53 protein-coding genes and 1 tRNA gene (2 of these 54 cut by a window edge) are annotated in these 57,671 nt (G+C 39.7%); 34 read left to right on the top strand and 20 right to left on the bottom strand.

All coding sequences use genetic code 11. From position 1 onward, the window contains the following. The 4 genes from KF872_11495 to KF872_11480 form a co-directional block, all read right to left on the bottom strand. On the bottom strand, positions 1-982 hold the 5' portion of the coding sequence (locus KF872_11495) for an HmuY family protein (GenBank protein MBX2904166.1). Its footprint begins 38 nt before the window's first position; 982 of the gene's 1,020 nt are visible here — the first part of the coding sequence; the start codon lies at positions 980-982; its stop codon lies beyond the left edge, outside the window. Next, a complete protein-coding gene (locus tag KF872_11490; protein MBX2904165.1) occupies positions 975-3,194 on the bottom strand; it encodes a TonB-dependent receptor in 2,220 nt (739 codons plus the stop codon). The genes KF872_11495 and KF872_11490 overlap by 8 nt, the downstream gene beginning before the upstream one ends. 51 nt (positions 3,195-3,245) lie before the next feature. Further along, positions 3,246-4,487, bottom strand: coding sequence for a T9SS type A sorting domain-containing protein (locus KF872_11485; protein MBX2904164.1), 1,242 nt, complete (start codon positions 4,485-4,487; stop codon positions 3,246-3,248). A gap of 316 nt (positions 4,488-4,803) precedes the next feature. Beyond that, positions 4,804-6,645 carry an arginine--tRNA ligase gene (locus KF872_11480; protein MBX2904163.1) on the bottom strand — a complete coding sequence of 614 codons (1,842 nt, stop codon included), beginning with the start codon at positions 6,643-6,645 and terminating at the stop codon, positions 4,804-4,806. Positions 6,646-6,764: 119 nt separating this feature from the next. Between KF872_11480 and KF872_11475 the strand changes: the two genes are divergently transcribed. Beyond that, positions 6,765-7,499, top strand: coding sequence for a DUF1275 domain-containing protein (locus tag KF872_11475; GenBank protein MBX2904162.1), 735 nt, complete (start codon positions 6,765-6,767; stop codon positions 7,497-7,499). On the opposite strand, the gene KF872_11470 is transcribed toward KF872_11475, so the two are convergent. The 3 genes from KF872_11470 to KF872_11460 form a co-directional block, all read right to left on the bottom strand. After that, positions 7,496-7,975 (bottom strand): biotin/lipoyl-binding protein, encoded by a 480-nt coding sequence (locus tag KF872_11470; GenBank protein MBX2904161.1) that lies wholly within the window; start codon positions 7,973-7,975, stop codon positions 7,496-7,498. The genes KF872_11475 and KF872_11470 overlap by 4 nt on opposite strands. 79 nt (positions 7,976-8,054) lie before the next feature. Then, on the bottom strand, positions 8,055-9,173 hold the full coding sequence (gene dnaN / locus KF872_11465) for a DNA polymerase III subunit beta (protein ID MBX2904160.1): 1,119 nt from the start codon (positions 9,171-9,173) through the stop codon (positions 8,055-8,057). Between the two features lie 163 nt (positions 9,174-9,336). Then, positions 9,337-9,702 (bottom strand): hypothetical protein, encoded by a 366-nt coding sequence (locus KF872_11460; GenBank protein ID MBX2904159.1) that lies wholly within the window; start codon positions 9,700-9,702, stop codon positions 9,337-9,339. Between the two features lie 271 nt (positions 9,703-9,973). Between KF872_11460 and KF872_11455 the strand changes: the two genes are divergently transcribed. From KF872_11455 to KF872_11390, 14 genes are all read left to right on the top strand, one after another. Then, the gene (locus KF872_11455) at positions 9,974-10,504 is read left to right on the top strand and encodes a ferritin (protein MBX2904158.1); all 531 of its coding nucleotides are present in this window, start codon (positions 9,974-9,976) and stop codon (positions 10,502-10,504) included. A 42-nt stretch (positions 10,505-10,546) separates the two neighbouring features. Next, positions 10,547-11,155: a guanylate kinase gene (gene gmk, locus KF872_11450; GenBank protein MBX2904157.1), complete on the top strand. Its 609-nt coding sequence runs from the start codon at positions 10,547-10,549 to the stop codon at positions 11,153-11,155. A 12-nt stretch (positions 11,156-11,167) separates the two neighbouring features. Beyond that, positions 11,168-12,661 carry a polysaccharide biosynthesis C-terminal domain-containing protein gene (locus tag KF872_11445; GenBank protein MBX2904156.1) on the top strand — a complete coding sequence of 498 codons (1,494 nt, stop codon included), beginning with the start codon at positions 11,168-11,170 and terminating at the stop codon, positions 12,659-12,661. A gap of 57 nt (positions 12,662-12,718) precedes the next feature. Next, on the top strand, positions 12,719-13,840 hold the full coding sequence (locus KF872_11440; GenBank protein MBX2904155.1) for a 5-(carboxyamino)imidazole ribonucleotide synthase: 1,122 nt from the start codon (positions 12,719-12,721) through the stop codon (positions 13,838-13,840). Between the two features lie 8 nt (positions 13,841-13,848). Then, entirely contained in the window at positions 13,849-14,952 is a 1,104-nt protein-coding gene (serC, locus tag KF872_11435; protein MBX2904154.1) for a 3-phosphoserine/phosphohydroxythreonine transaminase, read from the top strand. Further along, entirely contained in the window at positions 14,949-15,728 is a 780-nt protein-coding gene (locus KF872_11430) for a TatD family hydrolase (GenBank protein MBX2904153.1), read from the top strand. Before serC ends, KF872_11430 begins: the two co-directional genes overlap by 4 nt. 33 nt (positions 15,729-15,761) lie before the next feature. Then, positions 15,762-17,213 carry an Asp-tRNA(Asn)/Glu-tRNA(Gln) amidotransferase subunit GatB gene (gene gatB / locus KF872_11425; GenBank protein ID MBX2904152.1) on the top strand — a complete coding sequence of 484 codons (1,452 nt, stop codon included), beginning with the start codon at positions 15,762-15,764 and terminating at the stop codon, positions 17,211-17,213. Positions 17,214-17,306: 93 nt separating this feature from the next. Continuing rightward, positions 17,307-17,801, top strand: a complete 495-nt coding sequence (locus KF872_11420; GenBank protein MBX2904151.1) for a cytochrome c — start codon at positions 17,307-17,309, stop codon at positions 17,799-17,801. Between the two features lie 133 nt (positions 17,802-17,934). Next, the gene (gene nosZ / locus KF872_11415) at positions 17,935-19,905 is read left to right on the top strand and encodes a Sec-dependent nitrous-oxide reductase (protein MBX2904150.1); all 1,971 of its coding nucleotides are present in this window, start codon (positions 17,935-17,937) and stop codon (positions 19,903-19,905) included. Positions 19,906-20,060: 155 nt separating this feature from the next. Next, positions 20,061-21,098: a nitrous oxide reductase accessory protein NosL gene (locus KF872_11410; GenBank protein ID MBX2904149.1), complete on the top strand. Its 1,038-nt coding sequence runs from the start codon at positions 20,061-20,063 to the stop codon at positions 21,096-21,098. A gap of 4 nt (positions 21,099-21,102) precedes the next feature. Continuing rightward, positions 21,103-22,341 (top strand): nitrous oxide reductase family maturation protein NosD, encoded by a 1,239-nt coding sequence (locus KF872_11405; GenBank protein ID MBX2904148.1) that lies wholly within the window; start codon positions 21,103-21,105, stop codon positions 22,339-22,341. Then, positions 22,338-23,048: an ABC transporter ATP-binding protein gene (locus tag KF872_11400; protein ID MBX2904147.1), complete on the top strand. Its 711-nt coding sequence runs from the start codon at positions 22,338-22,340 to the stop codon at positions 23,046-23,048. Before KF872_11405 ends, KF872_11400 begins: the two co-directional genes overlap by 4 nt. Continuing rightward, positions 23,045-23,812, top strand: coding sequence for an ABC transporter permease subunit (locus KF872_11395; protein ID MBX2904146.1), 768 nt, complete (start codon positions 23,045-23,047; stop codon positions 23,810-23,812). Before KF872_11400 ends, KF872_11395 begins: the two co-directional genes overlap by 4 nt. 78 nt (positions 23,813-23,890) lie before the next feature. After that, positions 23,891-23,962: transfer RNA gene (locus KF872_11390), tRNA-Arg, on the top strand. 10 nt (positions 23,963-23,972) lie between these two features. On the opposite strand, the gene KF872_11385 is transcribed toward KF872_11390, so the two are convergent. The 4 genes from KF872_11385 to tpiA all read right to left on the bottom strand — a co-directional run bounded on the left by KF872_11385 (position 23,973) and on the right by tpiA (position 28,428). Further along, positions 23,973-24,302 (bottom strand): multidrug efflux SMR transporter, encoded by a 330-nt coding sequence (locus tag KF872_11385; GenBank protein MBX2904145.1) that lies wholly within the window; start codon positions 24,300-24,302, stop codon positions 23,973-23,975. Between the two features lie 4 nt (positions 24,303-24,306). Beyond that, the gene (gene leuS, locus KF872_11380) at positions 24,307-27,120 is read right to left on the bottom strand and encodes a leucine--tRNA ligase (GenBank protein MBX2904144.1); all 2,814 of its coding nucleotides are present in this window, start codon (positions 27,118-27,120) and stop codon (positions 24,307-24,309) included. Positions 27,121-27,196: 76 nt separating this feature from the next. Next, positions 27,197-27,670 (bottom strand): cytidine deaminase, encoded by a 474-nt coding sequence (locus KF872_11375; protein ID MBX2904143.1) that lies wholly within the window; start codon positions 27,668-27,670, stop codon positions 27,197-27,199. 5 nt (positions 27,671-27,675) lie between these two features. Continuing rightward, a complete protein-coding gene (tpiA, locus tag KF872_11370) occupies positions 27,676-28,428 on the bottom strand; it encodes a triose-phosphate isomerase (protein MBX2904142.1) in 753 nt (250 codons plus the stop codon). Between the two features lie 89 nt (positions 28,429-28,517). Here tpiA and KF872_11365 point away from each other — a divergent pair, with 89 nt between their 5' ends. Continuing rightward, the gene (locus KF872_11365) at positions 28,518-29,285 is read left to right on the top strand and encodes an alpha/beta fold hydrolase (protein ID MBX2904141.1); all 768 of its coding nucleotides are present in this window, start codon (positions 28,518-28,520) and stop codon (positions 29,283-29,285) included. 71 nt (positions 29,286-29,356) lie between these two features. Here KF872_11365 and rpoB read toward each other — a convergent pair whose 3' ends face one another. After that, positions 29,357-33,175, bottom strand: coding sequence for a DNA-directed RNA polymerase subunit beta (rpoB, locus tag KF872_11360; protein ID MBX2904140.1), 3,819 nt, complete (start codon positions 33,173-33,175; stop codon positions 29,357-29,359). Positions 33,176-33,352: 177 nt separating this feature from the next. Next, the gene (gene rplL / locus KF872_11355) at positions 33,353-33,730 is read right to left on the bottom strand and encodes a 50S ribosomal protein L7/L12 (GenBank protein ID MBX2904139.1); all 378 of its coding nucleotides are present in this window, start codon (positions 33,728-33,730) and stop codon (positions 33,353-33,355) included. A gap of 300 nt (positions 33,731-34,030) precedes the next feature. Here rplL and KF872_11350 point away from each other — a divergent pair, with 300 nt between their 5' ends. Further along, complete coding sequence (locus tag KF872_11350; GenBank protein ID MBX2904138.1) at positions 34,031-35,206, top strand: proline dehydrogenase family protein; 1,176 nt, start codon at positions 34,031-34,033, stop codon at positions 35,204-35,206. Next, positions 35,187-36,065, top strand: coding sequence for a tRNA pseudouridine synthase A (locus tag KF872_11345; protein MBX2904137.1), 879 nt, complete (start codon positions 35,187-35,189; stop codon positions 36,063-36,065). The genes KF872_11350 and KF872_11345 overlap by 20 nt, the downstream gene beginning before the upstream one ends. Here the strand turns inward: KF872_11345 and rfbB are convergent. The 4 genes from rfbB to KF872_11325 are packed head-to-tail and all read right to left on the bottom strand — an operon-like array spanning position 36,050 to position 40,029. Further along, positions 36,050-37,120 carry a dTDP-glucose 4,6-dehydratase gene (rfbB, locus tag KF872_11340; protein MBX2904136.1) on the bottom strand — a complete coding sequence of 357 codons (1,071 nt, stop codon included), beginning with the start codon at positions 37,118-37,120 and terminating at the stop codon, positions 36,050-36,052. The two genes, KF872_11345 and rfbB, sit on opposite strands and share 16 nt — an antisense overlap. 17 nt (positions 37,121-37,137) lie before the next feature. Further along, entirely contained in the window at positions 37,138-38,427 is a 1,290-nt protein-coding gene (locus KF872_11335) for a nucleotide sugar dehydrogenase (protein MBX2904135.1), read from the bottom strand. Between the two features lie 45 nt (positions 38,428-38,472). Beyond that, positions 38,473-39,054, bottom strand: coding sequence for an N-acetyltransferase (locus tag KF872_11330; GenBank protein ID MBX2904134.1), 582 nt, complete (start codon positions 39,052-39,054; stop codon positions 38,473-38,475). Beyond that, positions 39,055-40,029 carry an SDR family oxidoreductase gene (locus KF872_11325; protein ID MBX2904133.1) on the bottom strand — a complete coding sequence of 325 codons (975 nt, stop codon included), beginning with the start codon at positions 40,027-40,029 and terminating at the stop codon, positions 39,055-39,057. A gap of 131 nt (positions 40,030-40,160) precedes the next feature. Here KF872_11325 and KF872_11320 point away from each other — a divergent pair, with 131 nt between their 5' ends. The 13 genes from KF872_11320 (at position 40,161) to KF872_11260 (ending at position 50,174) form a co-directional block, all read left to right on the top strand. After that, complete coding sequence (locus KF872_11320) at positions 40,161-40,907, top strand: hypothetical protein (protein MBX2904132.1); 747 nt, start codon at positions 40,161-40,163, stop codon at positions 40,905-40,907. A 29-nt stretch (positions 40,908-40,936) separates the two neighbouring features. Next, complete coding sequence (locus tag KF872_11315) at positions 40,937-42,016, top strand: hypothetical protein (protein ID MBX2904131.1); 1,080 nt, start codon at positions 40,937-40,939, stop codon at positions 42,014-42,016. Positions 42,017-42,069: 53 nt separating this feature from the next. Beyond that, the gene (locus KF872_11310; GenBank protein ID MBX2904130.1) at positions 42,070-42,642 is read left to right on the top strand and encodes a TetR family transcriptional regulator; all 573 of its coding nucleotides are present in this window, start codon (positions 42,070-42,072) and stop codon (positions 42,640-42,642) included. 23 nt (positions 42,643-42,665) lie between these two features. Next, complete coding sequence (paaA, locus tag KF872_11305; protein ID MBX2904129.1) at positions 42,666-43,652, top strand: 1,2-phenylacetyl-CoA epoxidase subunit A; 987 nt, start codon at positions 42,666-42,668, stop codon at positions 43,650-43,652. A 36-nt stretch (positions 43,653-43,688) separates the two neighbouring features. After that, positions 43,689-44,069: a hypothetical protein gene (locus KF872_11300; GenBank protein ID MBX2904128.1), complete on the top strand. Its 381-nt coding sequence runs from the start codon at positions 43,689-43,691 to the stop codon at positions 44,067-44,069. An 11-nt stretch (positions 44,070-44,080) separates the two neighbouring features. Then, the gene (gene paaC / locus KF872_11295) at positions 44,081-44,833 is read left to right on the top strand and encodes a phenylacetate-CoA oxygenase subunit PaaC (GenBank protein ID MBX2904127.1); all 753 of its coding nucleotides are present in this window, start codon (positions 44,081-44,083) and stop codon (positions 44,831-44,833) included. A gap of 60 nt (positions 44,834-44,893) precedes the next feature. After that, positions 44,894-46,147 (top strand): kynureninase, encoded by a 1,254-nt coding sequence (gene kynU, locus KF872_11290; GenBank protein ID MBX2904126.1) that lies wholly within the window; start codon positions 44,894-44,896, stop codon positions 46,145-46,147. A 24-nt stretch (positions 46,148-46,171) separates the two neighbouring features. After that, a complete protein-coding gene (locus KF872_11285; GenBank protein ID MBX2904125.1) occupies positions 46,172-46,417 on the top strand; it encodes a hypothetical protein in 246 nt (81 codons plus the stop codon). A gap of 44 nt (positions 46,418-46,461) precedes the next feature. Next, positions 46,462-47,172: a YebC/PmpR family DNA-binding transcriptional regulator gene (locus KF872_11280; GenBank protein MBX2904124.1), complete on the top strand. Its 711-nt coding sequence runs from the start codon at positions 46,462-46,464 to the stop codon at positions 47,170-47,172. A 43-nt stretch (positions 47,173-47,215) separates the two neighbouring features. After that, positions 47,216-47,599 (top strand): large conductance mechanosensitive channel protein MscL, encoded by a 384-nt coding sequence (gene mscL / locus KF872_11275; GenBank protein MBX2904123.1) that lies wholly within the window; start codon positions 47,216-47,218, stop codon positions 47,597-47,599. Positions 47,600-47,694: 95 nt separating this feature from the next. Next, the gene (gene rimO / locus KF872_11270; GenBank protein ID MBX2904122.1) at positions 47,695-49,014 is read left to right on the top strand and encodes a 30S ribosomal protein S12 methylthiotransferase RimO; all 1,320 of its coding nucleotides are present in this window, start codon (positions 47,695-47,697) and stop codon (positions 49,012-49,014) included. 24 nt (positions 49,015-49,038) lie between these two features. Continuing rightward, positions 49,039-49,515, top strand: coding sequence for a pantetheine-phosphate adenylyltransferase (gene coaD, locus KF872_11265; GenBank protein MBX2904121.1), 477 nt, complete (start codon positions 49,039-49,041; stop codon positions 49,513-49,515). Further along, complete coding sequence (locus tag KF872_11260) at positions 49,512-50,174, top strand: hypothetical protein (GenBank protein ID MBX2904120.1); 663 nt, start codon at positions 49,512-49,514, stop codon at positions 50,172-50,174. The genes coaD and KF872_11260 overlap by 4 nt, the downstream gene beginning before the upstream one ends. Before the next feature lie 35 nt (positions 50,175-50,209). Here the strand turns inward: KF872_11260 and KF872_11255 are convergent, their stop codons facing one another. From KF872_11255 to KF872_11245, 3 genes are all read right to left on the bottom strand, one after another. Next, positions 50,210-51,223 (bottom strand): TerC family protein, encoded by a 1,014-nt coding sequence (locus tag KF872_11255; GenBank protein ID MBX2904119.1) that lies wholly within the window; start codon positions 51,221-51,223, stop codon positions 50,210-50,212. 93 nt (positions 51,224-51,316) lie between these two features. Then, the gene (locus tag KF872_11250; GenBank protein ID MBX2904118.1) at positions 51,317-52,411 is read right to left on the bottom strand and encodes a peptidylprolyl isomerase; all 1,095 of its coding nucleotides are present in this window, start codon (positions 52,409-52,411) and stop codon (positions 51,317-51,319) included. 54 nt (positions 52,412-52,465) lie between these two features. Beyond that, a complete protein-coding gene (locus KF872_11245) occupies positions 52,466-53,482 on the bottom strand; it encodes a DHH family phosphoesterase (protein MBX2904117.1) in 1,017 nt (338 codons plus the stop codon). Positions 53,483-53,734: 252 nt separating this feature from the next. On the opposite strand from KF872_11245, the gene KF872_11240 reads away from it, so the two are divergent. From KF872_11240 to rpsI, 3 genes are all read left to right on the top strand, one after another. Beyond that, the gene (locus KF872_11240; GenBank protein MBX2904116.1) at positions 53,735-56,668 is read left to right on the top strand and encodes an alkaline phosphatase D family protein; all 2,934 of its coding nucleotides are present in this window, start codon (positions 53,735-53,737) and stop codon (positions 56,666-56,668) included. Between the two features lie 155 nt (positions 56,669-56,823). Further along, positions 56,824-57,264: a 50S ribosomal protein L13 gene (gene rplM / locus KF872_11235; GenBank protein ID MBX2904115.1), complete on the top strand. Its 441-nt coding sequence runs from the start codon at positions 56,824-56,826 to the stop codon at positions 57,262-57,264. A 30-nt stretch (positions 57,265-57,294) separates the two neighbouring features. Then, positions 57,295-57,671 carry the 5' portion of a 30S ribosomal protein S9 gene (rpsI, locus tag KF872_11230; GenBank protein MBX2904114.1) on the top strand. It continues 7 nt past the right edge of the window, so 377 of the gene's 384 nt are visible here — the first part of the coding sequence; it begins with the start codon at positions 57,295-57,297; its stop codon lies off the right edge, out of view.

Here is a 57,671-nt window from a genome sequence, read left to right as displayed (position 1 = left end):
AGCCTGTGTTGTTATAGAAATCAAGAAACTCTAGTTTCCATAACACCCCTTCGGCATCTTTTACTACAAACAAGTTGGGGAGTACGCTGTATTTGCTTTCTTCTAAGTTGTAATATTTCCAGCCATAGCCAATAAGGTTAGCCGCATTTGTATAGTTGAGTTGTGCTGCATCGTTGTACGATATGGAGGCGAAATCTCCGGCATTGCCTTTGGCTGCATAGGTGTTTACAGGATTAAGCAGTGCGCCATTTACTGAGTAGGGTGTAATTACGCCATCTTCATTAAAAATATGTTTGTATTTGGTGAATACAATATCATAATCGAGTGGCGAAGGTTCGTAGTTTATGGTGGTGTTAGAAAAAAAGTCAAAGTAGGTGAAGGTTGCAGTGGTTTCTTTTTTGAATGTGCACTGCTGTAAGTTGCTGTTGTCTGTATTTGCGTGTTGAATGGTGTAGGTAGAATCGCTTACATGTAATAGTTGAAACTTTTTGTACTTGGGCGAAGCACCATCGCCTAAGTCTATAATATACACTTCGTTTTTTGATTCTCTTGTTTCTGTATTGCTTAACCAATTACCTATGGCAGTAGAGTCTAAATGGCCATTGGGCGCATCGTAGCTCCATGCAGTATTATTGTTTACTGAAAATGTTTCGGAAAAATTAGTGCTGTGCGTATTAAATACTTGAACATTTTTTCCGTTGTTCATCTTTACTCTGTATCCTTCGGTATTGGATTCAAATGCAAGATGAAAGAGATTGATGCTTCGTTCAATTTTGGTTTGGGTTTTGAACTTGTAGAATACAGTAGTGGTGTATGTTTCGCCCATAGCTACTTGGTCTATTTCTTCTTCGCCCGGTGGTGGCAACTTCCAAAGCGGCTCTTCTTTTTCGCAAGAGCTGAGCAATGGCAATACCGATAAAATTCCAATACCGATTATTGAATGCAGGAATGATAAATTTTTGCTTAATCGGTTTTTATTCATGATTCTTAAAATTATTGGTAAGGTTAATTTTTAGCGATACGAAGCCGGTTACTCCCATGCCAACACTCATGGAACTGTTAGAAGAACTGTGTGTGGTAGAAGCGGCAATATTGTAATTGATATTCTTTACGTTTAGTATGTTTTTTGCTCCGGTGCTTATGATGAATCTTTCTTTCCAGATTCGTGCAGTTACAGAAATATCAAGCGTAGAATAGCTCTGAATAGTGGTTTGGTAGATATTGCCTTCGGCATCCAGCATGTAGCCAGGTATGGCTCCATTGTACTTATAGAATGTAGCAATACTGGTGTTTATTTTAGGAATGTTTACAGAGAGGGCAGCGGTAAATTCTGGCGACCAACCAAAGTGCGGTACCTTGGCATTTTCGCTTAGCGAATTGTAGCGGCCTGTATATGCAGTACCGAGCTGGATATCGAAAAATTTATGGGTTATTCCGGCATTGATATTACCACCAACACTTTGGAATTTATCAATATTTACATAGGAATATACTTGTGCGCTTGGATCCACCAGTACCAATGAAATCATGTTGTACAAGTGGTTGAAAAATACAGAAGGGCGAAGCATGAACTTAAATTGCTTGAATTGAGGTTCGTAATTCAACTCTAACTGTGCATTGTGTGAACGCTCTGCTTTTAGTTTTTTGTTGCCTTGAATGTTGTGGTTTATATCTACAAAAAGCATACTTAATTCTTTAAGCGAAGGTGCACGGAAACCCATAGCATAGCTTGCTCTTAGCGAAACGGCTTGGTTGATATTGTATTTAAAATTGAAACTGGGAACTACCGGAGTGCCATATTTGGTATTGTAAGCGCCACGCACACCTATTTTTAAAGAAATTTTTTCTATTGGGTTGTATTGAACGGTAGCATAAAGTGCGTAGTCCTGTATATTTTGGGCGTTGTTTTCTAAGCGCTGACCTTTTGCAAATTCTAGGTTAAAATCGTATCCAGCTTGAAATTGGAATTTCTTTAAAACAGTATTTGTCCAAACACCTCTAAAGAGTAGTAGGTAGAATAGGCTGGTATCTTGGTCGCTTGCAGATGGGGTAATTTCGCTGTTGCCGTTGGTAAGATCTTTTCTATAAGTATTCTTTATTCTTCTGAAGTAAGAAAAGGAGTTAATGAATTGCAAATGGTTGCTTTTCTTTATGTATATATCACTTTGTTCGCCAATGCCCCATCGTTGTGTGTTGTAAGCTTCATCGAAGCCGTATGCGGAGTAGGGTGTTACGGTGGGTTTGCCTCTATTTAGTATTTTTTCGGTAAAGAAATTGCCGTTTAATACATGCTTGGATTGCTTGGTTTTTATGGTGAATGAGTTATCGGTGAAGTATTGGGTGCGTGGTTTCCATTGCATGGTTCTGTTTTCCCATTTATAGTTTGGGTCGTAGCCGTCAAAGAAGTTTCTTCCGCCACTTATGTTTAATTCTATGTTTCCTTTTTTTAGGGCAAAGCGAGCGTCTGTGTTATAGGTGCCATTGCTTTCGTAATAGCCGTTTAGAATGTAGTTGAATGCGTCTTTCACCTTGCGTTTGCTTATGAGGTTTACAACTCCACCCAATGCATCGCTGCCATATACTACACTCATTGGTCCTTCTACAATTTCAATACGCTCGATATTGTTTAGGTTTATTTGCGATAGATCTATGTTGCCGTTTACTCTTCCTATCATGGGTACACCGTCTATCAATATCTTAATGTTTTGTCCTGAAATACCGTTTATGTTCATGGAAGAGCCTAAAACATTGTCTTGTGTGAGGCGTATGTTTAGTTGGTTGGTGAGTACATCGCGTAAGGTAACGGCTCCCATTTCTTCTATCTTCTTTTTGTTGATAGTTTTAATGGTGTTTACTGCCATTTGTGCTGTGGTGGCGGTGCAGTGTCCGGTTACAACTACGTCTTTTAGTTCGGTTTCACTTGCTTCAAGTGCTACTTGAAAATTATTGTGTAACTCGGTTTCTGCTTCATAGATTTTGTAACCGAGTTTTTTTAGTTGCAACTTACATTTACCACTTATTGAAAGTTTTAATTGGCCTTTGCTGTCTGTAAAACCTACAAATTCTTTTTGGCTTTCAATGTTTTTGGCTACAACAAACACATCTTCTATTGCAGCTTTTTTCTTTGAGTCAATAATGCTTAGGGTAACTTGTGCTGTTGCTACATTGCATAGCAGCAGCACAAGTATTCCCATGCATATTTTTTCAAAACTTGTATTGCATTTAATGCAAATACTATTCATGGCTTATTCTATTATGAGCTTTTGGGTTTTGTTTCCATTCAGTAATACTAAATACATGCCTTGTTGTAAGTTGGCAGTAGAGATGGTTTGCTGGTTTAAACCGCTTTGCAAAAGGATGTTGTCTTGCAGTACAATTCTGCCACTCATATCTAAAATTTGAACTGTTGCAGTTTGAGTTTCGTTGCTGTTGTACACCAAGTTGAATTGCGTTTTAGCAGGATTTGGGAATATACTGAGCGATTGTATGCCGGCAACTTCTTCTATACCGGTTGGTGCGGTGTGTACTAGTTCTTTGGTGAAAATATAGTTGCCGTTGGCGCTGCCTCCAAAGCCTTTGAATACTACTTTCCAAACTTCGCCATTGCTGCGTTTTACAAAGTAAACAGTGCTGTCTGCAATTTCATATTGGAAGGTAACGTTGTTTAGCGATTTCCAATCGTAACCAATGGTGCTGATGTTACTTTCGAATGTGTAATTGCTGTGTGTAACAGTGGTTTCATCTACAGGATAGGCTTTTACTGCTTGTGCGGTTCTGTTTTGTAATAATCCGGTAACGGCATACGGAGTAGGCAGTGGCACATATAAAGTAGCTATGTATTTTGTGAAGGTAAAATCCCAACTGTTTGATGCAGGTTCGCGATCGAGAGCAGTGCTGTTTTCAAGTGAATAATAGGCAAAGTTTTTTCCGGTGTAGTTGCTTTTGGCAATTGAATCGTTGTTTGGATTGGTGCCATCTAAATTTGCCCAAGAGAAGTAGTATTTTCCACTGGCAAGTTGGTCTACTTTAAATTTTTTCCATTCTCCGTTGGCTAATTTTACAATGTAAATGCTGTCTCCGCTTATGATGTGTGTACCCATATCGTAAACGCCCCAGCCCAAATCTTCGTTGTTGTTTGGATTGGTGTTTAGTGCTCCTAAATCCCATGTTTCAGATGAGTTGTGAAGTGCTGTCCAAGTACTTAAGCCTGCGGTATCAACAGTTGCCCATTCCGACACTGCAAAAGGGCTTTGATAAATGGCAAAGTTTGATTTTTGTGTGTTTGCCAAAATGGAGGCAGAATATCCGTATATTTGAAAAGCTACATCCCAGTTATCTTTTGAAATTGAGCCTTGTTCATCGTTTGCTAAACTGTACCAAACTTGTTTGGAGTAAGATGGTCCTGTTGAAACGGTATCTGTAATTACGGTTGCGGAGAGTGAAATGGTTGTTGCGAGCGCAACGGTTAGTGTACTTATTTTTCTCATTGTTTTTAATTTGGGAGGCAAAGCTAATCGCCCAAATATTGTTTAGATTGATTCTAAATAAGTTTTACAAAAGTGTTACAATTTAACGTTTTATGGGCATAAAACATGACAAAACAATGATTATTGGCTATCGGAAAAGTTGAAAAATATTGTAAGGAAATGTTAGTAGGTTCAACAAAAAACAGCCGAGACGACATGAAAAAACTTATGCTTTTTTCAATTCAACCGATATGGGAATGATGAAAAAAAACAGCCTTATTTTAAGGCTGTTTACTTCATTTTTTTTTAGCATGGCAGTAAGCCGTGTGCTAATTATCTACATTCTTTCGGGTACATCAATGCCCAACAGTTTCATTCCTTCCTTTAGCAAGCGGGCTACTTGTGCAGATAGCAGCACTCTAAAGGCGCGCTCTGCTTCTTTTTCGGCAGTAAGTACGGGATGCTCGGTATAGAATTTACTATAAGCTTGTGCCAGTTTGTAAACATAATTTGCTATTTCGCTTGGATCGTATTTTTCGGCAGCGGTGGCGAGTGTGTTGGGATAATCGTTTAAGATTAAAATAAGTTCTCTTTCGGTGGCGCTGAGTGTAACCGGCTCTGTTGCCGAAATTGCCAAGTCTTTTGCTTTGCGCAAAATGGCACATATACGTGCGTGTGCAAATTGTATGTATGGGCCTGTGTGTCCGTGAAAATCTATACTTTCTTCGGGGTTGAAAATTATTTTCTTGTATGGGTTTACACGCAGTACAAAAAATTTGAGTGCGCCCATACCTATGGTTCTATAAAGTTGTTGGGCTTCTTCGTTATTGAAGTCGTCTATTTTTCCTAATGCTTTGGTTTGCTCCTCGGCAATGCGAAGAACTTCTGCAATAAGGTCATCGGCATCTGCGGTTTTTCCTTCGCGGCTTTTAAATCTTCCGGTGGGCGACTCTACTAAGGCATAGCTGAGGTGGTAAATTCCGTTTGCCCATGTTTTTTGCAATTTTTGCAGCGCTAACTTCAATACTTTAAAGTGGTAATCTTGTTCGTTGGCAACAACATATACCATTTTATCCATAGCAAATTCTTCGTAGCGCAGTTGTGCTGTGCCTAAATCTTGTGTAATGTAGATGGAGGTTCCATCGCTGCGCAGCAATACTTTTTCATCTAAGCCATCCGGTGTAAGGTCTATTGCCACAGCTCCATCGGCACGTTTGTAAAATACGTTTTTACTCAGCCCTTCTTCAATAATATTTTTGCCGAGCTGGTAGGTTTGGCTTTCGTAATAGTCTTTTTGAAAGTTTACGCCAATGCTTTGGTATGTTTGGTTGAATCCTTCGTACACCCATTGGTTCATTTGTTTCCAAAGATTTACGGTGGCTTCGTCTCCGGCTTCCCACTTTAGCAAGAGTTCTTTTGCAAATTGAAAGATGGGCGTTTCTTGTTCTGCTACTTCGCGATCTTTGCCCAAGTGCTTAAATACATTGGTTACATCATTGGGAATTTGGTGAAGTTGGCGCAATTGCTCTTCTACTATTTTTCCGAAAAGCACATAGTAGTCGCCTACAAAATGGTCGCCTTTTATGCCCGAGCTTTGCGGAGTGGCTCCTTTACTGCGTTCAATATATGCCGCCATACTTTTGCAAATGGCAATACCTCGGTCGTTGTAGATATTGGCTTTAACAACTTCGTAGCCGTTGGCTTGCAGAATTTCGCTCATAGAAAAACCAAGCAACATATTGCGCACGTGCCCGATGTGGAGCGGTTTGTTGGTATTGGGGCCGCAGTACTCTACCAATACTTTTTCTGTGCGTTTGGCATGCAGGGTAAAATTGCTGTTTTGTGCAATTTCTTGAAGTTGCGTTTGCCAAAATATATCGCTGAATTTTAGATTGATAAATCCTGTTTTAAGTGCAGCGGCTGCAATTTGAAAATTGCCTTTATCGTATTCGGCAATAACTGCTTGCAAATCGCTTTCGTGCAGGAGTTTTTCTCCGAATGCTGTATTGTCTAAAGAGGTGAATTTTCTAAGGTTGTTAAAGTTGAAAGAGTAGTCTCCGGTGTGTCGGAAATTGGGATTGGTAAGCGAAATATGGAGTAAGTTTGGGTTGTTTTCTATACCGAATGTGCTATGGCAGTATTGGAGAATACTTGCTTTTATTGCGTTTAAAACCTTCATGCGGCAAATATAATTTTTAGCATGGTGTTACTATATTTTAGCTGTTCATTTTACGGTTTGAATTAACTTTACATTTCACAAAAGCATAGATGTTTTGAAATTCATAGCGTTATTAAAGTATGTTTAGGCATAGAGGTGCAACCAGAACTTTTACCCATAATTTGCAACTGGCATCGCTATTGTCGTTTGTAGCCGGAATGGTAAATGTGGCGGGCTTTTTGGCAGTGCAGCGGCTTACTACCAATGTAACGGGGCATTTTGCATTTTTTGTTGACGAAGTTTTTAAGTTGAATTTCTTGCAAGGTGTTGTTTATTTTCTCTATATCTTTTTCTTTTTTATAGGTTCTTTTTTTTCGAGTTTTTTGGTGGAATGGAGCTATAAGCGCAATGGTAACTATGTGTATGTATTACCTGCTTTTATTGAAAGCATAATTCTACTTTCGGTAGCTTTTTTAGGTGAGTATGTGCAGGCTACTTTGCCCGATGCTATTGCATTTGCTTTGCTATTTGCCATGGGGTTGCAAAATTCTTTGGTTACTACAATTTCAAATGCTGTAGTGCGCACTACGCATTTAACGGGCTTGTTTACCGATTTGGGTATTGAGTTATCGCAACTGTTTTTCTTTAAGCAAGAAGAGCAGCGAAAGCGCTTGTATAGGTCTATACGTTTGCGTATGGCAATTATTGGTTTCTTTTTTATTGGTGGCGTGTTGGGTGGTGTGGCGTATGCTGCCATGCAATTGCATGTATTGGTAATTGGATCTGCTGCACTTTTAGTAGGAATTACTTTCGATTCGTTTAAGCTAAGGTTGCTGCTATTGCACAGAAAATATGGTAATTTGAAAGGGAACTAAGCGCCAAACTCCATGAGTATTTCGCCCTTTTCTACAGCTTGTTTGGGTTGAACCTTTATTTTTTTGATAGTTACATCTGCCGGAGATTTTATTACGTTTTCCATTTTCATGGCTTCGAGAATAATGAGTGGCTCTCCTTTTTTTATTTGGTCGCCTTCTTGCACTGCAATGTTTACAATTAAGCCCGGCATGGGTGCTTTAAGGTTGTTTACTTTTACTTGCGAGACACTATTTAAACCAAGTTTTTCGAGCAGTAAATCAGTTTCGTTTTTCAGTTCAACCTCGTAATCGTTTCCTTGTATGCGCACCGTAAGCTTTTTTTCTTCTGCGTTAAAGGCTACCAGTGTGGCATTGTAGCTTTTATGCTTATAGATAATATGGATATTGCTTTCGTTCAATACCTGTATGTCAATTGCAGTATCGGCAGATACGGTATCTAAAAGAAATTTTTTGCCTAAAACGGTGGCTTGCATCATTCTACTTATGGTTTAAATGATTGGTGGTTGCAGGTAGTTGAAGATGAGTACAGTTGTTACTCATTTGTTTTTGTACTGCCTATGCGTTTATCATTACCGGCATTACCAGCATGAGCAAATCTTCACCTTCATTTTTTTCTACGGGGCGCAATACTCCGGCTCTGGTTGGTGTCGAAAGTTCAATTTCTATATCGCCACTATCGAGTACTCCCAGCATTTCAATTAAAAAGCGGGCGTTGAAAGCTATATCCAAATCTGCACCTTCGTAGCTGCAAGTAAGGCGTTCGTTGGCTTCGTTGCTAAAATCTAAATCTTGTGCCGAAATTTTTAACTCGCTGCCTGCAATATTTAAAACCACCTGATAGGTTGTTTTGTTTGAAAAGATGGATATTCTGCGCAGTGCGTTTTGAAATTCCAAGCGGTTTAGCGTTAATTTATTTGGGTTGTTTATTGGAATTACGGCATTGTAGTCGGGATAGTTGGCTTCAATTAGTCGGCAAATGAGTTTTGTATTGTCGAAAGAAAAGAAGGCATTCGATTTGTTGTAACTTACACTTACCACAACTTCGCTGTTAGGTACAGCACTTTTCATTAAGTTCAATGCTTTTTTAGGAACAATAAACTGTGTTTCTTTAGGAGCGCGAATATCGCTGCGCTTCATTCTTACCAGTTTGTGCGCATCGGTAGAAACAAAGGTTAAACCTTCCGGGCTTACTTGGAAAAGTACTCCGGTCATGGCAGGGCGCAATTCATCATTGCTCACGGCAAATAAGGTTTTTGAAATGGCGCTGCTTAGCACCGAGCCTTGCATGTTTATTTCGGTTACATCATCGGCTTCCGGAATTTTAGGGAAATCTTCAGGATTTTCTCCTGTGAGTTTATAGCGTCCGGTTTCGCTGGTAATTTCAATGCCAAATGTTTTTAAGTCAATAGAAAAGGTGAGTGGCTGCTCCGGTAAATTTTTCAGGGTATCTATTAGTATTTTGGCAGGAATGGCAACTCTTCCTTTATCTTTTGTTTCTACTTTCACAACCGTACTCATGGAAGTTTCCAGATCGGTAGCAAAAATGGCGAGTTCACCGCCTTTTATATCAAAAAGGAAATCTTCCAAAATGGGCAATACACTGGTTGAATTGATAACGCCACCAATGGTTTGCAAACCTTTAAGTAGAGAAGTAGTAGATACTATAAACTTCATATTGACTATTGATTTTTTAGATGTTCTGAACCGCGAATGTAGAAATTAACACCACAAAAAAAGGAGGTTTATTTCAGCTTTTATATTCTATGCCTAAAATGTTAGTAAGGTGTGGACGAAAACCAGGTGCTGTATTGGGATGGGAAACAGCGTATGCCATCTTTTACTTTGAGAATGCAGTACGCATGAGCGTTCCGCTAAGCATGGCAAAGCCACTTACCAAACCGCCAATGGCGCCTACTAGTAGAAAGAGATTGGTGGTGGAGCCGGCTGTAATGGGAGCAAACAAATTGGCCATCTTTGGCGCAAGTATTTTACCACCAGCAGCATCTAAAAAGTAAGCCTGTGCTGCCCACAAAATTCCCACAGTTACAAAACCTACTATCCAAGCCTGCATGGGTTTTAGTGTAGAAACATAACCGAAGCCAATTCCCGTAATTGCAATATACCACCAAGGAAGGGCGCTTACAAAATGCCCCAACATCCAATTGGTAAGCAATAGAATAAATAGCCAAGCCACAACTTTCATAAATGCTTTTGGGCAATAATAGCGAACACTTTGTTTAGGTACACTACAATTCAAAATTTAATTGTTGCTAACTTTGTTTTAAAAATACAATTGTACTTCCGAACTTGCGTTTGTTTATCCTCAAAAGCAATAATGAAAAAGATTAAAATTATCATTGCGGCCTTGTTGGCATTTAGTTTTGCAGTTGCAGCAATTAGCAGCTGCAAAGGGAGCAAATGCGATTGCCCACATGGAACTTTTAATGGCAGAAAAAGCAGATAAAATTTAAAATATGTTGATACCTAAAAAAGTAGAAAAAGCACTAAACGATCATTTAGCACTCGAAATGGGAGCAATTTACCACTACCTTGCCGTAGCATCGTGGTGCGAAAAAGAAAGCTACGAAGGCGCAGCGGCCTTTTTCTTTAAACAGTCGGAAGAAGAACATTTGCATTTTATGAAGTTCTTTGCCTATATCAATGAAATGGGCGGTCATGCATTGGTGCCGGAGTTGAAGAAGCCACAAGGCAATTTTACCAGCATAATTGAAGCATGTGAAAAATCGCTATCGGGCGAGCAGAAGGTAACCAAAAGCGTTTACCAAATTGTGGATTTGGCACGCTCCGAAAAAGACCATGCTACAGTAGAGTTTTTAAAATTCTTTATTGATGAACAGCGCGAAGAGGAAGTACAGTTTAAACGATTGATAGATAAAATAAACTTAATTGGCAGTGGCCCGCAATCGCTTTATTACATTGATAAAGAGTTAGAGAAAGTTACCGCAAACGCAGGTAAAAAGAAGAAAAACGATAGTGGCAACTAATATAGCATCACTAATTTTGTAACTTAATAATTTTTGAAATAAATGGGACACGCTCCTGCAGTAAAACCCTTTGAGAAGAAGCTCATTGTTATTACCTCTCCATCCGGTGCCGGCAAAACTTCCATAGTAAAAAAGCTGTTGCAACATTTCCGCAACTTTGCATTTTCTGTATCTGCTACCACACGCGATATGCGTAGTGGTGAAGTAGATGGAAAGGATTATTATTTCGTTTCGCCATCTGCATTTCAGCAAAAAGTAGCCGCAGGCGAATTTTTAGAATACGAAGAAGTGTACGAAGGCGTAATGTATGGTACATTAAAAAGTGAAGTAGAAAGGTTGTGGGCACAACGCAAAACTGTAATTTTTGATATTGATATTAAAGGTGCAGCCAATATAAAGCAACAGTTTGGCAGCGATTGCTTTATTATCTTTGTAAAGCCGCCTTCTAAAGATGTGCTATTTGAAAGACTAAAAGCGCGTAATACCGAAAACCCCAAAACACTTAAAATGCGCCTTAAAAGAGCCGAAGAAGAATTGAAATTTGAATCTAAGGCAGATTACGTGGTGTTGAATAAAGACTTTGATACTGCGTATATGCGTACTAAAAATGCAATAATCCGCTTCTTAAATCCGGTTCCGGTTTATCACTAAGAATAATTTTTTATGGGAATTATTCAGCGGCAAGGCATCATAAATAGTATTATTTCCTATATGGGAATTTTGCTGGGAGCCCTGAATGTGGTGGTTTTTCAACCTATGTTTCTAACCAAAGAAGAAATAGGTTTAACGCGAGTATTATTTTCGTTTTCTGCTCTGGTAGCCACTTTTGTTCCGTTGGGCGTAAGCAGTATTTTACTTAAGTATTTCCCTTCTTTTAGAAATAAGGAAAAGAAGCATCACGGTATTTTTGGATTGGCAGTTGGGCTTACCTTGCTGGGGTTTGTAATTGTAAGTATTGGTTTGGTAGTGTTTAAACCATTTATTACAGCACAATACAATAAACAATCGCCATTACTAAACGAATACTTTAATTATGTATTTCCACTAATACTCTTCATTGCATTCAGCAATGTTTTTTTTACCTATTGTACCTCGCTTTTTAAAACCAATGTTCCTGCTTTTTTAAACGATGTGTTGGTGCGTATATTTAGCATAGTGCTATTTGCAATTTACTTTTTAAAGTGGATTACACTCCCGCAATTGGTGCTGCTGTACGTTGTTAAGTTTGGAGTAATTGCTTTGCTGCACCTAGCCTATATTTTTAAGATAGATAGCCCCACACTTCGTTTGAATTGGGATTACTTTAAACAGCAGAATCCTCGGCAAATTTTAATGTACGGCTTGCTGCTGTCGTTTACATCGCTATCCAGCTTGGGGCTAAAGTATATTGATATAGTAATGCTGGGCAAATACCTAACGCTTGATTTAGTAGGTGTTTATGCTATCGCTGTTTTTATTCCTACGGTTATAGAAGCTCCGTTGGGCGCTTTAGATAAAATTGGTGTGGCATCTATTTCCGAAGCATGGAAAAGAAAAGATTTGGCAGAGGTGAAGAAGATATATTTTCGCTCTTCGCGTTACCTGCTTTTGGCGGGTGGATTTTTGTTTTTATGTGTAAATCTAAACACGCATTCGTTGTTTCAGTTATTTCCGGATAAGGGATATTCGCTGGGCGAAACGGTAGTGCTTATTATTAGTATTGGTACAGTAATAAATATGGCAACGGGTATTAACGATGCCATTATTTACACCTCCGATAAATACATTTATGGTGCATACATGCTTATGCTTTTGTTTGTAATTGCCATTGTAAACAATTACATTTTTATTCCCATTTGGGGCATGAATGGAGCAGCGTTTGCTACAGCATTTTCTGCCACTATTTTTAATTCGATGAAGTACATTTTCTTATGGAAAAAGTACCATTTACAACCGTTCGATTCTAAGACATTTTTAGTGGTGTTGAGTATTGTAGTTTGCTTTACTATTGGTTGTTTTATTCCGGATGTAGGGCATCCTATAGTTCAAATAGTTTATAGAACAGCCATTGTTTCAATCTTGTTTTTAGGTTTGGTAAAAGCATTTAATATAGTGCCGGAGTTAGAAGCACAGCTATGGGAGTTTATTGGTAAAAAAGGTTTTAAAACAAAGAACTAATCTGTGTTTGGAGCTATTTTTTGCTTCCTTTGTGGGCGTTAAAAAACTCGTTGTTTTATGCTTAAAGTTGGAATAGTAGGAGGAGGGCAGTTGGGTAGAATGTTATTGCAGCAAGCTGCCAATTATCCAATCGAAACTTTTGTGCTGGAAAACGATACGCAAGCTCCGGCAGCACATCTCTGCCACCATTTTCAGTTAGGCAGCATTACAGATTTCGATACCGTGTTGCAATTTGGCAGGAAAGTAGATGTGCTTACCATAGAAATTGAAAACGTAAGTGTAGAAGCGCTTTTTCAATTAGAAAAGGAAGGTGTTAAGGTTATTCCCCGTCCGGCAGTATTGCAAACCATAAAAGATAAAGGATTGCAAAAGCAATTTTATGAAACACATCAAATTCCATCTCCAGAGTTTGTGTTGTTAGGTAGTGCGAAAGACTTGCAGCAAAAGCTGGATTTTTTGCCGGCAGCACACAAAATGCGCACAGGCGGATACGATGGCAAAGGCGTACAGTTGCTATGGAACGAAGGCGATATGGTAAAGGCATTTAGCGAACCATCGCTACTCGAAAAGATGGTAGATATTGAAAAAGAAATAGCTGTAATTGTAGCGCGCAACGAGAGTGGCGAAACAGCAGTTTTTCCACCTACAGAAATGGTTTTTGATCCGCAACTCAATTTGGTAGATTACCTTATTGCGCCTGCAAACCTCTCCGAAGCGCAAATTGCAAAGGCAGAAGAATTGGCATTGCAAGTGTGCAACGCATTTGCTAGTCCCGGAATTTTTGCCGTAGAAATGTTTTTAAATAAAGATGCCGAACTATTGGTAAACGAAACCGCACCACGCGTGCATAACAGTGGCCACCAAAGTATAGAAGGGAATTATGTTTCGCAATTTGATATGCTGTTGCGGGTATTGCAAAATTTACCTTTAGGCAGTACCAAAACCATTAAGCCTGCTCTTATGCTGAATGTGTTGGGCGAAGATGGTTTTAGTGGCAATGCAGAATACGAAGGATTGTCGGCTGTGTTGCAGTTAGAAGGTGTTTCTGTACATCTATACGGCAAAAAGCAAACTAAGCCCGGTAGAAAAATGGGGCATGTAACTATTATTGCCGATAACCGCAGAGAGCTACTTTCTAAAGCAGCCATCGTTAAGAATACATTAAAAGTAAAGAGTTAGTTGTTGTAATGCAGAAACCATATAATTTTTTTTCAGGACCGGCAGTATTGCCCGAAGAAGTATTGGTGCAAGCCTCAGATGCCATTCGTAATTTTGCAGGAACTCGCCTTTCTATTCTTGAAATATCGCACCGCAGTAAAGCCTTTGTGGCTGTTATGAATGAAGCCCGCAGTTTGGTGAAAAAGCTGTTGCAACTTCAGCAAGATAAAGAAGTGCTCTTTTTGCAGGGTGGCGCATCGCAGCAGTTTTTAATGGTGCCGTATAATTTGCTTTCGCTATCACAAACCGCAGCCTATTTCGATACTGGGCAATGGAGCCATAAAGCAATTGCCGAGGCACAAAATTTTGGAAATGTGGAGGTAATAGCTTCCTCAAAAGATGCCAATTATGCATATATTCCCAAGCAATGGATAGCCAATGAGCAGTTGCTGCGAAAAACGTATGCGTATGTTCATTTTACTACCAATAATACCATATTTGGCACGCAGTGGAGCAGCAATTTGGTGGCCACTTTGCTTAGTCAAGCCCAGGCACCTGTTGTTGCAGATATGAGCAGCGATATTTTTTCGCGCCAGTTAGATTTCGACCGTATGGCACTTATTTATGCCGGAGCACAAAAAAATATGGGGCCGGCAGGTACAACTTTAGTGGTAATCAACAAAAGTGTATTAACAAAGAAAGATTCTTTTATACCAACGGTGTTGAATTACGCCAAGCAAATAGAAGCCGAAAGCATGCTCAATACGCCATCGGTTTATGCAGTATATGTGTCGCTGCTTACGCTAAAATGGATAGAAGCACAAGGATTGGGAAGTATTGAAAAGCAGAATAATGAAAAGGCACAACTGTTATACAAAACTATTGATGATTCTACTGTGTTTAGCGGAACTGTAGCAGTAGAAGACCGCAGCCAAATGAATGTGTGTTTTAAAACAACCGATGCCGAAACCGATGCCAAATTTCTTGCTTTTGCTGAGGCCAACGATTTGCAGGGATTGGCAGGCTATCGAACTGTAGGAGGGTTTAGAGCCTCTATTTACAATGCTATGCCGCTTGCAGGAGTACAAAAATTGGTAGCTTGTATGAAACAATTCGAAAGCCAATATAAATGAGATTAGTAGATACCCATTCGCACCTGTATCACGCAGATTTGCAACCCGATATGCAGGAGGTGTTGCAGCGTTGTAAACAGCAACAAATTAGAGTAGTTATTTTACCTAATATAAATGAAGATAGTATTGCGCCAATGAATACTTTGGCTGCACTGTCTGATAACGAATTGCTATTGTTGCCGGCAATGGGTTTGCATCCATGCGATGTAAAGGAAAATGTGCAAACACAATTGCAATTTTTCAAGCAAGCTTTCAAGGATAAAAATTACGTGGCAGTAGGCGAAACCGGGTTGGATTATTATTGGGATGTAAGCCTTAAAGAGCAGCAGCAAATCGCCTTTCAAACCCAAATTGAATGGTCGGTAGAAATGCAATTGCCTTTGATAATTCATAGCCGAAATGCCACTTCGGATTGTATAGATATGGTTGCCAATTTCAACGGAAAAGCGAAAGGTGTTTTTCATTGTTTTGCAGGCACTATTGCAGAGGCAGAAGCCATTATTTCAATGGGTTTTTATTTGGGAATTGGCGGCTCGCTTACCTATAAAAATTCAAACGAATTGAGAGAGGTAGTAAAACATGTAGGCATAGAAAATATTTTGCTCGAAACCGATGCGCCATATTTGCCACCGGTGCCTTACCGCGGAAAACGCAACGAAAGCAGCTATGTAAGCATTGTAGCAGAACATATTGCCACACTAAAGAATATGGCAATAGGCGATGTGTCGGAAATTACTACTAAAAATGCCCAAAAACTTTTTGCATTCAGCATATAATCGCGCTATTTCGCGCACAATTATCATAAGAACATGAGTAACGATAAGTATTCAAAATACGAAGTAATTGTTGGTTTAGAAGTACACGCGCAGCTATCTACCCAAAGTAAAATGTATTGTGGCGATTCGGCCGCATTTGGCGCTGCACCTAATACGCAAGTAAGCCCGCTATCGCTTGGTATGCCGGGTACACTGCCTGTGGTAAACGAAAAAGCAATTGAATATGCCGTAAAAATTGGCTTGGCAACGAAAAGTACCATTAGGGAAGAAAACCAGTTTGCACGTAAAAATTATTTCTATGCCGATTTGCCGAAAGGTTACCAAATTACTCAAGATAAAACACCCATCTGCACCGATGGCATTATTGAGTTTGAATTGAATAACGAAAAAAAGCAAGTGCGCCTTACCCGCATTCACATGGAAGAAGATGCAGGGAAAAGCATTCACGATATAGACCCGTATTTTACGTTGGTAGATTTGAACCGCGCAGGAGTTCCACTAATTGAAATAGTTTCGGAGCCGGATATTCGTAGTGGCGATGAAGCAATGGCATACCTAAACGAAGTGCGCAAACTGGTGCGGCATCTCGAAATTTGCGATGGCAATATGGAAGAAGGAAGTATGCGTTGCGATGCCAATGTATCTGTGCGCCTTAAAGGAACTACCGCGTACAACCCACGCAGCGAAGTGAAGAATATGAACAGTATGCGCAATGTAAAACGTGCCATAGAGTTTGAATTTATACGCCAAGTAGATGCCATCGAAGCAGGCGAGAAATTAACACAAGAAACACGCGGTTTCGATGCTGTTAAAGGCATTACGCTTTCTCAACGTAGCAAAGAACATGCACACGATTACAGGTATTTCCCCGAGCCGGATTTACCACCTGTAATGGTGTCGAAAACATATATTGCACAAGTACAGGCGCACATGCCTAAACTGCCTGCGGAGCTAAAGCAGGAATACATGCAGGTATATGGTTTGCCGGAGTACGATGCTCGCCTTATTAGCGATGACAAACCAACAGCCAACTATTACAATGCCATTGTTGCGCATACAAAGAACTATAAAGCAGCATCAAACTGGTTGTTGGGCCCCATAAAAAACTATTTAAACGAAAGTGGAAAAGAAATAGAGTCATTTCACCTGAAACCTAATGCTATAGCAGATATTATTGCAATAATTGATGAAGGGAAAACCAATTTTTCAGTGTGTTCCACACATATTTTTCCGGCATTGCTGCAATCGCCCGATAAGCATCCTTTAAAAGTTGCAGAAGAGCTAAATTTGCTTCAAAATAGTGATGAGGATTTAATAGGCTCAATAGTGCAAGAAGTATTGGCATCTATGCCCGAAAAAGTGGCAGAATATAAAGCAGGGAAAAAGGGGCTAATAGGCTTGTTTGTAGGCGAAACTATGAAGCGCAGCCAAGGAAAAGCAGACCCCAAAGTGGTGAATAAACTCATAGCCACAGCACTTGCTTAAACGTGGAAATTGCTCATTTTCTTTTATGATTAAAATCATAGCATGAAGTAAAATTCTCTCATACCTTTGCTCCATAACAAACAATCAATCAATATGAAAACTTCATTTTTTGCAGCTGCAAGTTTTACACTTTCTATCGCACTTCTTAGCGCATGCGGAGGTGGAAACTCTTCTACACCGGCTGAAACAACTACCGCCCCAGAAACCGTAGCTACCGAAGCTCAAACAACTGATGATTACGATCCAAATCGTGGCGAAGGTAAATTTGATGAATCCAATGTAACAATTGGTGCATTAGATGCTGCTATGGCTACAAAAGGAAAAAGTATATCTGAAACAAAATGCTTCTCTTGCCATAAAACAACCGATGAAAAATTAGTTGGTCCGGGATGGAAAGGCGTTACTGAAAGAAGAAGCCCACATTGGATTATGAACTTTATTACTAATCCAGATCCAATGATTGATAAAGACCCGGAAGTACAAGCGCAATTAGAAATCTGTTTAGTTCGTATGCCCAACCAAAATTTGGCCGATGCAGAAGCTAGAGAGATTGTAGAGTTTATGCGCCAAAATGACGGTGCCAAATAAGTTGCCTCAATAAGAACAGCGTTTTTAAAATCGCATAATTGCTATACTACATTAAGTATATATGTAGTGTAGGTGGACGAAGTACACACCCAAAACAAGTTAACAACCAATTTTTAATATTTAATTCAGTATTATGTCGTACCAAAAAATAACAATTGCACTATGTGCATTAACTGCATTGTACTTTAGCTCTTGTAAGCCAAAGAGCACCAACAATGCTGTAAGCGGAGATGCCGCTTCAAAAGTTTATGTAGCCCCGGGCAAGTTCGATGAGTTTTACAACTTTGTTTCTGGTGGTTTTAGCGGACAGTTAAGCGTTTACGGTTTGCCGAGCGGACGTTTGCTGCGCGTTATTCCCGTGTTTTCTGTAGATCCTGAAAAAGGCTGGGGTTACAGCGAAGAAACAAAGCCAATGTTGAATACTTCGCATGGATTTGTGCCTTGGGACGATTTACACCACGTAGAAATGTCTATGACCGATGGCGTTGCCGATGGTAAATGGGTATTTGTAAATGGTAACAACACACCACGCTTGGCTCGTGTAGATTTAAAAACTTTCCGCACAGCCGAAATTATTGAATTGCCCAACAGCGGTGGCAACCACAGCTCCCCGTTCGGAACAGAAAACTCTGAGTACATTGTAGCAGGAACTCGTTTCAGCGTACCAGAAGATGGCGAAGCAAGTGATGTTTCAATTGATACTTACAAAGAGAACTTTAAAGGCCATATCAGCTTTGTAAGTGTAGATAAAACATCTGGCGAAATGAATATCGCATTCCAGTTAAAAACTCCGGGTGTAAACTTCGATTTAGCACGTTGCGGTAAAGGTAAGTCGCACGGATGGTTCTTCTTTAGCACTTACAATACTGAACAAGCAAACACTCTGCAAGAAGTAAACGCTTCTAAAAATGATAAAGACTTTATCATGGCTGTAAACTGGAAAAAAGCCGAAGAATATATCAAAGCAGGAAAAGGAACTAAGAAAGCTGTTAAGTATGCTCACAATAAATTTAGTGAAGAAACACATACCGCTACTTCCGAAATTAAAAATGAAGTAACTGTATTGGATGTAGCAGAATACCCCGATATCGTTTACTTTATCCCTTGTCCAAAATCTCCACACGGATGCGATGTAGATCCAACCGGTGAATACATTGTAGGTAGCGGTAAATTAGCAGCTTTATTGCCTGTGTTCAGTTTCGATAAAATACAAAAAGCAATTGCCGACAAAAACTTTGAACAAGAAAAATACAGCGGCATCCCGGTTATTAAATACGAAGCTGCATTGTATGGCGAAGTTCAAAAACCAGGCTTAGGACCTTTACACACAGAATTTGATGCAAACGGAAATGCTTACACTTCAATGTTTGTATCTTCTGAAGTAGTAAAATGGAATATCAAAGATTTGAAAGTTATTGACCGCCAACCTACTTACTATTCTGTAGGACACTTAATGGTTGTAGGTGGTAACACTAAAAAACCTGTAGGCAAATACTTAGTAGCTTACAATAAAATTACTAAAGACCGTTACCTGCCTACCGGTCCTGAATTATCGCAAAGTGCTCAGTTGTTTGATATCAGTGGCGAAAAAATGCAGTTGATATTAGACTTCCCAACCATTGGCGAGCCGCACTATGCGCAAGCAGTTCCGGCAGATTTAGTTAAGAATAATCAAGTGAAGATATTCGATATTGCTGCTAATAAACATCCTTATGTAGCAAAAGGCGAAGGCGAAACTAAAGTAGTAAGAGAAGGCAACAAAGTACATGTGTACATCACAGCTATCCGCTCTCACTTTGCTCCGGATAATATCGAAGGTGTGAAATTGGGTGATGAAGTTTACTTCCACGTAACCAACTTGGAACAAGACTGGGATGTGCCTCACGGATTTGGTGTAAAAGGTGCCAATAATGGAGAATTGTTAATAATGCCTGGTGAAACTGTTACTTTAAAATGGGTTCCAGACCGCACCGGAATTTTCCCAATCTATTGCACCGACTTCTGTTCTGCACTTCACCAAGAAATGGCAGGATATGTAAGAGTATCTCCTAAAGGAAGCAATGTTCCTCTTACGTTCAGCTTAAACAAGCCTGCTGCCAAGTAAAGGAAGTACTGTTAAATAAATTTTAGATAATCGACAAAGGGCAGCAAGTTCAATAGAACAAACTGCCCTTTGTAATTTTAGTTCATAGGCAAGCGAGCCAAATATTTTCTTTACCGAAATTGAGACTACTTTGGCAACTGCCAAAACAATAAATCATGGAAAACAAAATATCACTTATCTCAAAAGCTTTGCTGGTAGTTGCAGCAGTAGCATTAGTTATATCACTCTTTGTGCCCATTTGGAGCATTTCATTAGATGCTCCACAATATCCGGAAGGTTTAGGGCTGCAAATTTGGGCAAATAAGTTGGCCGGAGATGTAGATATCATAAATGGACTAAACCACTATATCGGCATGAAAACATTGCATACCGATGATTTTATAGAGTTTAAAGTGCTACCATACATTATTGGCATTTATGCAGCATTATTTGTGTTTACAGCTATTATAGCCCGTAAAAAAATGCTGTACACAATATTGGCACTATTTGTACTCTTTGGGGTATTAGCAATGGTAGATTTTTGGAAATGGGAATACGATTATGGGCACAACCTCGATCCAAATGCAGCCATTAAAGTACCCGGCATGGCATACCAACCACCACTAATAGGCTTTAAGCAATTATTGAACTTTGGTGCATATTCAATTCCGGCTTTAGGAGGTTGGTTGTTTATAGGAGCAGGTCTGTTACTTGTAATTGCCGTACTTATTGAAACTAAAGTGTTTTCAAAATTCAAAAAAGGAGGAGCAGTTGCAGTTTTAGTAGCATTATCTCTTTCTGTAGTTGCTTGCGGAAGCAATGGGCCGGAGGCAATAAACCTTCACAAAGATGCCTGTGCCAATTGTAAAATGTCTATTTCCGAAGGGCGTTTTGCCGCAGAAATTATTACTCAAAAAGGCAGAGTATATAAGTTTGATGATGTAAGTTGTTTGAATGGTTATGTAGCTAATCAAAATACAAAAGATATTGCAAAGTACTATGTAGGTAATTTTTTGGCAGAAAACGAATTGATAGATGCCACACAGGCGTGGTATGTACAAAGCGAGGAAATTGCAAGCCCAATGGGCGGAGGTACTGCGGCATTTTCTGCAAAAACCGATGCCGAAAAGTTGGCTGCCGAACATCAAACCACAGTAAAGAGTTGGGCAGATATAACCGCATCTTCTTCACAACATTCAGGGCACCATCACTAGCAATATGAAACATGCAGTATGGTTCTTGATGTATTGTAGCATCCTGCTAAATGCAGCACATGCTGCTGTAATTGCAGTGGGTAAAGGAGTACAGCACAGTACCATAAAAGCAGCATTAGCGGCAGCCGGCAGTGGCGATACGGTTCTTGTTCATTCCGGTACGTACAAAGAAGGTAATCTTGTTATAGACAAGCCGCTTGCTTTAATTGGAGTTGGCAGGCCTATACTGGATGGCGAATTGAAGTATGAAATTATTTCAGTAAAAAGCAGCCATGTTCTCATAAAAGGATTGCACCTTCAAAATTGTGGCAGAATGGTAATGAGCGATCCGGGCGCAATTAAAGCATACGATGTGGAATACGTGGTTGTAGAAGACAACACGCTGCTCAATAATTATTTTGGCGTTTACTTTCAATACTCCAAACATTGTATTGTGAAGAATAACCGCATTACGGCTTCACAAAAAGTAGAAAGCCAATCTGCCAATGGTGTGCATCTTTGGAAGTGCGACAGTATGCAAATTATTGGAAACAAAGTACACGGGCACAGAGATGGCATATACCTTGAGTTTGTTACCGCATCTGTGGTTTGGCGAAATGTGGCACACTACAATTTGCGCTACGGCTTGCACTTTATGTTTTCGCACAGTTGCGCCTATATTACCAATTACTTTAAGCAAAATGGGGCAGGAGTGGCTGTTATGTTTACTAAAAGGGTAATAATGATAAACAATACATTTGAAGAAAGTTGGGGCGATGCGGCTTATGGCGTATTGTTTAAAGAACTTTCAGATTGCTATCTTTCTGGAAATAAATTCTATAAAAACACTACTGGAATTTTCTTTGATGGGACGAATAGAATAACCGCAGAACACAATGTGTTTAAGGGGAACGGATGGGGAATGCGCATTCAGGCAAACTGTGTAGATAATAAAGTAGAGCGCAATAATTTTGTTGGAAATACTTTTGATATAACTACCAATGGCACACTTACACTCAATCATTTTTCCGAAAATTATTGGGATAAATACGAAGGCTACGATTTGAATAAAGATAAGATTGGCGATGTGCCATATCGCCCATTAAGTTTGTATTCCGTAATTGTAGAGAAAAACCCGCCAGCCATGCTGTTGTATCGAAGTTTCATGATAAGTCTTTTAGATAAATCAGAACGCATACTACCATCGCTTACACCCGAAAATTTTATTGACAACAAGCCTCGAATGGTACCTTATACATTATGATTGAAATTAAAAACCTAACCAAACATTTCGGGAAATTACGAGCCTTAGATAATTTAAATCTAAGTTTGAAAGCCGGAGAATGTATTGCGCTTATTGGTCCAAACGGCTGTGGTAAAACCACACTCATTAAATCTATCTTGGGAATGGTAATTCCCGAAAAAGGTGATATTATTTTTGATGGAAAGAACATTAAAAACGATAATAATTACCGCCAGCATATTGGCTATATGCCACAAATTGGTCGCTACCCGGAAAACATGTCTATTGGGCAGGTATTGGAAATGATTAAAAGCATCCGCAAAGTTGAAGCTAATTTAGATAGCGATCTTTATGAGCAATTTGAGTTGGCTAAAATGCTGCCTAAAAAGATGCGCACGCTCAGCGGAGGAACTACCCAAAAAGTAAGTGCTACGCTTGCTTTTATGTTTCGTACAAAGGTGCTTATTTTAGATGAGCCAACAGCGGGTTTAGATCCTATTGCTTCTGAAATTTTAAAGCAAAAAATTATTGACGCAAAAAATAGAGGCTGCCTTATTCTTATTACATCGCACCTGCTTAGTGAATTAGAGGATGTAGTGAGCCAAGTGATTTTTATGCAAGAGGGTAGATTGATTTTGCATAAAGATGTAACAGCGCTTAAAGCCGATACACAGCAAGAAACCATTGCCAAGTCTATTCTTCACCTACTAAAATCGAGTGCTATATGATGAAGGTTTTGAAATATGTGGCCATAGATATATTAAAAAACAAGATTGTAATTGCATATACCATTATGCTGGCGCTGTTTTCGTGGAGCGCATTTAGTTTGGAAGACAATACTGCCAAGGGTTTACTTACGGTATTAAACATAGTGTTGCTTACTGTGCCGCTGGTGTCGGTATTGTTTTCAACTATATATGTATATAACAGCAGTGAGTTTATAGAATTGCTGGTGAGCCAGCCTATAAAGCGCAGTAAAATTTGGATAGCATTGTTTATTGGCTTATCGCTAAGTATGGCGGCTGCTTATTTGCTTGGAACGGGCATACCGCTGTTGCTATTTGCCGATTTGGGTACTGCACTTATTATGATTGCTGCGGGTATTATGCTTACCGTAATTTTTGTGTCGGTAGCATTTTTGTGCAGCATACTTACCAGAGATAAAGCTAAGGGAATTGGCTTGTCTATTATGTTGTGGTTATACTTTGCATTGCTGTTCGATGGGTTAGTATTGTTTTTATTCCTACAGTTTGCAGATTATCCAATTGAAAAAATAGTGGTGGGGCTGAGTGCATTAAGTCCGGTAGATTTGTGTCGAATTTTAATTTTAATGCGCTTAGATGTTTCAGCCATGCTGGGATTCACGGGTGCTGTTTTTCAAAACTATTTTGGTAATAGTTGGGGAATGCTGCTTTCTTTCGGACTACTTTCTACATGGATTGCGGTGCCATTTGCTATATCGCTGCGCAAATTCAATAAGAACGATTTATAGCATAAGCAAATACGATTTTGTATTTTAAGAATGCAGTAAATTCAATTTATTTGTTGCGCCAAATGTTGGTGCATTGTTGGTCTCATAGTTCAACGGATAGAATAGAAGTTTCCTAAACTTTTGATGTGGGTTCGATTCCCGCTGAGACTACATTTTTTTATCACTCCGATACGGCTTTTAATCCAATAATTGAACCAATCAATGTAGCTAAAAAGAATACGCGCCAAAAATCTGCCGATTCTTTAAAAAATACCATTCCAACTATGGCGGTTCCTACGGCTCCAATACCGGTCCAAACGGCATAGGCTGTGCCAATGGGTAAATGCTTACTTGCTTTTACCAGCAATACCATGCTAATGGTGAGGCAAATTAAAAATCCGGCATACCAATAAAACGCAGCAGCACCCGATGCAGACTTGGCTTTGCCGAGGCATGCAGCAAAGGCAGTTTCAAACAAGCCTGCAATAATTAGTGTAACCCAATGAGCCATTATGCTAAGCTACGATATTGGCTATCTTACCTTTTACGAAGATGAACTTTTTTACGGGCTTGCCTTCGAGCCACTTTTGTACCTGCTCCAATGCCAATACTTTTTCCTGTACGGCAGTTTGTTCCATATCTAAAGGCAATTCTATGGTGGCACGCAATTTTCCGTTTACGCTTACAGGATATGTAAAAGAGTTTTCAACCAAGTATTGCTCATTAAATGCTGGAAAAGAAGCGGTGTGTACACTGCTTGTATTTCCTAGCTTAGCAAAAAGCTCTTCGGAAATAAATGGTGCAAATGGTGCCAGTGCAATTACTATATCTTGAAGTATTGCTCTGGTGTGGCATTTTAAATCGGTAAGCTCATTTACGCAAATCATAAATGCCGACACAGAAGTATTGAAACTCAATTGCTCTACATCGTGCTCTACTTTTTTTAGCAGCTTATGTAGCGATTTTAATTCTTCTTTGGTTGGCTCGTTATCGGTAACCAGCCATTTACCTTCGTTATCAAAAAACAAGCGCCAACATTTTCGCAAAAAGTTATAGCAGCCGCTAATACCCTTATCGTCCCAAGGTTTACTGAGCTCAATTGGGCCTAAAAACATCTCAAACAAACGGAAAGTATCTGCTCCATATTTGGCAATTACATCATCGGGATTCACAACGTTATATTTTGATTTCGACATTTTTTCAACTTCACGTTGTACCATAAACTGCTTGCTTTCATCTACTTCAAAAGTAAAATCGCTGTATTCTGGTCGCCATTGTTTAAAGGCTTCTATATTTAGTTTGTCGTCTTCAATTAGTTGAAGGTCGCAATGAATAAATCTACCTTGTTCGTTTCCATTAAGAAGGTTGGCAGAAATAAATCTTTTGCTTTCAATGTTTTGAAATACAAAGGCGCTTCTTCCTTGTATCATACCTTGGTTTACCATTCTTTTAAATGGTTCATCAAAGCAGATGTATTTTAAATCGAAAAGTACTTTGGTAAAAAAACGTGCGTAGAGTAAGTGCCCCACGGCATGTTCGCTGCCGCCAACATATAAATCTACTTGCTGCCAATAGTCTAATTTTTCTTTTGCAGCAAATGCTTGTTGGTTGTGTGGATCTATATACCGCAAAAAGTACCAGCTGCTGCCGGCATAGCCCGGCATGGTATCGGTTTCATATTTATTCTGTAACCAATCTTTGTTGTTTGCCAGCGGAGAGCGGCCATCGCCAGACGGTTTAAAACTATCTACAGCAGGGAGTTCTAGCGGCAATTCAGTTTCAGAAAGTGCTACCGGAATATCGGCAATATCGGCAGTGTTATCGTCAATAAATGGAGTGTCGGAATCGCCTTGTATATTGTAGCAAATTGGGAAAGGCTCGCCCCAATAGCGTTGGCGGCTGAAACTGGCATCGCGTAATTTATAGTTGGTCTTGCGCTTGCCTATTCCCATTTCTTCTACTTTGTGGAGCATGGTTTCTATGGCATCCACTACTTCCATTCCATTTAAGAAATCGCTGTTTATCATGGTGCCAACTTTGTCTTCTATGGTGGCTCCCGAATGCATAGACTTATCTATGATTTCAACTATTGGAAGTTCAAACTTTTCGGCAAACTTTTTGTCGCGCTCATCGTCTGCCGGCACGCCCATTACTACTCCTGTTCCGTATCCTGCCAAAACATATTCGGCAATCCAAACGGGAACTTTTTCTTGTGTAAACGGATGAATGGCATAAGACCCGGTAAAGCAGCCCGTTACCTTTTTTTCTTGTTGCCGTTCTATATCGCTGCGGCTTTTTACATAAGCTAAATATTCGTTTATGGCAGGACGCTGGTCTTCTGTAACTATCTTATCAAGTAGTTCGTGTTCCGGAGCCACTACAATAAATGTTGCGCCAAATATGGTGTCTATTCTTGTGGTGAAAACAGTAAGGTCTAAAGGCAGCAATTCCATCATAAAATTGAGTAAGCAGCCTTCGCTTCTGCCAATCCAATTGCGCTGCTGGTCTTTAATGCTTTCGCTCCATTCTATGCGTTGTAAACCTTCTAATAATCTATCGGCATATTCGGTAATGCGCAAGCTCCATTGACGCATTTTTTTGCGTTCCACCGGAAACCCACCGCGTTCACTTTTTCCATCTTTAACCTCATCGTTTGCCAATACGCAACCTAAGGCTTCGCACCAGTTTACCTCTGTGAATGAGCGGTATGCTAAACGGTAAAACTGTAGAATTTGTTCTTTTTTGCTCGAACTGAATTTTGCCCAATCGGCAGCAGAGAATGTTTCGTGTAAGTTGGGGTTAAACTGTTTCCAAGCTGTAGAACAACCATATTTTTCAAAATGCTGAATTAAGGTGTCTATTTTTTCTGCGTGTTGTTTTTCGCGGTTATACCAACTATTAAATAGCTGCAAAAACATCCATTGTGTCCATTTGTAATACTCCGGTTCGCAGGTAACTACTTTTCTGCTCCAATCGAAGCTAAAACCAATTTTATCGAGTTGCTCGCGATAGCGGGTAATTGCTTTTGCAGTAGTGGTGGCAGGATGTGTGCCGGTTTCTATGGCATATTGCTCTGCAGGTAAACCAAATGCATCGTAGCCCATTGGGTGCAATACATTATAGCCTTTCAATCTTTTAAAACGGGCATAGATATCGCACGCCACATAGCCCAAAGGATGCCCAACATGTAAGCCGGCTCCACTGGGATACGGAAACATACTTAATGCATAAAACTTTGGTTGGGAAGGAACTTCTGATACTTGGTAGAGCTTACTTTCGTTCCAAATTTGTTTCCACTTTTCTTCAATTTCTGTAAAACGATATTCCATAATTTGCAAAGGCAATAATAGGCTTTTGCAAGCAGTTTTGAATGAAATTGAATTGTAAACAGGAGGAAAACTACAACTATAAGTTGGCTCCGGTAAAGCTGAATGGAAGTAAGTCTTTTGCCTGATTGAATTTAACCAGATGGTTTTCGCTTTCCGGGAAATAGATTTTTATAGATTGCCCAAATCGCTGTTCGTATTCCACAATGCGTTGGCGGCAAACACCACAGGGCGCTGCTCCGTAGGCCATGCCTTTTGTGTTTTTGGCAGTTACGAAAAGTGCTTTTACTGCTACGGTAGGAAATAAGCCTGATGCCATACTCAGTGCGCTGCCCTCGGCACAAATACATACGGGATAAGCTGCAACTTCTTGATTGGCTGCATGTACAATTTCTCCATTTTCGAGTAGCACGCTGCACCCTACCTTAAAGTTTGAATAGGGCGCATAGGCTTTTTCTATGGCAGATTCGGCTGCATTTTTGAGTGCGGTTTCTTCTGCTGAAAGTGCCTGTATTTCTACTACTTCATAAGAAAGAGCAATTGTTTTTTGCATAATAATTATTGATTTATTGAATGGGCAATACCCAAAAAATCGGCAACTTTTAAAGATGCGCCTCCAACCAATGCACCATCCACATTATTGCAACTGAAAAGCTCTTGGGCATTGTCTGGTTTCACGCTGCCACCATACAAAATTCGTAGCGTTTGCGCTGTTGTGGTGCTGTATTTTTGAGCTACCTCGTTTCGTATAAACGCGTGCATAGCTTCGGCTTCTGCTGGCGATGCCACTACGCCTGTGCCAATTGCCCACACAGGTTCGTATGCAATTATTACTTTACCAAAATCGCTTTCGGTTAGGTGAAATAAACTCTCTTGCAGTTGCTGCAATACAACTTGGTTTTGTTGGTTGGCTTGGCGGGCAGGAAGCATTTCGCCACAGCAAAAAACAGGAGTTAGACCTGCTTCTAGTATTTTGTTTACTTTTTGTTGAATTACACTATTGGTTTCTCCGAAAAGCTGCCTGCGCTCGCTGTGTCCGGTTAGCACCATTTGCACACCAGCCGATTGCAGTTGGCGTGCTGTGGTTTCGCCCGTAAATGCACCTTCTGCATACATGCTGCAGTTTTGTGCTCCTGTAAATACTTGTGTGTTACATATAGAGGCAACCGAAGTAATAAATGCTTCGGGAGGAAAAACCGCTAATTCATAATGAGTTGAAATTGGTTGTGCGGCAATAGAATTAGCTAACGATATAGCTTCAGATAACAGTAAATTGCTTTTCCAGTTTCCTGCAATTAGTTTTTTACGCATGGGGTAAATATGCAAAAAGTATGAATTTGCTGAAAGAAATGTTTTGTGATATGCATACAAAGTAATTGCTTGCTATGTTTGAGTTTGCTATGAATTTAAATTACAAAACTTTTGGCGATGGATTTCCACTGGTGATTTTACACGGATTGATGGGATCTTTAGATAATTGGCTCAGCCTTGCAAAACGATTTTCTACTGCTTATCGGGTATGGATTATCGATCAGCGCAATCATGGGAAATCACCATTTTCAAATGAGTTTTCGTACCATATTTTGGTGAACGATTTGCATGATTTTTTTGAGCAAAATGGAATTGAAAAGGCTCATATAATAGGACATTCTATGGGTGGGAAGGTAGCAATGGATTTTGCTGCACAATATCCTGAAATGGTAGAAAAATTGGTGGTGGTAGATGTAGCTCCTGTTGCTTACGATGATAGGCACAGCCATATCTTTAAGGCATTATTAGCTATAGATTTGAGCAGGGTTGCCGGCCGTGAAGATGTAGAAACGCAGTTGCACACACTGCTCAACGGTGAAGATGAGCGCACCATTCAGTTTTTAATGAAAGGCTTGTATAGAAACGATGAAAATAATTTCGCATGGCGATTTAATGTGCCGGTTTTATGGAAGGCGTATAATGAAATTTCCGATAGAGTAGGAGGTTCGCCATTTTTGGGGCAAGCACTATTTATTAAAGGGCAAAAATCGAACTACATTACTGCCGAAAACTTTTCGGCTATTGATGAATTGTTTCCCAATAATGAATTGGAGGAAATAGCCAATGCCGGGCACTGGTTGCATGCCGATGCTCCTCAGGTATTTGCGGAAGTGGTGGAGCGCTTTCTGCAAGCCTAGCACTTAAATAAAAAAGCGGCTCTGTTTCCAAAGCCGCTTTTTTATTGTATGTTGTGTTAAACAAAAATTGTTTAATCAAACTTTAAATCGAGTGCTAAGCCACGCAATTCGTGAACCAATACATTGAAAGATTCCGGCATAGTTGGCTCAGGAATATTGTCTCCTTTTACAATAGCTTCGTATGCTTTTGCTCTACCAACAATATCATCGGATTTAACAGTAAGCAACTCTTGCAAGATGTTAGAGGCACCGTAAGCTTCTAATGCCCAAACTTCCATCTCTCCAAAACGCTGACCACCAAATTGTGCTTTACCACCCAATGGCTGTTGCGTAATAAGTGAGTAAGGTCCAATAGAGCGAGCGTGCATTTTATCATCAACCATGTGGATTAGCTTAATCATGTAGATTACACCCACAGTAGTTTTTTGGTGGAAACGCTCTCCGGTTTCGCCATCGTATAAGTAAGTAGAACCAAATTCCGGTAAACCTGCTTTGTTTATATAGTCTGAAATATCGGAAAGTTCAGCACCATCAAAAATTGGAGTGCCAAATTTTAAACCTAATTTTTGACCAGCCCAACCCAATACAGTTTCGTAAATCTGTCCGAGGTTCATACGCGAAGGTACACCAAGTGGATTCAATACGATATCTACCGGAGTGCCATCTTCTAAGAACGGCATATCTTCTTGGCGAACGATACGGGCAACAATACCTTTGTTTCCGTGGCGTCCTGCCATTTTATCACCTACTTTTAGCTTACGTTTCTTTGCTATGTAAACTTTAGCCAGTTTCAATACGCCACTTGGCAATTCATCACCAATGCTGATATTGAATTTTTCGCGTTTGTAGCGTCCTGTTTCTTCGTTTATGCAAAGTGTGTAGTTGTGTATGATTTGTTTCACCAATTCATTGGTGTCGCTTTCTTTTGTCCAACCTAATGCATCTATATTGGTAAAATCAATAGATTCCAATACTTTAGAAGTAAACTTGGTTCCTTTAGAAACTACTTCTTCTTTAAATGAATTGTGAACTCCATTGCTTACTTTACCACTAAGAACGGTCATCAATTTTTCAATCAATAAGTCCTTAATTTCACCTGTTTTTTTAGCAAAGTCTTTATCGAGTTTTTCTAAAAGCGTTTTTTCCTTAACCTTAGAAGTTTTATCTTTTTTGGCGCGGGCAAAAAGTTTTTTGCTAATTACAGTTCCTTCAATAGAAGGCGGTACTTTTAATGAAGCATCTTTCACATCGCCAGCTTTATCGCCAAAGATGGCACGTAGAAGTTTCTCTTCAGGAGTTGGATCTGTTTCGCCTTTAGGCGTAATTTTTCCAATTAGAATATCACCTTCTTTTACGTGGGCTCCTACGCGAATAATACCGTTGTCGTCTAAATCTTTAGTTGCTTCTTCTGCTACGTTTGGAATATCCGGTGTTAACTCTTCTTCGCCCAATTTGGTATCGCGCACTTCTAATTCAAACTCTTCAATATGCATAGAGGTGAATACATCATCGCGTACTACTCTTTCTGAAATTACAATAGCATCCTCGAAGTTGTAACCTTTCCATGGCATAAATGCTACTTTAAGGTTAGAACCTAATGCCAGTTCTCCATTTTGAGTGGCAAAGCCTTCACAAAGAACTTGGTCTTTAGAAACGCGTTGTCCTTTGCGAACAAGCGGTTTAAGGTTTATACAAGTACTTTGGTTGGTTTTTAAGAATTTAGAAAGGTTGTAAACTTTTTTCTCATCTCTGAAACTTACCAATTGTTGCTCCTCAGTTCTATCGTAGCGAATAATTATTTGATTGGCATCAACATATTCTACTACGCCATCGCCTTCGGCATTTACTAAGTTACGAGAGTCTTGAGCCACTTTAGCTTCTAAGCCTGTACCAACTACCGGAGCTTGCGGACGTAACAAAGGTACCGCTTGGCGTTGCATGTTTGAACCCATGAGCGCACGGTTGGCATCATCGTTTTCAAGAAACGGAATAAGCGATGCACTTACACCCACAATTTGGTTAGGAGCTACATCAATAAATTGAACATCGTTTGGCGTAGTAATTGGGAAATCGCCTTGGAAACGTGCTTTAACTTTATCGGTTTGGAAAGTTCCTGTTTTGTCAATATCAGTTTTAGCTTGTGCAATGGTGTAGTTGTCTTCTTCTTCGGCCGAAAGGAATTTTACATCACCTTTTACATCTACTTTACCATCTACCACTTTGCGGTAAGGCGTTTCAATAAAGCCCATTGCATTTACTTTGGCGTGTGTGCACAAAGTTGAAATCAAACCGATGTTTGGTCCCTCCGGAGTTTCAATAGTACATAAACGACCGTAGTGGCTGTAGTGTACGTCTCTAACCTCGAAACCTGCTCTTTCGCGGCTTAAACCTCCAGGTCCTAAAGCGGAAACCCTACGTTTGTTGGTAATTTCTGCCAATGGGTTGGTTTGGTCGAGGAACTGAGAAAGCTGTGAAGTTCCAAAGAATGAGTTGATAACCGAAGATAGTGTTCTGGCATTTATCAAATCTACCGGAGTAAATACCTCGTTGTCGCGTACATTCATACGCTCACGGATGGTTCTTGCCATACGAGCTAAGCCCACTCCGAATTGAGCGTATAATTGCTCACCTACGGTACGTACTCTTCTGTTGCTCAAATGGTCAATATCATCAATTTCTGCTCTTTGGTTCGATAAGTTTACCAAGTATTTTACGATGGCAATAATATCTTGCTTTGTTAAAACACGCACATCCATAGGAATATCGTGCTCTAACTTTTTATTCACTTTGTAGCGACCTACTTCTCCTAAATCGTAGCGTTTATCGCTAAAGAATAGTTTCTCAATAATGCCGCGGGCTGTTTCTTCATCTGGTGGATCTGAGCCGCGCAACTGGCGATAAATATGGCTTAATGCTTCTACTTCTGAGTTTGAAGTATCTTTCTGTAAAGTATTGAAAATGATTGAGTAATCTGCAGTTACCGATTCTTTATGTACAAACAAAGTTTTGGAGCCGCTATCTAAAATTAATTCAATATTATCATCGGTAATAATAGTATCGCGCTCTAATAGTACTTCGTTACGCTCAATGGAAACAACCTCTCCTGTATCTTCATCCACAAAATCTTCCATCCAAGTTCTAAGTACCCTTGCTGCCAATTTTCTACCAACAGCTTTAACCGCTTCTTTTTTGTTTTTTAACTCAATTTCATCGGCTAAGTCAAATAACTTCAGGATGTCTTTATCGGTATCGTAACCAACGGCACGTAGCAACATAGTAACCGGGAATTTCTTCTTACGGTCTATGTAGGCGTACATTACGTTGTTAATATCGGTAGCAAATTCCATCCATGCACCTTTAAATGGAATTACGCGTGCAGAATAAATTTTTGTTCCATTCGGGTGGAAACTTTGCCCAAAGAACACGCCCGGTGAGCGATGCAATTGGCTTACCACTACGCGCTCGGCTCCGTTTATAATAAAGGTGCCTTTGGGTGTCATATAAGGTATATTTCCTAAGAAAACGTCCTGAACAATAGTTTTAAAATCTATATGCTCGGGATCGTTACAGCTTAGTCTTAATTTAGCTTTTAGTGGAACGCAGTAAGTTAATCCGCGTTCAATACATTCTTCAATTGTGTAGCGAGGTGGATCTACAAAGTAGTCCAAAAATTCCAACAAGAAGATACTTCTTGAATCGGTAATCGGGAAATTTTCGCTAAATACAGACCATAATCCTTCGCTTGAACGGTTATCGGCAGTAGTTTCTAATTGAACAAATTCTTTAAAGGAGGCAAGTTGAATATCTAACAAGTCTGGTTGTTGATCCAGCAACTTCACTTTTCCGAAGTTTATTCTTTGCTGGGTACCAATGTTGTTTTTTTCAGCCATATAATATTTGAGAGATTGAAAATGCTGTTTAATTTTTGCTGCCGGGTTCACTTTTCAGCCTTTCACTGATGTTTTGGAGGTTGGTCAGCACCGCACAAAAAAATATCCTCCAATAAACAGGTAAAGGCATGGCTCCATCAAGAGAAGCCATGCCTTAAATTTTTACGTTAAAGTAGATTACTTAATTTCAATTTCAGCACCTACTTCTTCTAGTTTTTTCTTAAGGTCTTCAGCAGTAGCTTTGTCGGTTTTTTCTTTTACCGCTTTAGGAGCGCCATCTACTAAGTCTTTAGCTTCTTTCAAGCCAAGACCTGTAAGATCTTTCACTACTTTTACTACGTTCAATTTTTGAGCGCCTGCGCTTTTCAGAATTACATCAAATTCTGTTTTTTCTGCAACAGCGGCTGCACCACCTCCAGCAGGAGCTGCGGCAACTGCAACTGCAGCAGCAGCTGGTTCTATACCGTAATCGGCTTTCAAAATGTTTGCAAGTTCTTGCACGTCTTTCACTGTTAAGCTAACCAGTGTTTCTGCTAATTGTTTTAAATCTGCCATGATAATTATTTACCGTTTTATTTTGTTAAGAGATAAGTTGATTTTGCATTTTATTCTTTTTGAACTAAAACTTTTTAAGCGGCTCACAACGCTTTTTTTGCTTTAACTCATTGAAAATGAATAATTTGCCAAACCGTCTTGGAAGCCCTTTCGGAAAACGGGAGCGCAAATATACAATTTGTGTGTATTTTTTCAAGAAAAATAAAGAAATATCCTTTAAGTGTACTTTGAATGTAATTTGGTGATTTAACAAAAGCAGTTTACAAGCTAATTTCTAACTTGCGCCCGATTGCAATAGCTATGAAAATAGATTCGAATATTTTTGAAAATACAGAGGTTGCCTTTGCCTCTAAAAGTACTACTGCGCTTAAAGAAGCTCGCACGCTTTTTAAACTTATTGGCAATAATGCGTTAGTTAATTGGGGGGCTAAAGCGGCAGGATTGGCGTTAAAGTTGCATTTGCCGGTTACGCCCATCTTTAGGATTACGGTTTACGAGCAATTTTGTGGTGGCGAAACTTTTGAGGAGTGTAAGAAAACAATTACCGAACTGAGCAAATATGGCGTTTCTGCCATGCTAAATTATGGTGTAGAGTCTAAGGAAACTGAGTGCGATTTCGATAAAACAATTGAACAGAATTTGGCTGCCATTGCTTTTGCCGGAAAAAACAAGACTGCCAATATTGTTTGTATTAAGCCTACCGGTTTTGGCAGATTGGCATTGTACGAAAAAGTACAGTCGGGTGAAAAGCTAAGTGCGACAGAAAAGCAGGAGTTCGAGAGTGTAAAAGAGCGCTTTCATCGTATGAGCAGGGCAGCTCAAAAAGCCAATGTGCAGTTATATATTGATGCAGAGGAAACTTGGATTCAAGATACTTTAGATACCATTGCCGAGGAGTTGATGGAAATGTATAACACTTCATTTCCGGTAGTTTCAAACACATTCCAACTTTACCGTTGGGATAGGCTGGCATATTTAAAGAAGGAAATAGAAAGAGCCAAAAGGGGCAGTTTTATTTTAGGCGCCAAATTGGTACGCGGTGCTTATATGGAGAAAGAGAATGAGCGGGCACTCGATAATGGATATGCTTCGCCCATTCATAAAAATAAAAAGGCAGTGGATAAAGATTTTGATGCCGCTGCGGAGCTTTGTATTGAAAATATAGAGCATGTGGCGCTTTGTGTGGCTTCGCAAAGTGAACAAAGTTGCTTGGCGGCTATAAAGAAAATGGAAGCGTTGGGAATTGCTCCCAATCATTCCCGTATTTGCTTTTCGCAACTTTATGGTATGAGCGATAACATTACTTTTAATTTGGCTAAGCATGGTTTCAATGCTTACAAGTACTTGCCTTACGGTCCGGTGAGAGATGTAATTCCGTATTTAATTCGCAGGGCACAGGAAAATACTTCGGTAAATGGTCAAATGAGTAGAGAGCTAAAATTGATTGAACAAGAAATTGAACGCAGAAGAAAATAAATTGGAAGCGGTAGAATTGGTTCAGCCGCGGCAGCAGCGATGGGTAATGCACCTATCGTATTTTGGGCATAAATACAGTGGGTGGCAGGTGCAGCCCAATAGTGAAACCGTGCAAGGTGTGCTTAATGCGGCACTTAAAAAATTGCTTCGCCACGAAGTGGCTTCTATGGGTTGCGGAAGAACTGATACGGGCGTGCATGCCAAGCAGTTTTATATGCACTTTAATACTGATGCTATTACGGATGTAGAGAATTTTGTTTTCAGATTAAATGGTGTGCTGCCCGAAGATATTGCAGTACACGAAATGTTTAGGGCAAAGGAGAATGCCAATACCCGTTTTGATGCTGTTGCACGAACGTATGAGTACTTTATACATTTTCCCAAGAATGCCTTTTTGAATAAATACAGTTTGTTTCAAGGATATTATCCTATTGATTGGGAGTGTGTGGCAGCGGCTTCGGAGGTATTGTGCGGTGTAAAGGATTTTACTTCGCTTTGCTTGCCGAGCGAAGATTTTAAGACCAATATTTGCCATCTTTCGCAAGCGCGGTGGGATGTAATTTCTTCCCCCGAAAAAGTATTGAAACCTTATGAAGAAGGTTGCTTGTATAAGCCTATACACGAACTGCATAAGCAAGATTTTGGCGTAAGGTTTACTATTACTTCCAATAGATTTTTGCGCGGCATGGTTCGCACCATTGTGGGTACACTTTTAATGGTTGGGAAGAAGAAAATATCTGTAGAGCTTTTTAAAGAAACCGTTTTGGCTCAAGAAAAATTCAGGGTGCAACTTTCTGCTCCGGCAAGAGGCTTGTATTTGTCGCAGGTAAAATATCCGGAAGGTTATCCGGCTGTTTGATATTGCGCTTCGTAGTATTTTTGATAAGCCCCTGAGGTTACATTGTTGAGCCATGTTTCGTTGGCAAGATACCAATCTACGGTGCGTTCTAATCCTTCTTCAAAAGTTACGGATGGTTTCCATCCTAATTCTTTGTTTAGCTTAGAAGCGTCAATAGCATAGCGTCTATCGTGCCCGGGGCGATCTTTTACGTAAGTAATTAGTTTTTGGCTTTCACCTTCGGGGCGGTTTAATTTTTTATCCATAATTTGGCAAAGGAGCTTAATAAGTTCTATGTTTTGCCATTCATTGAAACCTCCTATATTATAGGTGTCGCCTAATTTCCCGTTGTGTAGAATCGTATCAATTGCGGTGGCATGGTCTTCTACAAACAACCAGTCGCGGGTGTATTTTCCATCGCCATATACAGGCAATGGCTTGCTGTTGCGGATGTTGTTTATAAAAAGGGGAATTAGCTTTTCGGGAAATTGGTGTGAGCCATAATTATTGGAACAATTACTTAAAACTACAGGTAGATTGTAGGTGTTGTAATAGGCGCGAACAAAATGGTCGCTGGCTGCTTTAGAAGCAGAGTAAGGCGATTGGGGATCGTAGGAAGTTGTTTCTAAAAAATAGCCCGTTTCGCCCAAGGAACCATACACTTCATCGGTAGATACGTGGTAAAATATTTTGTTTTGCGGCATGGGCTTGTCTTTACTGCAATGCCAAATGCGCTTGGCTGCATTCAACAGGTTTACTGTGCCCACTACATTTGAAAGTACAAAATCTAATGGGTTGCTGATGCTTCTATCTACGTGGCTTTCTGCTGCTAAGTGAATTACGGCTGCAAAATCGTGTTCATCAAATAATTGATTTACAAATTCGGCATCGGTAATATCGCCTTTTACAAAGGTGTAGTTGGGCGCATTTTCAATGTCTTTCAGATTTTCAAGATTGCCGGCATAGGTAAGCTTATCTAAGTTTACAATATCGTGGTTGGAATACTTATTTACAAATAAGCGCACTACGTGCGAACCAATAAATCCGGCACCTCCGGTAATGAGTATTTTTTTCATTGAAAATGCGTTTCTAATTATAAACTCCAGTATTCAAATGCTTTTATTTTTTTTCTAAGTAGTCCTTTTACATCTATCACAATACCATCGGGTTTTAAGATGTTCTTAAAGTCTTCATCTTTTAAGTTGCTGAATTGGTCGTGGTTTACGGCAATAATTACAGCATCGTAGTCTGTACCGGCTTCTTTTACTAGGCTTATTTCGTATTCGTGGTGAAAATCTTCGTGGTCGGCAAAAGGATCGGTAACTTCAACATTTACAGAGTAGTTGTGCAATTCACGAATTACATCTACGACTTTACTGTTTCTAATATCGCTTACGTTTTCTTTAAAGGTAGCACCCATTACAAGCACTTTGGTTGTGGCTATTTGCTTGTTTTTCTTTATGAGTTGCTGTACTAATTTTTTGGCTATGTAAGCTCCCATGCCATCGTTTATTTTTCTTCCGGCAAGAATTACTTCGGAAGTATAGCCCAATTCTGCTGCTTTATAGGTTAGGTAATATGGATCTACACCAATGCAGTGGCCGCCAACTAAGCCTGGGAAAAACTTCAAGAAGTTCCATTTGGTGCCGGCTGCTTCGAGTACTTCATAGGTGTTTATACCCATGAGGTCGAAAATGTGCGAAAGTTCATTCATGAGCGCAATGTTTAAATCGCGCTGAGTGTTTTCAATAATTTTGGCTGCTTCGGCAACTTTTATGCTGCTGGCGCGGTGAACGCCTGCTTTTACTACAATTTCGTATGTGCGAGCAATTACATCGGCACTTTCTTCATCGCAGCCTGAAACTACTTTTACAATTTTAGGCAACGTGTGGTTTTTATCGCCCGGGTTTATTCTTTCGGGGGAATAACCCAATTTAAAATCTACACCCATTTTTAGGCCTGATATTTTTTCAATTACAGGCAAGCAATCTTCTTCGGTGCAGCCGGGGTAAACAGTGCTTTCATATACTACGTAATCGCCCTTTTTTATTACTTTTCCAATAGTATCGGAAGCGGAGAGTACCGGTTTTAAATCGGGTACATTGTGTGTATCCACAGGGGTTGGTACGGCAACAATAAAGAAGTTGGCTTCTTTTAAATCGTTTAAATCGGCTGTGAATTTTATATCGCGATTTTCAAATTCGCTGCTATCTAACTCTTCGCTTGGGTCTATACCGTTTTTCATCATTTCGATACGTTTTTGGCTAATATCGAAACCTATAACGGAAATTGTTTTTGCAAACTCTAATGCTATGGGTAAGCCTACATAACCCAATCCAATAACTGCTAATTTCTTTTCTTTATTTAGTAATTGCTCTACCATTTTTTTATTTCTATTTTTTTATTCAGTAGTTTTTAAACGAGGTGTTTATAGTTTGGTTACAGTGCCGTTTTTAAGTTCATACTTTTCTTTGCTTTCCGGGCATTCTGCTATGCCTGCTTCGTTAAATTGAAGGCGGTGTCCGTATTCGCTCATCCAACCAATCTGTTTGGCGGGATTTCCTACAACCAGTGCGTAAGCCGGAATATGTTTGGTAACTACGGCTCCTGCACCAATAAAGGCAAACTCACCAATATCGTGTCCGCAAACAATGGTGGCATTGGCTCCAATGGAAGCGCCTTTTTTTACGGTAGTTTTAGCGTATTGTCCTCTTCTGTTTACGGCACTTCGCGGGTTGGTAACATTGGTGAAAACCATTGATGGGCCTAAGAAAACATCGTCTTCACAAATTACGCCTGTGTAAATGGATACGTTGTTTTGAATTTTTACATTATTACCTAAAACCACATTGGGACTTACTACTACGTTTTGTCCGATATTACAGTTTTCGCCAATTGTACAATTGGGCATAATATGGCTGAAATGCCAAACTTTAGTGCCTTTGCCAATGGTGCAGCCTTCATCTACAATGGCGCTTTCGTGAACATAATACTCTTTGGTAACACTCATTTATTCAAATTTATGGCGCGAATCAAATAAAATTTCCTTTGGCAAACTTTTAAAGTATTCATAAGTAATCTTTAAGCCTTCGGAACGGCTTACTTTAGGTTCCCACCCGAGCAATTCTTTTGCCTTGGCGATGTTTGGTTGGCGTTGTTTGGGATCATCTACCGGTAATGGTTTTGATATGAGTTTTTGGTTAGAACCGGTTAATTTCAAGATTTCTTCGCCAAATTCTTTAATGGAAATTTCATCGGGATTGCCAATGTTTACAGGTAAGTGGTAGTTGCTTAAAAGTAAGCGGTAAATACCTTCTACCAAGTCATCTACGTAGCAAAAAGAACGGGTTTGGCTGCCGTCTCCAAACATGGTTAAGTCTTCACCTCGCAGTGCTTGGCCAATAAATGCGGGTAGTACTCTTCCATCATTCAGCCGCATACGAGGTCCGTAAGTATTAAAAATGCGTACTATTCTTGTTTCTACTCCGTGGTAGGTGTGGTATGCCATCGTAATGGCTTCTTGAAAGCGCTTGGCTTCATCGTACACACCGCGTGGACCTACCGGATTTACATTGCCCCAATAGTCTTCGCTTTGTGGATGAACAAGTGGATCGCCATATACTTCGGAGGTAGAAGCTACCAGTATTCGGGCTCCTTTTGCTTTTGCCAGCCCCAATAAATTATGTGTGCCGAGCGAACCTACTTTTAAGGTTTGAATGGGAATTTTTAAATAATCTATAGGCGAAGCAGGCGAAGCAAAATGCAAGATGTAGTGCAGTTCTCCGGGTATGTGCACAAACTTTGAAACATCGTGATGATAAAATTCAAAGTTCTCTAACTTAAAGAGGTGTTCTATGTTTTTTAAATCTCCGGTAATTAGGTTATCCATGCCAATAACATGAAAACCTTCTTTAATAAACCTGTCGCACAAATGCGAACCCAAAAAACCGGCTGCTCCGGTTATCAAAACTCTTTTTTTGTTCATCTAATTACATTGCTTATTGAAAGAGGCAGGTGCGAAAATAATAGAGCGCTCCGGCTTAACAAATGTTTAGTTTACATTTTCTTACGGCAACTTAAGTGCTATAAATTTGTGTTATGTTTGAAAACATAATTATGAAAAAATTACTTTTTGTATCAATACTGTTGTCGCTTCTTTCAGTTACTGCATGTAAGAAGAAAGAAGCCACTGCTGCACTCAATGTGAATTTTACGGCAGAGTTTAATCATCAAAAGATTGCATTGAAAACAGAATACACCGATAGTGTAGGCTATAAGTATAAGTTCGAAAAGTTCAAATACTTTTTATCTAATATACGTTTGGTAAAAGAAGATAACACAGAAGTGAAATTGGCAGATATAGTTTGTGTGGATTACAACGTGGCAAGCACCCAGTTGCTGCAATTGCAACAGTTGCCCGTAGGAAAATATACAAAACTGAAGTTTGGTGTTGGGCTTACTCCTGAACAAAACAATGTGTTGCCGGCAGATGCTCCCGCAAACGACCCTCGGCAAACTTTCGATGAATTATATTGGGGATGGTTAAAGTATATTTTTATTCGTGTAGATGGAAGGAGTGATGTGGATGGAAGTAATAAATTCAACAACTTACTTGTTTATGACGTTGGAACAGATGAATTATACAGAGCCGTAGAAATTGAAAAGAATATAGAGCTAAAGGAGGGTGATAATACAGCTACACTTAACTTAAATATCAACCAGATATTCCGTAACGGCACAAACGATATAGATATTAGTAATTATGAAGAAAGCTACACGCATTCAGATAAAACCAACAATAAGAACTTTGATACCGCCATTAAATTTGCCGATAATTTCTCCAAGGCATTCTCGTTTGAATAATATCCAAGTTTGTAATAAATATGTTGTCTTTGTTTAAGAATCTAAGTTTTGCAATTGTTGTAGTAATAATACTAGGCGTTACGTCATGCAAAAAGGATTCTCCGGTAGAAGAGCCAGACAGTGCTTATGTGGGAACACCGTATGCGCTTGTGCGTCCGCAACCCTCCAATATTTATCGTAAGTTTCCGGATTCTACATTTACAAAAGAGGGTATTTTGCTGGGAAGAATGTTGTTCTGGGATCCTATTGTTTCGAGCGATAGTTCTCTAAGTTGCGCCACCTGCCATAATCCGCAGCACGCATTTACCGATGGCAAACAGTTTAGTATAAATTTAAGCGGCTCCACTAAACGTAACACGCCTTCTATTCAAAACTCGATTTGGATGAAGCAACTTTTTTGGGATGGTCGCCAACGTTCTTTAGAAGATGCAGCAAAAGACGCTTTGCTTGATGAACAACATTTTGTTGCAGAACAGGTAATGAACCGCCTCGAAAAACAAGAACGGTATGTGCAATTATTTAAAAAGGCATTTGGCCGCCCGGGTACTATTACGCAAGATAAAATATTTAGAGCTATTGGAATGTTTATGCGTACCGCAATTTCTACCAATTCCAATTTCGATAAGTCTAAGCGCGGGATGTACTCCTTTACACCCGAAGAACAACGTGGGTTCGATATTTTTAGTACCGAAAAGGGCGATTGTTTTCATTGCCATACCGATGGCCCATACCTAACCTTTACGCACAATGGTTTTGAAAACAATGCTTTGGATTCTGTTGCAACGTTGGCAGATTTTAAAGACATCGGTTTGGGAAAAGTAACAGGCTCTACCGATGATTATGGCAAGTTTAAAGTACCAACGGTTAGGAATTTATCTTATACAGCACCCTACATGCGCGATGGACGGTTTCAAACTTTAGAGCAGGTAGTAAATTTTTATAGCGATAGTTTGCATTATTCACCCAATGTGTCGCCTAATATGAAGAAAATAAATGTTGGCGGCTTACACTTAACCAATCAAGAAAAGAGCGATTTAATAGCGTTTCTTAAAACACTAGACGACCCTTCATTTGTGAGCGATACCGCCTTTTCAAACCCATTTAAGTAGTGGTATTTGGAAATTAAACTAACAAGCGTTAGTTTCGCTAACAGTTGTTAGTTATGTCGTTGGTTTCTCGTAAAGAACATATTCGCTTTTCGGCACAAAAGCTTTTTAGAGAAAAAGGATATGCCGCCACTTCTATGCGCGATTTAGCAAAAGAGGTGGGAGTGGAAGCTCCGAGTATTTACAATCATTTTAACTCCAAGCATGAATTGCTAAAAGAAATTTGCTTTGATATTGCCGAGCAGTTTTTTCAAGCGTTTAACGAAGCTGTTGAAAATAAAAGAAGTAATACAGATAAGCTATCTGCGGCAATTCGGGCACACGTTCAAGTTATATACAATAATACAGAAGCCACTACCGTATTTTTTGAAGAATGGATTTTCTTGGAGGGTAGCGATATGATTAAGTTCAGGAAATTGCGAAACAGTTACCAACAGAAGTTTAGAGATTTGATTAAGAACGGTATCGAAAGCAAGGAGTTTGCTGCTGTAGATGTGCGTTTGGCCACCTTAACTGTTTTGGCAGCACTGAATGCTACGCACGAACTTAGTCGCAGCAATAAAAAAACGGAGATAGAAACTATTGCCAATCATATAACCGGTATTTTATTGAACGGCATTACAACTTAAATTTAAAATATAAAACATAAAATATGTACGGAAACGCTTACATCAGCCCCGAAGATGCCAAACGCATGCAAGCAGAGCAGGAAGATTCTGAAAAATTAGCTGCATTTGAGGCAAAAATAGCTAAAGGCGAAAAAGTAGAACCGGGCGATTGGATGCCGGCAGAATATCGCAGACAACTCATTCGCATGATAGAGCAACATGCACATAGCGAAATTGTAGGTGCTTTGCCGGAGGGAACATGGATTACCCGCGCCCCAAATTTTAGAAGGAAGTTAGCGCTCATTGCCAAGGTGCAAGACGAAATAGGACATGGGCAATTATTGTACAGCGCAGCAGAAACACTAGGAAAAACTCGCGAGCAAATGCTCGATGATTTATTAAACGGGAAATCTAAATACAGCAATGTGTTTAACTATCCTGCCAAAACATGGGCCGATATTGCCGTAATAGGCTTTTTGGTAGATGGTGCGGCCATTGTAAACCAAGTAATAAATTCTAAAGGCTCTTACGGCCCCTATTGCCGTGCTTTAGAAAGAATTTGCTACGAAGAAAGTTTTCACCTAAAACAAGGGCACGATAACTTTGTGTACTTAGCCACCGGCACCGCTGCACAAAGAGCTATGTTGCAGGAAGCGCTCAACCGTTGGTATCGCCCGCTGTTGCATTTTTTTGGTCCAAGCGATAAATCTTCGCAGCATACAGAAAAGTTAATGAAATGGCGCATTAAGCTAGCTTCTAATGACGATATGCGCAATCAGTTTTTAGATCAATATGTGCCTAAAATTTTGGAGTTAGACTTAACCTTGCCAGATGCTAATCTGCATAAGAATAGCGATGGAGTTTGGGAATTCAGCGATCCGGACTGGGATGAATTTAAACGTGTGATAAATGGCGATGGACCTTGCAATGCAGAGCGATTAGCAGTGCGTAGGTATGCCGAAGAAGCAGGTCGCTGGGTGCGCCAGGCGCTTATGAGAAAAGAAGAAACTTACACCATTCCATTAGCATAAAAATTTCAAACAACTTAAAATTAGCAGTATAGATATATGGATTCAAAAACATCGTTAGATCCAAGAGTTCAAAGGTTGCATTTGAGCAACCCAAGCGAACTTACGCCAACCAATTCGCACTTGGTTACATGGGAAGTTTTTCATCAAGAGAAGAAAGGAAAGCAGCCTATTCACGTAGGTATTGTACACGCATCTTCACCGGAATTAGCATTGGTATATGCAAAAGAGCAATATGCCCGCAGAGGCAAAACCACTAATTTATGGGTGGTAAAAACCAGCGATGTATTTACTTACGCACCGGAGGATGAAGAGGTGTTTGATAGTACACAAGAAAAGCAATATCGCGAAGCTGCGTACTACAAAGTGCGCGATAAAATAGAGGCATTTCAAAAAAATAAAACAACTGTTTCTGCTTAAAATAAGTTACCATGAACGCAATAAACGAACTACTTTTTAAGATGGCAGACGATGCCTTGGTTATTGGTCATCGCAATAGCGAATGGACAGGTATTGGACCCATGCTCGAAGAAGATCTCGCCTTTTCAAGTATGGCTCAAGATAAGATAGGTCATGCATTGGCATTGTACACCATTTTACATGAGCAGCTAGGTGAAGCCGACCCCGATACACTTGGTTTTAAACGCTCGGCTAAAGAATTTAAGTGTTGCCAATTGGTAGAATTGCCAATTGCAGAATACGATTTTAGTTTGGTACGCCATTTTTTATTCGACCATGCAGAATTGTTGCGTTACGAAATGCTTGCAGAGTCGAGCTTTCAGCCATTGGCATGGTTGGCAAAAAAAGTAAAGGGCGAAATTAAATACCACACCATGCATGCCGATATATTTTTAAAGCAATTGGCAAATGGAAGTGAAGAGGCCAATGCCCGCTTGCAAAAGGCATTGAATGAATCGTGGCATTTTGCATTAGGAGTATTTGAAGAAGGCGAACACGAAGCGGAACTTATTGCAAACAAAGTGTTTGCAGGCGAGGCTGCATTAAAGCATAAATGGATAGAAAAAATAGCACCAATTATTGAAGCTGCTAATTTGAAACTGCCTACTACCGATGAAAGCAAAATTGTTTTCGGTGGACGCAAAGGGTTTCACAGCGAATACCTTCAGCCATTACTGGAAGAAATGACGGAAGTAACCGCCAGCGACCCAAATGCAGTTTGGTAACTATTTCAATCTGTTTTTATATAAACATTATTCTTGGCAGGAGTATTTTATAGAAAGTAAATGCAATCAACTTTAGCTTACGCACAGCAACTCGATAAAGAAGATACGCTCAGTCATTTTCGCGAGCGATTTTTTATTCCGCAGCAGAATGGAAAAGAGGTAGTGTACCTATGTGGCAACTCTTTGGGTTTGCAGCCGCGCACCGTTTCGGCCTATATACAAGAAGAGTTGGATAAATGGCAGCAAGCAGCAGTGCTGGCGCACCACGATGGCAAAAATCCGTGGATGTATTACCACAAGTTGTTTACAGCTCCTTTAGCTAAGCTTACGGGTGCATTAGAAAGCGAAGTGGTTTGCATGAATCAGCTTACGGTAAATTTGAATTTACTGTTGGTGTCATTCTATCGCCCAACGGCAACACGCTACAAAGTACTTATGCTTAATCCGGAATTTCCGAGCGATGTTTATGCCGTTCAGCAACAAGCAAAGTTTCATGGTTTTAATGCACAAGATGCCATTGTGGAAGTAGCTCCGCGATTGGGTGAAAGTTATATCCGCCCCCAAGATATGCTTGCCGCTATCGAAACGCATAAAGATGAGCTGGCATTGGTGATGCTAAGTGCTGTTAATTATTATTCCGGACAGTTGTTGGATATTGAAACTATTTCAAAAAAGTGCTGTGAGCATAAATTGATTTTTGGTTTAGATTTAGCACACGCCATTGGCAATGTGCCCCTTAAATTACATGAGTGGAATATAGATTTTGCCACATGGTGTTCCTATAAGTATTTAAATAGTGGCCCCGGTGGTGTAAGTGGAATTTTTATTCATGAATACCACCATGCCAATATGGATATTCCTCGCTTTGGCGGTTGGTGGGGAAATAGCGAAAGCATTCGTTTTTTAATGCAAAAAGAGTTTGTGCCCATGCAGGGTGCCGAAGGATGGCAACAGAGCAATGCGCCAATTTTAAGTATGGCAGCACACATGGCATCCCTCAATATTTTTGAGCAGGCGGGAATGGAAAATCTTAGAAAAAAGAGTTTGAAATTAACAGCATTCACGGCTTTTTTACTGAACGAAAAGTTTAAAAACAGCACACAAAAAGTAGAAATAATTACTCCCGAAAGTCCTGAAGAAAGAGGCTGCCAACTTTCTATTCGCGTGGCAGAAAACGGCAAAGAATTGTTTCAAAAGTTGATGCAGCAAGGTTTTATCTGCGATTGGCGCGAACCCGATGTAATACGCATAGCTCCCGTGCCACTCTACAATACATTTACCGATGTGTGGAACTTTAGCCAAGCACTTTTGTAAATTGTGTAGCATTGCATTTTTAAAATGAAATACTTTATAGACTTTACAGGATGGGCAGGTGCAGTATTGGTACTGTACGCATATTTTATGGTTTCAACTAAAAAGCTATTGGGCAATTCTTTGCATTACCAATCGGTTAATATACTTGGAGCCGTATTTTTAATGATAAACACTTATTACCACCATGCTTATCCTTCGGCAATTGTGAACCTTATTTGGATAGGAATCGGTTTTTATTCTTTGCTGTCTAAGCAAAATGAAGAGTTGTAATCACCAATCATAAAATTATTTTCGCTCAATAAAATTAACAACACATGGGTCGCGCGTTTGAATACCGTAAAGAAAGAAAATTTAAGCGTTGGGGGGCAATGGCAAAGGCCTTCACAAGAATTGGAAAGGATATAGCCATAGCAGTAAAAGAAGGAGGTCCCAATCCCGAAACTAATGCGCGTTTAAGGCAGGCAATGCAAAATGCCAAAGGTGCTAACATGCCTAAAGACCGTGTAGAAAATGCCATTAAAAAAGCATCGGCAAAAGACACCGCCAGTTACGAAGAAGTTACTTACGAAGGCTACGCAGCCCACGGAGTGGCTGTGGTTGTAGATACGCAAACCGATAACCCCACCAGAACAGTTGCCAACGTGCGTTCCTATTTCAATAAACTAAATGGATCTTTGGGCACACAGGGCTCGGTAAGCTATATGTTTAAAAAATTGGCTCTTTTTAAATTTGCACTAGGTAAGTTTAATGCCGAAGAGTTGGAGTTAGAATTGATAGATGCCGGACTTACAGATTTGCAGGTAAGTGAAGATACTGTTTTGGCTTATGCAGATTTTACAGATTTTGGTTCTATGGCAAAAAAGCTCGAAGAAATGAACATAGAAATAATTGAAGCCACCTACGAAAAAATTCCTGATTTCTATAAAGAAGGTTTAACAGATGAGCAGGCCGAAGAAGTAATCAAACTAATAGAAAAGCTGGAAGAAGACGATGATGTAAGTTTAGTATTTCATAACATGAAATAGTTTTTATTTATTTGAAACAATATAGTTCACTAAAATTAAACACATGAGTTTCCTAAAAGAATTTAAAGAGTTTGCCATGCGTGGCAATGTAATTGACCTTGCGATAGGTGTAGTTATAGGAGGTGCCTTTGGTAAAATAGTTAGTTCGTTTATAGAAGACGTATTAACCCCGTTACTATTAAAGCCAGCCTTAGATGCTGCTAAATTGAGCAAGTTAGAGGAGCTCATGCTCTTTGGTACGGTTCGATATGGCGTGTTTCTATCGGCAATAATCAATTTTATTGTAGTAGCATTTGTACTATTCCTAATTATTAAAGGCATAAATTCAGCTAAGAAAAAAGAAGAAGCTGCACCTGCCGCACCTGCTGCTCCGCCACGCAACGAAGTGCTTTTAGAAGAAATTCGCGATTTGCTTAAAAACAAATAATTTTTAGCAAAATAGTAACTGTAAGAGGCTGCCGATGGTAGCCTCTTTTTATTTGAAAAACCTTCTCGCAACTATTAACTATCATTGCAACCTGAATGAAAACAAAGGCAATTCATAAAGATAAAGTAGCCGTTATCACTTTAGGTTGTTCAAAAAACTTAGTAGATAGCGAAGAAATGATGGCGCAACTCCGCCATGGAGGCTACGATGTGCAACACGACAAATGGAGTCGTGGCAGAAATATTGTAATCGTAAACACCTGTGGTTTTATAGATAAAGCAAAGGAGGAAAGTATCAATACAATTTTGGAATATGCAGAGGCAAAAACCAAAGGTAAAATTGAAAAACTTTATGTAAGCGGTTGCCTGAGTGCGCGCTATAAAGACTCGCTCGAAGTCGAAATTCCCGAAGTAGATGCCTACTTTGGTACAGCAGAATTGCCACGCCTGCTAAAAACACTAAAAGTAGATTACAAACACGAGTTGGTAGGCGAGCGCCTGCTAACCACTCCGGCACATTACGCCTATTTAAAAATAAGCGAAGGTTGCAACCGTACTTGCTCTTTTTGCGCCATTCCGCTCATGCGCGGCAACCATATTTCTAAATCAGTAGAAGCTATTGTTGAAGAAGCAAAAAAAATGGCAGAAAAAGGCGTAAAAGAAATAATGCTTATTGCACAAGAACTTACGTTTTATGGATTAGATATTTACAAAAAACGTATGCTGCCGGAGTTGCTGAAAGAGCTTAATAAGGTAGATGGAATTGAGTGGATTCGTTTACATTATGCCTATCCGGCACAATTTCCGATGGAAATAATTGATGCTATGGCTGCCTGCGAGAAGGTATGCAAATACCTTGATATGCCACTGCAACACGCTGCAAATAATGTATTAACTGCCATGCGCAGAAATACATCTTTAGAAGAAACCAAAGAACTAATTACCCGAATACGCGAAAAAATACCGGGCATAGCCATTAGAACAACCATGCTGGTTGGTTTTCCTGGCGAAACAGAAAGCGATTTTGAAACACTAAAATCGTTTGTGCAGGAAATGAAATTTGAGCGCTTAGGCGTATTTACATATTCGCACGAAGAAAGCACGCGCGCTCATAAACTAGACGATAATATTCCACAAGAAGAAAAAGAAGTACGTGCAGCAGAACTTATGGAATTGCAAGAAGAAATTTCTGCTACACTAAATGCTCAAAAAGTAGGTAACATATACAAAGTATTGATCGATAGAAAAGAAGGCGGATACTATATAGGCCGAACCGAATTTGATAGCCCCGAGGTAGATAACGAAGTGTTGATAGAAGCCACCAACAGCCTATATTTGCGCATTGGCGATTTTACCAATGTGAAAATTCATGCTGCCGATGCATTTGATTTGCATGGCACAGTAGTTTCTGCATAAACAAACACAATAGTGAAATTAACTATGAAGAAAATAGCAGTATTTCCGGGTTCGTTCGATCCAATTACTTCTGGGCATGTAGATATACTCATGCGTTCGCTTTCTTTATTCGATGAAGTAATTGTGGCCATAGGCGAAAACTCTCAAAAGAAATCGCTCTTTCCGCTCGAAACCCGCTTAGCTTGGATAAAAAAAGTATTTGCCGCAGAGCCTAAAATTACGGTAGCCTCTTTTTCGGGACTTACCGTAAATTTTTGCAATGCAAAAGGTGCTAAATATATCCTGCGCGGTATTCGTTCCGCTTCAGATTTCGATTACGAGAAAACAATTGCCCATTTAAACAATGCCATGTTTCCGGAAATAGAAACGGTATTGATACTATCCAAACCGGAATTGTCTTCTATTTCATCAACCATTGTACGTGAAATTATTAGAGGAAAGGGACCCATAGATAAATTTGTGCCGGCAGCTATTGCCAAAGAAATGACAGAGGTATTATGATAAAACAAACGCTATTATTGCTTTTTGCATTTACTTACATGGCTGCGGCTGCACAGTTAGATTCGTTGCCAAGCGATAAAGATTTAGCTAAAAAGTATATTGAAGAATTGCGGGAAGGAGGTGCTATAGTAGTGCGTTTAAAAGCCAGAGTAAAAGCAATAGCGGCATATCGCTCATCGGGCGAAAATGCCATTGCCAACCGCATGCAGGAAGAAGACCAAAAACTGAATAAAAAAATTGTAGAGGCTTTTACTGGCGAATTTAGATTTTGCCCTGTTTATTTTACTTATGCCAATACTTCGCGAGCCTTACTTTCGGGCAATACATCGCATTTATTGAATGGAGATTTAAACCCCGATTCTACAATTTCATTTAAGCATACCAATTTTTTATTTGTAGATTATGGCACATCCATGCTTAATGAAAGTACCAACAGCTACAATTATACTTATGGCAACACTACCGAAGGTAGCACTCCCGGAAACAGCCAAGCGTATGTAGTTTTAGATAAGGAATTTATGCAACTGCATGCTCCATTTCCCTATGTAGTTTATCTAAATCCATTTGAACACAATGCGCACGGCAAGGCAATTGCTCGATTAAACAAAAAACTATTTGCCTATTACGCTTTTATTCAAAAAAAGAAAGTGCAAAAGTAGGGTAGAAGCAAGCTGCTTTGCTACGGTATATTGGGCTAGGCATCTTTTTTTTCATCAGGAAAGAGGATGGAGGCAGCCACCGATACAATCAATACACCGCCAACAATTCCCAACGATACAGGCGATGGTACATGAAACCATGGCGCCACAATCATTTTAACTCCAATAAAAGTTAGAATCACCGATAAGCCATAGGGCAATTTGCTAAACATGTGAATGAAATTAGATAGCAAAAAGTATAGCGAACGCAAACCTAAAATGGCAAAAATATTAGAGGTGTAAAGAATAAAAGGATCGTTGGATACCGCAAATATGGCAGGTATAGAATCTACGGCAAATAGTAAATCTGTAAACTCAATAACGGCAATAACGGTAAGTAAAGGTGTAGCTAACCGAACGCCATTTTGAGTGGTGAAAAATTTATCGCCATCGAAACTGTCGCTTACTTTAAAAAAACGTTGAATTAACTTAGCTCCGGCATTGTTGCTGAAATCTTTATCTGCATCGCTATCGTCTGCGCCCCACGATTGTATGCCGGCATACACTAAAAATAATCCAAAGAGGGTAAGCACAGCATTTATCTTTACTGTTTTACCCAGTAGAGTCATTTCGGGTAGATAGGTATGGTTAATAAGTTCAACTCCGGTGAAAATAAAAATGGCTCTAAAAATAAGCGCACCAATAATGCCCCAAAAGAGCGCTCTGTGATACAATTCGCGAGGCACTTTAAAAAAAGAAAACACCAGTATAAACACAAATAAGTTATCAACCGACAGTGCTTTTTCTATCCAATAGGCAGTTTGAAACTGTGTAAACTTTTCTATGGCCAACTTATGTCCTCCGGCATCTTGGTTAAACACATAATACACCACTCCCGAAAAAATCATCGCCAACGAAATCCATACAATAGACCAAATGGTGGCTTCTTTTGAAGAAACGATATGGCTTTTTTTATTAAAAATGCCAAGGTCGAGCAGTAGCATAACTACTACCGTTATTCCAAATCCGGTAATAAGCCCGGGGTGCAATTGCAAAATATCTTGTTCCAAGGAATAATGTTGGTTGTTACCAATAATTAGGTATAAAAAAAGACGGCTTACAGTAAATCAATTATTACAGTAAGCCGTCCTCGCAAAAGAAGATTATTGTACGTTTACCAATTCAATATCAAATACCAAAGTGGCATTAGGTGGAATTACGCCTCCGGCTCCTTGGCTTCCGTAGCCTAAGTCTGAAGGAATAATCAATTTTCCTTTTCCGCCTACTTTAAAAAGAGCAATACCTTCGTCCCAACCTCTAATTACCATGCCTCTTCCTAATTGGAAAGAAATAGGCTGACCTCTATCTAAAGAAGAATCGAATTTAGTACCATCGGCTAAAGTTCCGGTGTAATGTACATTTACGGTTTTTCCTGCGGCAGCTTGTGCGCCAGTACCTTGTTTTTCAATAAGATAATATAAGCCGGAAGTAGTTTTTTGTGCTTTTGGATATTTCTCTTTCACTAATTGTTCAAAAGAGGCGCGTGCTGCTTTTTGAGCTTCTTCTTGTTTTTTTACAGCTGCTTCGCGCGCATCGTTGAATGCCTTTAATCCATCAAATTTTTGGGCATCATCGCCAACGCGTACTATGGTGAGTTTTTCAATTTTATCGCCTTGGGCAATGGCATCTACTACTTTTTGTCCTTCTACTACGTGTCCAAAAACACTATGTTTTCCATCTAACCATGGTGTTTCTTTATGGGTAATAAAGAACTGAGAGCCATTGGTGCCTGGGCCTGCATTAGCCATAGATAAAATGCCGGGTCCTGTGTGGCGTAAACTAGGGTCGAATTCATCGCCAAATTGGTAACCGGGACCTCCCATTCCTGTTCCTTGTGGGTCGCCACCTTGTATCATAAAGTTGGCAATTACACGGTGAAAAGTAATGCCATCATAAAAAGGAGTGCCTTCAGGTTTAGCGCTGTTTTTCATTTTTCCTTCGGCCAAAGCCACAAAGTTACCAACAGTCATTGGTACTTTTTGGTACTCGAGTTGGCATACAATAGTGCCTTTCGATGTTTGAAATTGAGCATACACGCCCGGTGTAGTTTTCCAGTTTAAATTTTCCTGAGTCATTGTTTGTTGTGTTGGTTGATTCATTGCTTCGCTTAGTGAAGTGGCTTGTGGCTTATTGCCATTAGCATTGCAGGCTGCAAATAAACCTGCAAAAAGTAGCATGGTGAAATTGGCTGTTTTCATAATTAAATTGTTGTGCATTTTTAGTTTCATTCAGATTTCAATTATCGTAAAAGTTTATTGGATAGGAAACAAAGTTTCCAACGCCTGTAAAAATTTTGCTTCAGTTTCTTCAATAGAAAGGAAACATTTGCCTCCCGATGCATTGAAATGTCCTCCGCCTTCAAAATGTGTTCTTGCAAATTGGTTCATATCTAAAGTGGTGCCGCGGCTGCGGAACGATACTTTTACTTTTTCACCTTCTTCGCTGAAATAGGCAGTCATTTCTACGCCTTTTATCTTAAAAGGATAGTTTACCAATCCTTCGCTATCGCCATTTTGCAAGTGAAAACGCTTTATTTCTTTGGCACTTACCATCATGTATGCCACTTTTCCATTGCAGGTAAGTTTTAGTTTTCGGTCTAAGCAGTAGCCGAAAAAATTCAACCTTCGCTCATGGAATATGTTGTTTACCATTTCGCTTATGTAATCGGGCTGTACACCTTTTTCTAACAACTTTCCTGCGGTGAACATTACATTAGGTGTAGCATTGTTGAACTGGAAAAATCCGGTGTCGGTACATAATCCGGCATATAGCAAAGTGGCAATTTCGGGTGTAATAGACTGTAGTTTATTGAGCGATTCAATAAGGTGAAAAACCATTTCGCAGGTAGCTGCATATCGCACATCGCTGAATGCGTGCTGTGCAAAGTTCTCCGGCTCGCGATGGTGATCTATCATTACTTTCACAGCATTGCTTTCTGCAATAAGTTTTCCTAAATCTTCTAAGCGCGAAAGTGCATTGAAATCTAGGCAGTAGATTACCTCTGCCGATTGTAATAGCTCTGTAGCTTTCTTCTTACCCTTTTCTTGTTCAAACGAAATAGATTCGCTGTAATAAGGCAACCAGTCTAAATTTCGGGTAATATCTGTGGGCGAAATAAAATGAGCTTCGCAACCTTCTTGTTTTAAAAATGCAAGCCATGCCAGCGAAGAACCCATGGCATCGCCATCGGGTTGGCGGTGTGTAACTATTACACTTTTCTTTTTTGCTGCAATTAGGTCTGCAACTCTCAATACAAATTCTTGAAACATGCGCGGGCGAATGTAGTTCTTTGAAGAAATGTTTGCACCCTTTTTAAAATTTCTTTTGAACAGGAGCAATGTAATAATTCATTGAAAGAAAGTTTGGTGTAGTTTCTTGTTCAATCAGTTATATAGCAATAGAGAGATACTCACTGTAGCTTTGGCAATGTGGCAGTTGTGTTAATTTAGAGATAAATGGCAAATACCATAAATAAAAAGAAGCAATAAATATTACTTTAGCATTTTGGAAGTTCTTAGATCATGCGCAACACGTTTCTCTATTGGGTAAGCCCGTTTTTACTACTGTTTTTATTGGTTTCTACTATGCATGCACAATCGGTTAGTGCTGCACGATTAACACTTACTCCGGCATATAAACCATTTTACCATGGTGTGGCAAGTGGAGATCCCACGCATGAAAGTGTAATTCTATGGACGCGCTGCACGCCAGATACGGGAATTACAGGGAATTTAGATGTGTATTGGCAAATTGCTACCGATACTTCGTTTACCAATGTGGTAAACTTTGGGTATGCACAGGCTCGACCCGAAAGCGATTACACTGTAAAAGTAGATGTATGTGGTTTGCAGCCTAATACTTGGTATTACTATGTGTTTCAAAACGAGGGGCGCAATTCCACAACAGGGAGAACCAAAACAGCGCCATTGCCTACGGCAGATAACGACAGTGCGCGCTTTGCAGTAGTAAGTTGTGCAAGTTTTGAGCATGGGTATTTTAATGCATACCAAAATATTTCCGATAGAAACGAGGTGGACGCAGTGGTGCATTTAGGCGATTATATTTATGAATATGGGGTAGGAGAGTACTCTTCTAATTTACCTGGCAGAACTTATGAACCTACCAATGAAATTATTACCCAAAACGATTACCGGGTGCGACATTCGCTCTATAAATTGGATAATCAACTAAAGCGCTGCCATCAATTGTTTCCATTCATAAACGTTTGGGACGACCATGAAAGTGCCGATAACAGCTGGAAAGGCGGAGCCAATAATCACCAATCCAATGAAGGACCTTGGGCTGTTAGAAAGCAAAATAGTATAAACACTTATTTTGAATGGATTCCCATTCGCAAGCCCGATTTGGCAGATAGCTTTAGGATTTTTAGAAACTTCAATTGGGGTAAGTTATTGAATTTGGTAATGCTCGATTCAAGATTGTATGACCGTGATGAACAAAGTTTAAGCAAAGCAAACGATACTGCTCACTATTTGTTGGGACCTTATCAAATGAACTGGATGTTGCAGCAATTGAGCGATACCAATTCAAAGTGGAAAATAATTGGCAACCAAGTAATGTTTGCGCCCTTAAAAGTATTTGGCGCTGCCGTTAATGATGACCAATGGGACGGATATGCTGCTGAGCGCAATAAAGTTACATCACATATTGTAAATGGAAACATAGATGATGTGGTGGTGCTCACGGGCGATATTCATACATCGTGGGCAAACGATGTACCTGGTAGCAACTACAACGCTTCAACTGGAGCCGGCTCGGTATGTGTTGAGTTTGTAGGTACCAGTATTACCTCTAAGAGTATGCCATTCTCTGTTGGGGTAAACCTTATTAAGTCTTTCAATTCGCACATGAAATATATCAACTTGGTAGACCATGGTTACTATACGCTGGATGTTAAAAAAGGACGCACTCAAGCAGACTATCGCTTTATGCCGGTAGATCAGGTTTCTAATACAGTTACCAACGGTGAGAGTTGGTATGTAAATGCCGGAGAGCGTTTTTTAAGAAAAGCAACTGCACAAATTGCAGCACCTAAAATTACAGCACCTATTCCATCGTTGTTTCCCAACAACTTTATTCCGTTTGCCAAAATTGAAAGGGTGATTCATGCAAGTACATTACAAAACAATCCGGTATCGGTAGCTGTAATTCCTAATGCGCCTGTGTGTCCTTCTATTGGCTTGCAAATTATTCAGCCTGCTAATTGGGGTGCAGCTACTGTGGTGGGAGGAAAAGACATTCTATATCAACCAACTACTAATTTTAGTGGAAGCGACTCTATAATTACCATAGTGTGCGAAACAGCTAATCCAAACCGCTGCGATACTATTCCGGTTATTATTCAAGTAATACCGGTATTGCATACCGATACTATTGAAGTAGCAATAAATAGTGGAGATGTTTATAGCAACTGCCGTGCTTTTGATGATTTGTTTGGTGCTGTAGCATCTGCCACACTCGCAGGTTCTTACAATGGAGCAACATTGCTAAACAATGATACTTGCATATTATATACACCTACCGCAAGTTTTTGTGGCTACGAAAATGTATATGTAGTTGGCTGCGATAGTGGCACTGCCGCCAAATGCGATACAGTTTTATATCGTTTTAGAGTAAACCTACCTGTGGTAAAAGATATTGTTTCTATTACGGTTCGGCAGAGCGATTCAATACACTATTGTATAAATTACAATGATTTAAAATCGGCTGTTACCTCATCGCAAGTATTGGTACCGTCATCTACAGGCAATGTACATTTTTACAACGATACTTGTTTTGGTTATGTGCCCGGCAGCAATGCCACACAAGATGTAATGGTTGTTACCGGTTGCGATAACTGTACAGTACAAAACTGCGATACAGTTGAGTTTCAATTTAGTATTGTACCCCAGTTCACAACACAAACATTTACATTTTCGGGCGTGGGAGGGACTGCTATTCCGGTTTGCTATTCTTTTGATGAAGTAAACCGACCTTATACTAGCATAAAAACAATTAAGAACACCAATGCCATTGTGCAAGTTCTAAACGATACCTGCTTTAACTATTTTGCACCTAATGGTTATGTAGGTGTAGATACTGTGTATGCCGTAGTTTGTAATAGCAATTCTGCTACTAATTGCGATACAGTTCGGTTAATAATTTATGTAGGAGTGTCTGCCGTAAAGGATGTTGAAGACTTTACTATGTTGGGAATTTATCCTAACCCATTTGCCGATGGTTTAGTAGTGCAGTATTACAATTACAAAGAAACAGAACTTGTGTTGAATATATACGATGCAGCAGGCAGAAGAGTAAGGCAGCAAATTCTGAAGAATAAGACAGCCGGATTACAGCACACATTTATGAATACAGAGAATGTTCCGGCAGGAGCATACATTATAGAGTTGAAAGATCCACTTCACAGCTTCCGCAGGCAAGTAATTAGAAAATAAGAGCTATAGTTAATCTCCTAACTCGATTAAAAAAGTATTGATAATCAATGCTTTTTTAGGATGAAGTGAAAAATAGTAGCTAAATAATTTGGAAAAGTAGTAGCTAAAATGCTACATTCGCATCCCGTTTTAAAAATCTATACGGAAATTATATTATGCAATCACGTAGCTATTCAACAAAATCGGTACCTGCTCACGAAATAAATCGAGAGTGGTTAATTATTGATGCCGAAGGAAAAACATTAGGGCGCATGGCAAGTAAAATTGCAGCTATTTTGCGCGGTAAACACAAGCCCACATTCACACCAAACAGCGATTGTGGCGACAATGTAATTGTGATAAACTCTGCTAAAGTTCGCTTAACAGGTAATAAGCTAACTGAAAAACAGTTGGTGCACTACACAGGCTATCCAGGTGGGCAACGTTTTCGCACGCCACGCGAAATTTTAGCAAAAAAGCCTAACGAATTAATAGAAATTGCTGTTAAAGGTATGTTGCCTAAAAATACTTTAGGTCGCCAAATGTTTCGCAGACTGTTTGTGTACAGTGAAGCTGCGCATCCACACAGCGCTCAACAACCTAAAACATTAAACTAATTTCATAAAAACATTAATTAAACAAACCGAATGGATAAAGTAACTGTAGGAAGACGTAAAGCAGCGATTGCACGCGCTTCTGTAAAATCAGGCAAAGGAGAAATTCTGGTAAACGGAAAAGATTACAAGGATTATTTCCCAAATGAGTACCTGCAACATAAAGTAGAAGCTCCTATTAAAGTAGCAGGCGTAGAAGGAACATTGGATATTTCTATCAATGTTTACGGAGGTGGTGTTAAAGGTCAGGCAGAGGCAATTTCATTGGCAGTAGCTAGAAGTATTGTTGCTGCAAACGAAGAAAAACGCCCGGCTTTAAAGAAAGAAAAATTGCTTCGCAGAGATGCACGCGTAGTAGAGAGAAAGAAAACCGGATTACGCAAAGCCCGCAAGAAAGAGCAATACAGCAA

The organism is Chitinophagales bacterium (assembly GCA_019638515.1).
Classification (GTDB): domain Bacteria; phylum Bacteroidota; class Bacteroidia; order Chitinophagales; family LD1; genus UBA7692.
Note: the sequence above shows the minus strand (reverse complement) of the source record. Positions and strands in the feature narration are given on the sequence as shown.

Bases quoted from the DNA above. Each gene is read 5' to 3' on its own strand.
- KF872_11490 (MBX2904165.1), bottom strand. From the start codon at position 3,194: ATGGGAATACTTGTGCTGCTGCTATGCAATGTAGCAACAGCACAAGTT.
- KF872_11485 (MBX2904164.1), bottom strand. From the start codon at position 4,487: ATGAGAAAAATAAGTACACTAACCGTTGCGCTCGCAACAACCATTTCA.
- KF872_11480 (MBX2904163.1), bottom strand. From the start codon at position 6,645: ATGAAGGTTTTAAACGCAATAAAAGCAAGTATTCTCCAATACTGCCAT.
- KF872_11475 (MBX2904162.1), top strand. From the start codon at position 6,765: ATGTTTAGGCATAGAGGTGCAACCAGAACTTTTACCCATAATTTGCAA.
- KF872_11470 (MBX2904161.1), bottom strand. From the start codon at position 7,975: ATGATGCAAGCCACCGTTTTAGGCAAAAAATTTCTTTTAGATACCGTA.
- dnaN (MBX2904160.1), bottom strand. From the start codon at position 9,173: ATGAAGTTTATAGTATCTACTACTTCTCTACTTAAAGGTTTGCAAACC.
- KF872_11460 (MBX2904159.1), bottom strand. From the start codon at position 9,702: ATGAAAGTTGTGGCTTGGCTATTTATTCTATTGCTTACCAATTGGATG.
- KF872_11455 (MBX2904158.1), top strand. From the start codon at position 9,974: ATGTTGATACCTAAAAAAGTAGAAAAAGCACTAAACGATCATTTAGCA.
- gmk (MBX2904157.1), top strand. From the start codon at position 10,547: ATGGGACACGCTCCTGCAGTAAAACCCTTTGAGAAGAAGCTCATTGTT.
- KF872_11445 (MBX2904156.1), top strand. From the start codon at position 11,168: ATGGGAATTATTCAGCGGCAAGGCATCATAAATAGTATTATTTCCTAT.
- KF872_11440 (MBX2904155.1), top strand. From the start codon at position 12,719: ATGCTTAAAGTTGGAATAGTAGGAGGAGGGCAGTTGGGTAGAATGTTA.
- serC (MBX2904154.1), top strand. From the start codon at position 13,849: ATGCAGAAACCATATAATTTTTTTTCAGGACCGGCAGTATTGCCCGAA.
- KF872_11430 (MBX2904153.1), top strand. From the start codon at position 14,949: ATGAGATTAGTAGATACCCATTCGCACCTGTATCACGCAGATTTGCAA.
- gatB (MBX2904152.1), top strand. From the start codon at position 15,762: ATGAGTAACGATAAGTATTCAAAATACGAAGTAATTGTTGGTTTAGAA.
- KF872_11420 (MBX2904151.1), top strand. From the start codon at position 17,307: ATGAAAACTTCATTTTTTGCAGCTGCAAGTTTTACACTTTCTATCGCA.
- nosZ (MBX2904150.1), top strand. From the start codon at position 17,935: ATGTCGTACCAAAAAATAACAATTGCACTATGTGCATTAACTGCATTG.
- KF872_11410 (MBX2904149.1), top strand. From the start codon at position 20,061: ATGGAAAACAAAATATCACTTATCTCAAAAGCTTTGCTGGTAGTTGCA.
- KF872_11405 (MBX2904148.1), top strand. From the start codon at position 21,103: ATGAAACATGCAGTATGGTTCTTGATGTATTGTAGCATCCTGCTAAAT.
- KF872_11400 (MBX2904147.1), top strand. From the start codon at position 22,338: ATGATTGAAATTAAAAACCTAACCAAACATTTCGGGAAATTACGAGCC.
- KF872_11395 (MBX2904146.1), top strand. From the start codon at position 23,045: ATGATGAAGGTTTTGAAATATGTGGCCATAGATATATTAAAAAACAAG.
- KF872_11385 (MBX2904145.1), bottom strand. From the start codon at position 24,302: ATGGCTCATTGGGTTACACTAATTATTGCAGGCTTGTTTGAAACTGCC.
- leuS (MBX2904144.1), bottom strand. From the start codon at position 27,120: ATGGAATATCGTTTTACAGAAATTGAAGAAAAGTGGAAACAAATTTGG.
- KF872_11375 (MBX2904143.1), bottom strand. From the start codon at position 27,670: ATGCAAAAAACAATTGCTCTTTCTTATGAAGTAGTAGAAATACAGGCA.
- tpiA (MBX2904142.1), bottom strand. From the start codon at position 28,428: ATGCGTAAAAAACTAATTGCAGGAAACTGGAAAAGCAATTTACTGTTA.
- KF872_11365 (MBX2904141.1), top strand. From the start codon at position 28,518: ATGAATTTAAATTACAAAACTTTTGGCGATGGATTTCCACTGGTGATT.
- rpoB (MBX2904140.1), bottom strand. From the start codon at position 33,175: ATGGCTGAAAAAAACAACATTGGTACCCAGCAAAGAATAAACTTCGGA.
- rplL (MBX2904139.1), bottom strand. From the start codon at position 33,730: ATGGCAGATTTAAAACAATTAGCAGAAACACTGGTTAGCTTAACAGTG.
- KF872_11350 (MBX2904138.1), top strand. From the start codon at position 34,031: ATGAAAATAGATTCGAATATTTTTGAAAATACAGAGGTTGCCTTTGCC.
- rfbB (MBX2904136.1), bottom strand. From the start codon at position 37,120: ATGAAAAAAATACTCATTACCGGAGGTGCCGGATTTATTGGTTCGCAC.
- KF872_11335 (MBX2904135.1), bottom strand. From the start codon at position 38,427: ATGGTAGAGCAATTACTAAATAAAGAAAAGAAATTAGCAGTTATTGGA.
- KF872_11330 (MBX2904134.1), bottom strand. From the start codon at position 39,054: ATGAGTGTTACCAAAGAGTATTATGTTCACGAAAGCGCCATTGTAGAT.
- KF872_11325 (MBX2904133.1), bottom strand. From the start codon at position 40,029: ATGAACAAAAAAAGAGTTTTGATAACCGGAGCAGCCGGTTTTTTGGGT.
- KF872_11320 (MBX2904132.1), top strand. From the start codon at position 40,161: ATGAAAAAATTACTTTTTGTATCAATACTGTTGTCGCTTCTTTCAGTT.
- KF872_11310 (MBX2904130.1), top strand. From the start codon at position 42,070: ATGTCGTTGGTTTCTCGTAAAGAACATATTCGCTTTTCGGCACAAAAG.
- paaA (MBX2904129.1), top strand. From the start codon at position 42,666: ATGTACGGAAACGCTTACATCAGCCCCGAAGATGCCAAACGCATGCAA.
- KF872_11300 (MBX2904128.1), top strand. From the start codon at position 43,689: ATGGATTCAAAAACATCGTTAGATCCAAGAGTTCAAAGGTTGCATTTG.
- paaC (MBX2904127.1), top strand. From the start codon at position 44,081: ATGAACGCAATAAACGAACTACTTTTTAAGATGGCAGACGATGCCTTG.
- kynU (MBX2904126.1), top strand. From the start codon at position 44,894: ATGCAATCAACTTTAGCTTACGCACAGCAACTCGATAAAGAAGATACG.
- KF872_11285 (MBX2904125.1), top strand. From the start codon at position 46,172: ATGAAATACTTTATAGACTTTACAGGATGGGCAGGTGCAGTATTGGTA.
- KF872_11280 (MBX2904124.1), top strand. From the start codon at position 46,462: ATGGGTCGCGCGTTTGAATACCGTAAAGAAAGAAAATTTAAGCGTTGG.
- mscL (MBX2904123.1), top strand. From the start codon at position 47,216: ATGAGTTTCCTAAAAGAATTTAAAGAGTTTGCCATGCGTGGCAATGTA.
- rimO (MBX2904122.1), top strand. From the start codon at position 47,695: ATGAAAACAAAGGCAATTCATAAAGATAAAGTAGCCGTTATCACTTTA.
- coaD (MBX2904121.1), top strand. From the start codon at position 49,039: ATGAAGAAAATAGCAGTATTTCCGGGTTCGTTCGATCCAATTACTTCT.
- KF872_11260 (MBX2904120.1), top strand. From the start codon at position 49,512: ATGATAAAACAAACGCTATTATTGCTTTTTGCATTTACTTACATGGCT.
- KF872_11250 (MBX2904118.1), bottom strand. From the start codon at position 52,411: ATGAAAACAGCCAATTTCACCATGCTACTTTTTGCAGGTTTATTTGCA.
- KF872_11245 (MBX2904117.1), bottom strand. From the start codon at position 53,482: ATGTTTCAAGAATTTGTATTGAGAGTTGCAGACCTAATTGCAGCAAAA.
- KF872_11240 (MBX2904116.1), top strand. From the start codon at position 53,735: ATGCGCAACACGTTTCTCTATTGGGTAAGCCCGTTTTTACTACTGTTT.
- rplM (MBX2904115.1), top strand. From the start codon at position 56,824: ATGCAATCACGTAGCTATTCAACAAAATCGGTACCTGCTCACGAAATA.